Annotated in this window: 46 protein-coding genes and 4 tRNA genes (1 of these 50 running past the window's edge); 24 read left to right on the top strand and 26 right to left on the bottom strand. The window is 60.2% G+C overall.

Features of this window, described 5'->3' with window-relative positions:
• Positions 1-267, bottom strand: partial view of a LysR substrate-binding domain-containing protein gene (locus tag M5B43_RS23995; protein WP_248752391.1) — the 5' portion only. It extends 591 nt beyond the left edge of the window; 267 of the gene's 858 nt are visible here — the first part of the coding sequence; its start codon is at positions 265-267; its stop codon lies beyond the left edge, outside the window.
• Positions 268-378: 111 nt separating this feature from the next.
• Between M5B43_RS23995 and M5B43_RS23990 the strand changes: the two genes are divergently transcribed.
• From M5B43_RS23990 to M5B43_RS23980, 3 genes are all read left to right on the top strand, one after another.
• On the top strand, positions 379-1,488 hold the full coding sequence (locus tag M5B43_RS23990) for a 2-aminoethylphosphonate--pyruvate transaminase (RefSeq protein ID WP_248752390.1): 1,110 nt from the start codon (positions 379-381) through the stop codon (positions 1,486-1,488).
• Positions 1,489-1,517: 29 nt separating this feature from the next.
• Complete coding sequence (gene phnX / locus M5B43_RS23985) at positions 1,518-2,345, top strand: phosphonoacetaldehyde hydrolase (protein WP_248752389.1); 828 nt, start codon at positions 1,518-1,520, stop codon at positions 2,343-2,345.
• A 114-nt stretch (positions 2,346-2,459) separates the two neighbouring features.
• Positions 2,460-3,053: a cytochrome b gene (locus M5B43_RS23980; RefSeq protein ID WP_248752388.1), complete on the top strand. Its 594-nt coding sequence runs from the start codon at positions 2,460-2,462 to the stop codon at positions 3,051-3,053.
• 44 nt (positions 3,054-3,097) lie between these two features.
• Here the strand turns inward: M5B43_RS23980 and M5B43_RS23975 are convergent, their stop codons facing one another.
• Both M5B43_RS23975 and M5B43_RS23970 read right to left on the bottom strand, forming a co-directional pair.
• Complete coding sequence (locus M5B43_RS23975) at positions 3,098-3,988, bottom strand: pyridoxal-phosphate dependent enzyme (protein WP_248752387.1); 891 nt, start codon at positions 3,986-3,988, stop codon at positions 3,098-3,100.
• Between the two features lie 58 nt (positions 3,989-4,046).
• Positions 4,047-6,086 (bottom strand): NADPH-dependent 2,4-dienoyl-CoA reductase, encoded by a 2,040-nt coding sequence (locus M5B43_RS23970; RefSeq protein ID WP_248752386.1) that lies wholly within the window; start codon positions 6,084-6,086, stop codon positions 4,047-4,049.
• A 212-nt stretch (positions 6,087-6,298) separates the two neighbouring features.
• Between M5B43_RS23970 and M5B43_RS23965 the strand changes: the two genes are divergently transcribed.
• Positions 6,299-7,429 carry a carbon-nitrogen hydrolase family protein gene (locus M5B43_RS23965; protein WP_248752385.1) on the top strand — a complete coding sequence of 377 codons (1,131 nt, stop codon included), beginning with the start codon at positions 6,299-6,301 and terminating at the stop codon, positions 7,427-7,429.
• 4 nt (positions 7,430-7,433) lie between these two features.
• A complete protein-coding gene (locus tag M5B43_RS23960) occupies positions 7,434-8,468 on the top strand; it encodes an AraC family transcriptional regulator (protein WP_248752384.1) in 1,035 nt (344 codons plus the stop codon).
• A 274-nt stretch (positions 8,469-8,742) separates the two neighbouring features.
• Here the strand turns inward: M5B43_RS23960 and M5B43_RS23955 are convergent, their stop codons facing one another.
• The gene (locus M5B43_RS23955; RefSeq protein ID WP_248752383.1) at positions 8,743-9,537 is read right to left on the bottom strand and encodes a DUF2242 domain-containing protein; all 795 of its coding nucleotides are present in this window, start codon (positions 9,535-9,537) and stop codon (positions 8,743-8,745) included.
• A gap of 89 nt (positions 9,538-9,626) precedes the next feature.
• Positions 9,627-10,526 carry a LysR substrate-binding domain-containing protein gene (locus M5B43_RS23950; RefSeq protein ID WP_248752382.1) on the bottom strand — a complete coding sequence of 300 codons (900 nt, stop codon included), beginning with the start codon at positions 10,524-10,526 and terminating at the stop codon, positions 9,627-9,629.
• Positions 10,527-10,644: 118 nt separating this feature from the next.
• Here M5B43_RS23950 and M5B43_RS23945 point away from each other — a divergent pair, with 118 nt between their 5' ends.
• A complete protein-coding gene (locus M5B43_RS23945; protein WP_248752381.1) occupies positions 10,645-11,838 on the top strand; it encodes an MFS transporter in 1,194 nt (397 codons plus the stop codon).
• 117 nt (positions 11,839-11,955) lie between these two features.
• The gene (nhaA, locus tag M5B43_RS23940) at positions 11,956-13,299 is read left to right on the top strand and encodes a Na+/H+ antiporter NhaA (protein ID WP_248752380.1); all 1,344 of its coding nucleotides are present in this window, start codon (positions 11,956-11,958) and stop codon (positions 13,297-13,299) included.
• Positions 13,300-13,378: 79 nt separating this feature from the next.
• On the opposite strand, the gene M5B43_RS23935 is transcribed toward nhaA, so the two are convergent.
• From M5B43_RS23935 to tig, 6 genes are all read right to left on the bottom strand, one after another.
• Positions 13,379-15,253 carry a SurA N-terminal domain-containing protein gene (locus M5B43_RS23935; protein WP_248752379.1) on the bottom strand — a complete coding sequence of 625 codons (1,875 nt, stop codon included), beginning with the start codon at positions 15,251-15,253 and terminating at the stop codon, positions 13,379-13,381.
• Between the two features lie 231 nt (positions 15,254-15,484).
• The gene (locus M5B43_RS23930; protein ID WP_003174819.1) at positions 15,485-15,757 is read right to left on the bottom strand and encodes an HU family DNA-binding protein; all 273 of its coding nucleotides are present in this window, start codon (positions 15,755-15,757) and stop codon (positions 15,485-15,487) included.
• Between the two features lie 148 nt (positions 15,758-15,905).
• A complete protein-coding gene (gene lon / locus M5B43_RS23925; protein ID WP_248752378.1) occupies positions 15,906-18,302 on the bottom strand; it encodes an endopeptidase La in 2,397 nt (798 codons plus the stop codon).
• A 187-nt stretch (positions 18,303-18,489) separates the two neighbouring features.
• Positions 18,490-19,773: an ATP-dependent Clp protease ATP-binding subunit ClpX gene (gene clpX / locus M5B43_RS23920; RefSeq protein WP_017136464.1), complete on the bottom strand. Its 1,284-nt coding sequence runs from the start codon at positions 19,771-19,773 to the stop codon at positions 18,490-18,492.
• 112 nt (positions 19,774-19,885) lie between these two features.
• Positions 19,886-20,521 carry an ATP-dependent Clp endopeptidase proteolytic subunit ClpP gene (gene clpP / locus M5B43_RS23915; RefSeq protein WP_017736926.1) on the bottom strand — a complete coding sequence of 212 codons (636 nt, stop codon included), beginning with the start codon at positions 20,519-20,521 and terminating at the stop codon, positions 19,886-19,888.
• A gap of 91 nt (positions 20,522-20,612) precedes the next feature.
• Positions 20,613-21,923 (bottom strand): trigger factor, encoded by a 1,311-nt coding sequence (tig, locus tag M5B43_RS23910; protein ID WP_248752377.1) that lies wholly within the window; start codon positions 21,921-21,923, stop codon positions 20,613-20,615.
• Between the two features lie 233 nt (positions 21,924-22,156).
• On the opposite strand from tig, the gene M5B43_RS23905 reads away from it, so the two are divergent.
• Positions 22,157-22,408, top strand: coding sequence for a hypothetical protein (locus M5B43_RS23905; RefSeq protein WP_248752376.1), 252 nt, complete (start codon positions 22,157-22,159; stop codon positions 22,406-22,408).
• Between the two features lie 97 nt (positions 22,409-22,505).
• Here M5B43_RS23905 and M5B43_RS23900 read toward each other — a convergent pair.
• The 4 genes from M5B43_RS23900 to M5B43_RS23885 form a co-directional block, all read right to left on the bottom strand.
• Positions 22,506-22,581 (bottom strand) — tRNA-His (locus M5B43_RS23900).
• A 77-nt stretch (positions 22,582-22,658) separates the two neighbouring features.
• Positions 22,659-22,743: transfer RNA gene (locus tag M5B43_RS23895), tRNA-Leu, on the bottom strand.
• Positions 22,744-22,799: 56 nt separating this feature from the next.
• Positions 22,800-22,875 (bottom strand) — tRNA-His (locus M5B43_RS23890).
• 32 nt (positions 22,876-22,907) lie between these two features.
• Positions 22,908-22,984: transfer RNA gene (locus M5B43_RS23885), tRNA-Arg, on the bottom strand.
• 275 nt (positions 22,985-23,259) lie between these two features.
• On the opposite strand from M5B43_RS23885, the gene folD reads away from it, so the two are divergent.
• Together folD and pbpG are read left to right on the top strand one after the other, a co-directional pair.
• On the top strand, positions 23,260-24,114 hold the full coding sequence (gene folD, locus M5B43_RS23880) for a bifunctional methylenetetrahydrofolate dehydrogenase/methenyltetrahydrofolate cyclohydrolase FolD (protein WP_248752375.1): 855 nt from the start codon (positions 23,260-23,262) through the stop codon (positions 24,112-24,114).
• A gap of 208 nt (positions 24,115-24,322) precedes the next feature.
• Positions 24,323-25,246, top strand: a complete 924-nt coding sequence (gene pbpG, locus M5B43_RS23875) for a D-alanyl-D-alanine endopeptidase (protein WP_248752374.1) — start codon at positions 24,323-24,325, stop codon at positions 25,244-25,246.
• Between the two features lie 109 nt (positions 25,247-25,355).
• On the opposite strand, the gene M5B43_RS23870 is transcribed toward pbpG, so the two are convergent.
• Positions 25,356-26,018 (bottom strand): peptidase C39 family protein, encoded by a 663-nt coding sequence (locus M5B43_RS23870; protein ID WP_248752373.1) that lies wholly within the window; start codon positions 26,016-26,018, stop codon positions 25,356-25,358.
• Between the two features lie 210 nt (positions 26,019-26,228).
• Between M5B43_RS23870 and M5B43_RS23865 the strand changes: the two genes are divergently transcribed.
• A complete protein-coding gene (locus M5B43_RS23865; protein ID WP_248752372.1) occupies positions 26,229-26,390 on the top strand; it encodes a hypothetical protein in 162 nt (53 codons plus the stop codon).
• On the opposite strand, the gene M5B43_RS23860 is transcribed toward M5B43_RS23865, so the two are convergent.
• Positions 26,387-26,797 carry a hypothetical protein gene (locus tag M5B43_RS23860; protein ID WP_248752371.1) on the bottom strand — a complete coding sequence of 137 codons (411 nt, stop codon included), beginning with the start codon at positions 26,795-26,797 and terminating at the stop codon, positions 26,387-26,389. The genes M5B43_RS23865 and M5B43_RS23860 overlap by 4 nt on opposite strands.
• Before the next feature lie 227 nt (positions 26,798-27,024).
• On the opposite strand from M5B43_RS23860, the gene M5B43_RS23855 reads away from it, so the two are divergent.
• From M5B43_RS23855 to M5B43_RS23840, 4 genes are all read left to right on the top strand, one after another.
• Entirely contained in the window at positions 27,025-30,246 is a 3,222-nt protein-coding gene (locus tag M5B43_RS23855) for an efflux RND transporter permease subunit (RefSeq protein ID WP_248752370.1), read from the top strand.
• Positions 30,236-31,402 (top strand): efflux RND transporter periplasmic adaptor subunit, encoded by a 1,167-nt coding sequence (locus tag M5B43_RS23850; RefSeq protein WP_248752369.1) that lies wholly within the window; start codon positions 30,236-30,238, stop codon positions 31,400-31,402. The genes M5B43_RS23855 and M5B43_RS23850 overlap by 11 nt, the downstream gene beginning before the upstream one ends.
• The gene (locus tag M5B43_RS23845) at positions 31,386-32,804 is read left to right on the top strand and encodes an efflux transporter outer membrane subunit (protein ID WP_248752368.1); all 1,419 of its coding nucleotides are present in this window, start codon (positions 31,386-31,388) and stop codon (positions 32,802-32,804) included. Before M5B43_RS23850 ends, M5B43_RS23845 begins: the two co-directional genes overlap by 17 nt.
• A gap of 216 nt (positions 32,805-33,020) precedes the next feature.
• Positions 33,021-33,479, top strand: coding sequence for a transposase (locus M5B43_RS23840; RefSeq protein ID WP_248752367.1), 459 nt, complete (start codon positions 33,021-33,023; stop codon positions 33,477-33,479).
• 394 nt (positions 33,480-33,873) lie between these two features.
• Here M5B43_RS23840 and M5B43_RS23835 read toward each other — a convergent pair whose 3' ends face one another.
• Together M5B43_RS23835 and M5B43_RS23830 are read right to left on the bottom strand one after the other, a co-directional pair.
• Complete coding sequence (locus tag M5B43_RS23835; protein ID WP_248752366.1) at positions 33,874-35,157, bottom strand: Zn-dependent hydrolase; 1,284 nt, start codon at positions 35,155-35,157, stop codon at positions 33,874-33,876.
• Positions 35,158-35,185: 28 nt separating this feature from the next.
• Complete coding sequence (locus tag M5B43_RS23830) at positions 35,186-36,673, bottom strand: NCS1 family nucleobase:cation symporter-1 (protein ID WP_248752365.1); 1,488 nt, start codon at positions 36,671-36,673, stop codon at positions 35,186-35,188.
• A gap of 591 nt (positions 36,674-37,264) precedes the next feature.
• Here M5B43_RS23830 and hydA point away from each other — a divergent pair.
• From hydA to preA, 3 genes are all read left to right on the top strand, one after another.
• Positions 37,265-38,704 (top strand): dihydropyrimidinase, encoded by a 1,440-nt coding sequence (hydA, locus tag M5B43_RS23825; protein ID WP_248752364.1) that lies wholly within the window; start codon positions 37,265-37,267, stop codon positions 38,702-38,704.
• A 154-nt stretch (positions 38,705-38,858) separates the two neighbouring features.
• A complete protein-coding gene (locus tag M5B43_RS23820; protein WP_248752393.1) occupies positions 38,859-40,226 on the top strand; it encodes an NAD(P)-dependent oxidoreductase in 1,368 nt (455 codons plus the stop codon).
• Positions 40,226-41,500 carry an NAD-dependent dihydropyrimidine dehydrogenase subunit PreA gene (gene preA / locus M5B43_RS23815; protein WP_248752363.1) on the top strand — a complete coding sequence of 425 codons (1,275 nt, stop codon included), beginning with the start codon at positions 40,226-40,228 and terminating at the stop codon, positions 41,498-41,500. The genes M5B43_RS23820 and preA overlap by 1 nt, the downstream gene beginning before the upstream one ends.
• Positions 41,501-41,610: 110 nt before the next feature.
• Here the strand turns inward: preA and M5B43_RS23810 are convergent, their stop codons facing one another.
• Entirely contained in the window at positions 41,611-42,231 is a 621-nt protein-coding gene (locus tag M5B43_RS23810) for a TetR/AcrR family transcriptional regulator (protein ID WP_248752362.1), read from the bottom strand.
• Between the two features lie 143 nt (positions 42,232-42,374).
• Here M5B43_RS23810 and M5B43_RS23805 point away from each other — a divergent pair, with 143 nt between their 5' ends.
• From M5B43_RS23805 to M5B43_RS23785, 5 genes are all read left to right on the top strand, one after another.
• The gene (locus M5B43_RS23805; RefSeq protein WP_248752361.1) at positions 42,375-42,824 is read left to right on the top strand and encodes a GNAT family N-acetyltransferase; all 450 of its coding nucleotides are present in this window, start codon (positions 42,375-42,377) and stop codon (positions 42,822-42,824) included.
• Between the two features lie 12 nt (positions 42,825-42,836).
• Complete coding sequence (gene copC, locus M5B43_RS23800; RefSeq protein ID WP_248752360.1) at positions 42,837-43,202, top strand: copper homeostasis periplasmic binding protein CopC; 366 nt, start codon at positions 42,837-42,839, stop codon at positions 43,200-43,202.
• Between the two features lie 3 nt (positions 43,203-43,205).
• Positions 43,206-44,063 (top strand): copper homeostasis membrane protein CopD, encoded by an 858-nt coding sequence (copD, locus tag M5B43_RS23795; RefSeq protein ID WP_248752359.1) that lies wholly within the window; start codon positions 43,206-43,208, stop codon positions 44,061-44,063.
• Positions 44,064-44,187: 124 nt separating this feature from the next.
• Entirely contained in the window at positions 44,188-45,012 is an 825-nt protein-coding gene (locus M5B43_RS23790; protein ID WP_248752358.1) for an NAD(P)-dependent oxidoreductase, read from the top strand.
• Positions 45,013-45,039: 27 nt separating this feature from the next.
• On the top strand, positions 45,040-45,915 hold the full coding sequence (locus tag M5B43_RS23785) for an SMP-30/gluconolactonase/LRE family protein (RefSeq protein WP_248752357.1): 876 nt from the start codon (positions 45,040-45,042) through the stop codon (positions 45,913-45,915).
• Between the two features lie 97 nt (positions 45,916-46,012).
• Here the strand turns inward: M5B43_RS23785 and M5B43_RS23780 are convergent, their stop codons facing one another.
• The 6 genes from M5B43_RS23780 to M5B43_RS23755 form a co-directional block, all read right to left on the bottom strand.
• Positions 46,013-47,158 carry an HlyD family secretion protein gene (locus M5B43_RS23780; RefSeq protein WP_248752356.1) on the bottom strand — a complete coding sequence of 382 codons (1,146 nt, stop codon included), beginning with the start codon at positions 47,156-47,158 and terminating at the stop codon, positions 46,013-46,015.
• A complete protein-coding gene (locus tag M5B43_RS23775; protein WP_248752355.1) occupies positions 47,155-48,798 on the bottom strand; it encodes an MFS transporter in 1,644 nt (547 codons plus the stop codon). The genes M5B43_RS23780 and M5B43_RS23775 overlap by 4 nt, the downstream gene beginning before the upstream one ends.
• Before the next feature lie 127 nt (positions 48,799-48,925).
• Positions 48,926-53,422, bottom strand: coding sequence for an SET domain-containing protein-lysine N-methyltransferase (locus tag M5B43_RS23770; protein WP_248752354.1), 4,497 nt, complete (start codon positions 53,420-53,422; stop codon positions 48,926-48,928).
• A gap of 309 nt (positions 53,423-53,731) precedes the next feature.
• On the bottom strand, positions 53,732-54,538 hold the full coding sequence (locus M5B43_RS23765) for a sulfite exporter TauE/SafE family protein (protein WP_248752353.1): 807 nt from the start codon (positions 54,536-54,538) through the stop codon (positions 53,732-53,734).
• Complete coding sequence (locus M5B43_RS23760; RefSeq protein WP_248752352.1) at positions 54,539-55,783, bottom strand: FAD/NAD(P)-binding oxidoreductase; 1,245 nt, start codon at positions 55,781-55,783, stop codon at positions 54,539-54,541.
• Positions 55,784-55,834: 51 nt separating this feature from the next.
• Positions 55,835-56,170, bottom strand: coding sequence for a metalloregulator ArsR/SmtB family transcription factor (locus M5B43_RS23755; RefSeq protein WP_017136253.1), 336 nt, complete (start codon positions 56,168-56,170; stop codon positions 55,835-55,837).
• Between the two features lie 94 nt (positions 56,171-56,264).
• On the opposite strand from M5B43_RS23755, the gene M5B43_RS23750 reads away from it, so the two are divergent.
• Positions 56,265-57,128, top strand: coding sequence for an MBL fold metallo-hydrolase (locus M5B43_RS23750; protein WP_248752351.1), 864 nt, complete (start codon positions 56,265-56,267; stop codon positions 57,126-57,128).
• The last annotated feature ends 543 nt before the right edge of the window (positions 57,129-57,671 follow it).

Below are 57,671 nucleotides of genomic sequence, written 5' to 3'. Positions count from 1 at the left end.
AAGCAACTGCCGGTTGGCCTCCAGCAGGGCCTGGGCCTCGTCTACCAAGCCAAAGATCGCACGGGTGATCGCCGCCAGGCGCGCGCCCTCTTCGGTCAACTCCACCCGCCGTGCGGTACGGCGCAACAAGGGGATCTGGTAGTGCTCTTCCAGGGCCTTGATATGCCCGGTCACCGCCGGCTGGCTGATAAACAGCCGTGTGGCGGCCCGAGTGAAACTGCCCTCGCGGGCCACCGCATCGAATGCACGTAATTGGAACAGATTCATAACTATCGGCCTCACTGATAGCTTGCATAACAACAAACAATTTGATTGATGACAAGCCAAACTGCAATTTAGGCGCCGTAGCTTCAACCCCCTACCTTGCGAGGACTTGAGATGCCCCCTGCCGCGCCGATCCTGCTGACTCCTGGCCCCCTGACCACCTCTGCCCGCACTCGCCAGGCCATGATGGTGGATTGGGGTTCATGGGACGACCGTTTCAACCAACTCACTGCCAGCGTCTGCACGCAATTGCTGGCGATCATTCATGCCAGCGCCGGCCACCATTGCGTGCCGTTGCAAGGCAGTGGCACGTTCGCCGTCGAAGCCGCCATCGGCACTCTGGTGCCGCGTGACGGCAAGGTGCTGGTGTTGATCAACGGCGCCTACGGCAAGCGGCTGGCGAAGATCTGCGACGTACTCGGCCGCGCGTTCAGCACCTTTGAAACTGCCGAAGACAACCCCACCACTGCCGCCGATGTCGACCGTTTGCTGCATGCAGACCCGGCCATCACCCATACCGCGCTGATCCACTGCGAAACCAGCACGGGCATTCTCAACCCGCTGCCGCAAATCGCCGAGGTGGTCAGACGCCACGGTAAGCGCCTGATCATCGACGCCATGAGCTCCTTCGGCGCGCTGCCGATCGATGCCCGCGAAGTCCCGTTCGACGCGCTGATCGCCGCCTCGGGCAAATGCCTGGAAGGCGTGCCCGGCATGGGCTTTGTCTTCGTGGAAAAACAGGCACTGGCCACCGCACAGGGCAACTGCCATTCACTGGCGATGGACCTGTTCGACCAGCACACCTATATGGCCAAGACCGGCCAGTGGCGCTTCACCCCACCGACCCACGTGGTTGCCGCCTTGCACGAAGCGCTGCTGCAGTACCACGAAGAAGGCGGCTTGCCGGCACGTCATCAACGCTATGCCGACAACTGCCAGGCGCTGCTGGACGGCATGGCCGAACTGGGCCTGCACAGTTTCCTGCCGGCGGCCATCCAGGCGCCGATCATCGTCACCTTCCACGCCCCGAAAAACCCGCGCTACCAGTTCAAGGACTTCTACGAACGCGTCAAGGCCAAGGGTTTCATCCTCTACCCCGGCAAACTGACCCAAGTGGAAACCTTCCGCGTGGGCTGCATCGGCCACGTTGACGCGCAAGGCATGCAAGCGGCGGTCAAGGCGATCGCGCAGGCACTGCAAGAAATGGAAGTACTGGACATCTGATTTCCCCCATTGCCCACAGGATTTGAACCATGAACTATGAAAACCCCACCACCCTCCAGGCCGTTATCCTCGACTGGGCCGGCACCGTGGTCGACTTCGGCTCCTTCGCCCCCACGCAGATTTTTGTCGAAGCCTTCGCCGAGTTCGACGTGCAAGTGTCCATCGAAGAGGCCCGTGGCCCGATGGGCATGGGCAAGTGGGATCATATCCGCACCCTTTGCGACCAACCTCAAGTTGCCGAGCGCTACCGCAAGGCGTTCGGCCGCACGCCGACCGATGATGACGTGACAGCCATCTACCAGCGCTTCATGCCGTTGCAGATCGAAAAGATCGCCGAGCACTCGGCCCTGATCCCTGGCGCCCTCGACACCATCGCCCGCCTGCGTGTGCAGGGGATCAAGATCGGCTCCTGCTCGGGCTATCCCAAGCAAGTGATGGATAAGGTCGTCGCCCTGGCCGCCACCAACGGCTATATCGCCGACCACGTGGTCGCTACCGACGAAGTGCCCAACGGCCGCCCATGGCCGGCCCAGGCACTGGCCAACGTGATCGCGCTGGGCATTGATGATGTGGCGGCGTGCGTGAAGGTCGACGACACCGTGCCGGGCATCCTGGAAGGCCGTCGTGCCGGGATGTGGACCGTGGCCCTGACCTGCTCCGGCAACGCCCTGGGCCTGACCTACGAGCAATTCCGTGCCCTGGACAGCGCCACATTGGCCCGCGAGCGCAAGCGTATCGAAGCCCTGTTCGAAGGTTCACGCCCACATTATCGGATCGATACCCTTAACGACCTGCCGTCAGTCATCACCGACATCAATCAGCGCCTGGCGCGTGGGGAAATGCCGCAAAGCCACTGATAGAGGTCAAAACAACCGCACTTGCGCCAGGCAAATCGCTCAAAACCGGCATACAGTTAAAGGACTCCGTCGCTAAAGAACGGAGATATGCCCTGATGAGTGAGGAACAAAGCGATGCCGTGGAAAAATTCCGATACGCGCTACAGCACCATGTCGATTGCGTTGCACTGGTTGATGGTGGTGCTGCTGGCGGTGGTTTACGCCTGCATTGAACTGCGCGGGATGTTTCCCAAAGGCAGCGGCGGACGCGCGTTGATTGTGGAAATGCACTACATGTTCGGCCTCACCGTGTTTGTACTGGTGTGGTTGCGCTTGTTCGCACGCAGCCTGGGCGTCGCGCCGAAGATCGTGCCGACGCCGCCGCAGTGGCAAACCCTGCTGGCCACCCTGATGCACTTCGCGCTGTATGCCTTGATGATCGGCATGCCGATTGCCGGTTGGCTGATCGTCAGCGCCGAAGGGCATTCGGTGATGTTCTACGGTATCGAGCTGCCGCCATTGCTGGCTGAAAACAAAGCGCTGGCCAAGGAAATCGAAGGGTGGCACGTGCTGTTCGGCAACATCGGTTATTGGTTGATCGGCCTGCATGCGCTGGCGGGGATCTTTCACCATTACATCCTGCGCGATAACACTGCCTTGCGGATGATGCCAGGTGGGAAGGCGCTTGCCTCCGATGGCGTTGGGGCAACCCACAAATCCATCGACTGACCCACCGAGATTGGTGGCCAGCCCCCTCCTACAAAGAGACCGCGCTAGGCGTCAAACCCTCGCCGGCCTTGCAGGCCACCGGTATGAATGAAGATCAAACGAGTGCCGGGGGCAAAACCTGCGGCCTTGATGTGCTGCTTCAAGGCCAACAGCGCCTTGCCGGTGTAGAGCGGTTCCAACGGCAAGCCGCAGTGCTGTTCGGTGCACTGGATAAACTCAAGCAATAACGGGTCGACCTTGGCGAAGCCGCCTCGGCTCGCGCCCAGCAGTTCATAACCGCCCTGCACGATGGCACTCACGTTCTGCGCCACGCCGTGGTCATCCGGCACCGCCAGGGCGCCGTACACCGGATGTGCACCCGCTTCTGCCAGCACCAACCCGGCCAACGTCGTGCCGGTACCCGCCGCGAGCCACCAGCCGTCGTAATCCGCCCAGCCAAGCGTGCTTAACTGGGCGCGCGCTTGCTCGACCAAGACTGCGCAGCCCTGCGCACCGGCCAGTCCGCCGCCGCCTTCGGGCACCGGATAAAGATGGGGATACTGCTCGCGCCAGGGTAACCAGAAGCCCGGCTCATGGCGCGCGCGATAGTCCCCATAACCCAGCCAATGCAATTGCATGCCAAAGGCTTTCAGGTCGAGGACCGTGGGCGTGTCTTGGGGATGGCCGCGCAATAGGCCGACGGTCGGGAAGCCAAAGCGTTTGCCCGCCGCCGCCAGCGCGTGCAGGTGGTTGGAGTAAGCCCCGCCGAGACTGATGATGCCAGTGGCTGCGGCTTGCTGGGCCTGGGCCAGGTATTGGGTGAGCTTGAACCACTTGTTGCCGCTGATCAGCGGGTCGATGCGGTCCAGGCGCAACACGGCCAGCTCGACGCCGTTCAGCCAGTCCAGCTGCAAGGGTTCAAGGGGCGCGTGAGGAAGCCAGTCAAAAGGGCCCATCAGGGGGACATCTGTGTGCAAAAAGGGGCGGTAGTCTAACACCGCCCCTCCTGACGTTTTACAACTCGGCGGCCAGGCGCGAGCCCTGGTTGATCGCGCGCTTGGCATCCAGCTCGGCCGCCACATCGGCACCGCCAATCAGGTGCACGTTCTGGCCCGCAGCCACCAGGCCCTCCTGCAATTCACGCAGCGGGTCCTGGCCGGCGCAGATGACGATGTTGTCGACCGCCAGCACCTGGGGTTCACCCTCGGCACCGATACGGATGTGCAAACCTTCATCATCGATCTTCAGGTATTCGACGCTGTTCAGCATCTGCACCTGCTTGTTCTTCAAGCCGGTACGGTGAATCCAGCCGGTGGTCTTGCCCAGGCCGTCGCCGACCTTGGAAGTCTTGCGTTGCAGCAGGAACACCGCGCGCGCAGGGGCATGGCGTTCAGGCTTGATGCCCGCCACGCCGCCACGGGCCTGCAGTTGGGTATCGATGCCCCACTCTTTCCAGAACGCGTCGCGGTCCAGGCTGGTGGACACCCCCTGGTGCACCAGGAATTCCGACACGTCGAAGCCGATGCCACCGGCGCCGATCACGGCCACGCGCTTGCCGACCGGTTTGCGCTCCAGGATCACGTCCAGGTAGCTCAGTACCTTGGCATTCTCGATACCCGGGATGGCCGGCGTACGCGGTGCGATACCGGTGGCCAGGATGATCTCGTCATAACCGCCTGTCGCCAGTTGCTCTACCGTCACGCGAGTGTTGAGGCACAGCTCGACATGCGTGGTCTGCAATTTGCGCTTGAAGTAGCGCAGGGTTTCGAAAAACTCCTCCTTGCCCGGTACGCGCTTGGCGATATTGAACTGGCCACCAATCTCACTGGCGGAATCGAACAACGTCACTTGGTGGCCACGTTCGGCGGCAACGGTAGCCGCTGCCAGCCCCGCAGGGCCGGCCCCGACCACGGCAATTTTCTTGATCTGCTTGACCGGCAGGTAGTTGAGCTCGGTTTCATAACAGGCCCGCGGGTTCACCAGGCACGTGGTCAACTTGCCGCCGAAGGTGTGGTCCAGGCAAGCTTGGTTGCACCCGATGCAGGTGTTGATTTCATCCGCGCGGCCGGCTGCGGCCTTGTTGACGAACTCTGGGTCAGCGAGGAACGGCCGCGCCATCGAGACCATGTCGGCATCGCCTTCTGCCAGGATCTGCTCGGCAATGTCCGGAGTGTTGATACGGTTGGTGGTGATCAGCGGAATGCTCACCGCACCGCGCAATTTGGCGGTGACTTTGCTGAAAGCCCCCCGCGGCACCTTGGTGGCGATGGTCGGGATACGCGCTTCGTGCCAGCCGATACCGGTGTTGATCAGCGTCGCGCCGGCCTGTTCGATGGCCTTGGCCAGTTGCACGATTTCGTCCCAGGTGCTGCCACCCTCGACCAGGTCGAGCATCGACAGGCGGAAGATAATGATGAAGTTCGGGCCGACCGCTTCGCGTACACGACGCACGATTTCTACCGCCAAGCGCATGCGGTTTTCGTAGCTGCCCCCCCAACGGTCAGTACGGTGGTTGGTGTGAGCGGCGAGGAATTGGTTAATGAAGTAGCCTTCGGAGCCCATGATTTCCACACCGTCGTACTCGGCCACCTGGGCCAGCAGCGAGCAGGTGACAAAATCCTGGATCTGCTTCTCGATGCCCTCTTCATCCAACTCGTTGGGCTTGAACGGGTTGATCGGCGCTTGAATCGCACTGGGTGCGACCTGTTTTGGGCTGTAGGCATAACGGCCCGCGTGGAGGATCTGCATGCAGATCTTGCCGCCCGCTTCATGCACCGCTTGGGTGACGATCTTGTGCTTGTGCGCTTCTGCCTCGGTAGTCAGCTTGGCCGCACCGGCATACACGCCGCCTTCATCATTGGGGCCAATGCCGCCGGTGACCATCAGGCCCACGCCACCACGGGCGCGCTCGGCAAAGTACGCCGCCATGCGCTCGAAACCGCCAGGTTTTTCTTCCAGGCCGGTGTGCATCGAGCCCATCAGGGTGCGGTTGCGCAAGGTGGTAAAACCCAGGTCCAACGGGGCCAGCAGGTTCGGGTAGGCAGCAGCGGTCATGGTCAAGCTCCACAACGAATCATCACGGGGACGTGCCACGCTCGAACGGCGTGGCATCGGTTTATGTCCCACAGACTAAGAGGCGATCACCTGGCGCTCAATGACTGTAACTGACAAGTTATTGATCCAAATGCACAGCGCCCCTTGGCAAGCCGTGCCATGGGCCCTACCCTAGTCGCGAACCCTGCACCCGGTCTGTTGTCTGTTGCCCCATGCGTAAACTTCTAGCGTTCACCGTCACCATGGCCTTGGTTGCCGCCATCGCCGCCTATCTGGTCTGGACCCAGGAGCGCCCCGTGGCGCATTACCTGTCGGACCTGCGCATTACCCTCGCCGTCAATGAAGGCCAACCGGCCGACCGTGGCAACTTGCTGGGCATCCAGCCGGAGCTGTTCCCCGCCGACTACCAGAGCCTGGAACGCCTGCACCTCAAACTTGCGGCCTACCTGCAAAAGGCCCGGGACCAGGGCCTGATCAACGACAAGACCATCGTGGTCCTGCCGGAACATATCGGCACCTGGCTGATGCTCGGTGGCGAGAAAAATGAGTTGTACCAGGCCATCCATCTTAAAGACGCCATGAACTGGCTATCGATCAGTAACCCGTTGCAGTTCATGCGGGCCTGGATCAGCGCCACCGGTGACAACCGTATGGACGATGCCTACCTGCGCATGAAGGCCACGGCCATGGCCCGCGACTACCAAATGCTGTTCGGCGGCCTGGCCAAAGAGTTTGGCGTGACCCTCGTAGCCGGGTCGATCACCCTGCCCAACCCGAGTGTCAGCCAGGGCCAGCTACAGGTCGGCCATGGCGCGCTGTATAACGCCAGCCTGGTATTTGCCGCCGATGGTTCGCCGTTGGGCCAGCCGCAGCGTCAGCTGTACCCGATCTACGATGAACGAGGGTTTATCGAGCCCGGAGACGAGAATGTCGTCAGCGTGGTCGACACCCCGGCCGGACGCCTGGGCATCCTGATCGGCAGCGACAGCTGGTACCCGGACAATTACCGCAAGCTCAACGAACAAGGCGCGCAACTGGTCGCGGTGCCGGCCTTTATCACCGGCCGCGACACCTGGAGCCGCCCATGGCGCGGCTTCAAAAGTGTGTCGACCCCCTCGGAAGTCAGCCTCAAACCCGAAGAAACCAGCGAGGGCGAAGCCTGGCACCGCCTGACACTCATCAGCCAAGCCCCCATGAGCCAAGCCACAGCGGGCATGAGTGTGTTCTTGCGCGGGCAGTTCTGGGATTTGGGCAGTGCCGGTCAAAGCTTTCTCAGCAGCAATGGGCAAGTATTCGCCGACGGCGATGCCCATGGCGCGCGCCTGCTGAATATCTGGCTGTAACCCCGTGAAGCCGGTACGCCTGGGGGACTTGTCGGTGGGCTTCGTGCACACCCTCGCCGACGCCGTCCACAGCCATGGCCTGGACCCACATCCCCTGCTGCTGCAATACGGCCTGGACCCGGCACGCCTGGCCGAAGCCGGCGCTCGCTTGTCGATCCCGCGCTATATGCGCCTGGGCCATGCGGCCATCCAGCTGACCGGCGACCCGAGCCTGGGCCTGCGCATGGGCCAGCTCAGTCGCTTGAGCCAGGCGGGGCTCGCCGGTGTCACGGCGGCCCAGGCACCGAATGTGCGTGAAGCCGCACGTACGTTGACGCGCTTTGAAGCGCTATACGGCGCCAACTATCGCGGGCAATCGAGCTTCCATGAAGATGCCGAAGGTGCGTGGCTGCGGTTCTATTCCATCAGCCCCTACAACGCCTACAACCGCTTTGTCGTGGACTCGATTATCGCCGGGTGGCTTCACCAGCTATCGAGCCTGGCGCAACAGCCCGTGCAGGCACAGCGCATCGAAATCGAGTTCCAAGCGCCAGACTACAGCGAACAGTACGCTGTGCTGGGTGACAGTCCGATCCAGTTCGGCGCCGACGCCAATCAACTGCGCCTCAGCCAACCCACCCTGGCCATGCGCAACCCGCAGCACTGCCCAAGTACCTGGCACCTGTTGCTGCAGCTGTGTGAAAGAGAATTGGAGCAATTGACCCGCACCCGCAGCCTGCGCGAGCGCATCACCCGGTTGCTCGGCCCGATGCTCAATGGCGGCCGCGAACCCGACCTGGAAGAAGTAGCGGCACGCTTGAAGCTGCCGACCTGGACGTTGCGCCGCAAACTGGCCGAGGAAGGCACTCAGTTTCGCGCGATCTTGAATGACACTCGCCGCGACCTGGCCATGACCTACATTCGCGACACGGAGCTGGCGTTTGGCGAGATCGCCTATTTGCTCGGTTTTGCCTCTGCACAAGCTTTCCAGCGGGCGTTCAGACGGTGGAACAACCAGACCCCAGGGGAATTTCGCCGCAGCCAGCGGCATTCCGCCTGAAGTCGGTCCTACAGCTCGGTGGCATCGTCGGCAGGATCCAGTGGATCCAGCTCGAATGCCTGATACTCCAGCAGCTCTTCCTGGTATTCGTCCATGGCGGACTCCTTCTTGGTTTAACGGTTGGCCAACGCGGTCACTAAAATGACCTGCATCACCAGCCTAAAGTGCCGTCATGACGAAAAAATGTCTGCGTCATGACGTTCCTGCACTTGCAGATTAAACGTAGCAGCCTGCCGCAGAATTAACAGCGCTGCCTGAAAGAGCCTCGGCGCCGTTACTGTACAGGGGCTGGCAGCGGCGGGATCGCCTCTGTGGGGGCCGGCAGCGCAGGGTTGGTCACCGGTGGTGCGACTACAGGAGGAGTGGCCACCGGCGCTTCCTGCGGCGCAATGGGCGCGGCCTCCGGTTTGGGCGTGACGGGTTGCGAAGCGCCAGGCTCTTCCTTCGGCGCCTCGACCTTCTCGGCAGCCGGTGCAACCTTGGGTTCGGGCACCCCCAACTCAGCCTTGGGTTGCTCGGGAATATGCGCCGCTTCCTTCACTTCCTGCGGCAGGAACACATCCACCAACGCGAAGTAACGCTCGTAGAACTTCGGCGCCGAGACGGTCTCGCTCGCCACCTTCACCATCGAGTCATCGGTGGAGCCAATCGGCATCGACACCGACCCCAGCACGCCCACCCCCAGGCTCGCGGAGTTATTGACCTTCTTCAGTGCGTAGCGATCCTGCAAGGCATTGGCAAACATCGTCGAATGATTGCTGCCCCTGCCGTCAGCGGCACACACCACATTAAAGCTGATCTGCATGTGGGTTTCGCCGGTCTGCTGGAAACTCTTGTTACCGACTACCAGCTTCGGGTCACTGCTGGTGATGATATAGCCCTGGCTCAACAGGGCACGACGCGCCGCCTCACAAGCAGCGATATCGCTGACCGGATAATCACGGGAAAACGTACCGGAGTCGTCGAAATTCTCATGTTCATAAATAGCGGTCTTGGGTGACGAGCAGCCCGCGGCGCCCGCCAGCACCAGCGCCAACCCGAGGCTGCGTAAGTGAAATGATGTCGACATTGAAAATCCTGAGGAAAACAGTCTGGGCGGTATTGTGCAACAGAACGAGGCCTTGGCGCGCGCATTCCTGTCGGCAAAACGTCACAAGCCTATGGGTTCGTACCGACAGGAAACAGCCCAGCACACATATGATCGATAAACACCCGCAGTTTGACCGAGGCATGGCGACTGGAGGGCCACAGCATCCAGAAACTGCCGCAATGCTCAAGATAGTCATCCAGCACTCGGCGCAACTGCCCGTTCCGTACGGCTTCATTGACCATGTAATCCGGCAGGCAAGCAATGCCAAGTCCCTCATGTACCACATGAGTGAGGGACTCGATGGTAGTAGTGACCAGTGGCGTGCGCAACGTCGGTTCCTGAGCGCCCGGTACGTGGCGCAACGGCCAAGGTTCCAGCTTGCCGGTGGCGCAGAACTTGTGGCGCAGGCAGGCATGGTGGTTCAGGTCCTGGGGCTGCGCAGGGGTGCCGTGTTGATCGAAGTAGCCTGGCGTGCCGACAAGTACCAATTGGTAATGCCCCAGATGACGCGCCATCAGACGCGAATCTTCCGGCTTGCCGGTACGAATCACCGCATCGAAGCCTTCCTCGATCACATCCACCATGCGGTCGGAAAAATCCACATCCAACTCGATTTCCGGGTAGGCACGCATAAAATCGCTGATCACCGGCATCAACAAACCGCGCACCTGCGGCACGCTGATACGCAACTTACCCCGGGGGATGGCGCTGGCTTCGGTCAGTTCCCGCTCGGCCGCTTCGACTTCTGCGAGGATACGCCGCGAACGCTCCAGGAACAGGGCGCCCTCACTGGTCAGCGTGATGCTGCGCGTGCTGCGGTGAAACAGCCTGACCCCCAGGCGCTCTTCCATGCGCGCAATGCTTTTGCCCACGGCCGAAGACGACACCCCCAATACCCGCCCTGCGGCGGTAAAACTACGGGTTTCCGCCACCTGCACAAATACCGGGAGGCTGCCCAAGTTGTCCATGATCTCGCCCTCGGCGATTACGGACGCCAGTGTCCGATAAGTTCGGAACCTTAGCCTGTTTTTCCGCGCATCGCAGCCCCCTACTCTGCCTCCTTGCCCTTTGTAAGGAGAGACCACCATGAATGACAGCCCTTTACTGGCCGATGCGACACCTCCCCTGGCCAACCAGGCTGAGCCCCTGCCTCTGGCCGGGTTGCTGGCGTTGGCCTGCGCCGGTTTTATCACGATCCTCACCGAAGCAATGCCCGCCGGGCTGCTGCCGCAAATGAGCGAAGCGCTGGGGGTATCACAGGCCCTCGTCGGCCAACTGGTAACGCTCTACGCCCTCGGCTCGTTACTCGCGGCGATCCCGCTGACGCTACTCACCCGTGGCTGGCGTCGACGGCCGTTGCTGCTGATCGCTATCGGCGGCTTTGCATTGGTCAACAGCGTCACGGCGTTTTCCAGCCACTATGGGTTGACCTTGGCCGCGCGCTTTTTGGCCGGGGTGTTCGCCGGCTTGCTCTGGGCCCTGCTGGCAGGCTACGCCAGCCGCATGGTTGCCCCTCATCTGCAAGGACGGGCAATTGCGGTCGCCATGCTCGGTGCCCCCCTGGCCTTGTCCCTGGGCGTACCCGCAGGCACCCTGCTCGGCACTGTCGTCGGTTGGCGCACCAGCTTTGCGATCATGACTGGCCTGACGCTGGTGCTGCTCGTCTGGGCTCGCTGGCAATTACCGGACTTTGCCGGTCAACCGACGGAGAAACGCCTGGGGCTGCGACAGGTACTGGCCCTGCCGGGCATTCGTCCGGTGCTGTGGGTGACCTTCACCTACGTGCTGGCCCATAACATTCTCTATACCTATATCGCGCCCTTATTGGTACACGCTGGCATCGGTGCCGACATTGACCGGGTGTTGTTGGTGTTCGGCCTGGCGGCCTTGCTGAGTATCTGGCTTGTGGGCCTGTTGATTGATCAGCATCTGCGACTGTTGACCCTCATCAGCTGCGTGATGTTTGCCGTGGCGGCGCTGATGCTTGGCGTCTGGATCCATTCGGCAGGTGTGATCTATGCGAGCGTGGCGGTGTGGGGCCTGGCCTTCGGGGGCCTGCCGGCATTGTTGCAGACCGCACTGGCCAAGTCGGCTGGCGAGTCGGCCGATGCGGCCCAATCCATGCTGGTCACCGTATGGAACCTGGGGATCGCGGGCGGGGGGCTGGCTGGCGGCATGTTGCTTCAAAGTGTGGGGGTCGTGGCGTTTCCGTGGGCGGTTGCCGGCTTGATGGTGTTAGCGCTCGGCGCAACCTTGCGCAGGGTGATGCCCATCCGATGACAAGTTTGTTTACAACTTATTCTTCAACTTCCTATCATCGCGTTGGGTGCGTTGCGGCATAAGGCACGGCGCAGGTTAAATGCCAAGCATTGGTCGGGCCGCCAATGGAGATTTGTCGTGCCTGATAAACACCCTGCCATCCCTCGCCCTCAGCGTCTGACTGAGGGCGCGCTGTCTGCCCTTGAGCGTTTTTCACACATCGAAGCTGTCAGCGGCATTGTCCTGCTGCTGGCGGCAATCGCTGCTCTGATCTGGGCCAACAGCCCCGCTGCCGCCACTTATGAGCACTTCTGGAACACCCCAGTCACCCTGGGGTTGGGCGACTACAGCGTCTCACGCTCCCTGCACTTCCTGGTCAATGACGGCTTGATGACCATCTTCTTCCTGGTGGTCGGTGCCGAAATCCGCCAGGAGATCAAGGACGGCGCGCTTGCCGACTTGAAGTTGGCCACGCTGCCACTGGGGGCTGCGCTGGGCGGTGTGCTGATGCCCGCGCTCATCTACACCCTGCTCAACCATGGCACCGCCGCCGCGAGCGGCTGGGCCGTACCCACCGCGACCGATATCGCCTTTGCCGTAGGCGTACTGGCGCTGCTGGGCAAGTCGATTCCCAGTGGTGTACGTGTCCTGCTGCTGGCCTTGGCGATCATCGATGACATCGTGGCGATCCTGATTATTGCCATCTTCTTCACGGCCAGCCTCGACTACATGGGGTTGGTCATTGCCGTTGCCGGGCTCGCACTGGTGCTGGTGTTCCAGCGCATGGGCATCAGCAAGGCTGCGATATACCTGCTGCCAGGGGCGATTGTCTGGTTTGGCCTGCTCAAGACGGGCGTGCATCCGACGCTCGCCGGGGTGATCCTCGGCCTGATGACGCCCGTCAGCTCCAAACCCACCACCGAACGCCCGCTGGACACTATCGGACGCACATTCAACGAATTGATGGACCGCTTCTCGCAATCCGCCCAAGGCCCGCAGCACGTGGCCAAACCCTTGAAGCAACTGCGAGAAGCACAACGCGAAATGTTGCCGCCCGTGCAGCGCGTTCAATCGGCGCTGCACCCATGGGTGGCGTTCGGCGTCATGCCGCTGTTCGCCCTCGCCAATGCCGGTGTGAGCCTCGACGGCTTCAACCTGGATGAGCCCCTGCCCCACGGCGTATTCATGGGCGTCATCGCTGCCCTGGTCCTCGGCAAGCCCTTGGGCGTCATGCTCGCGAGCCTCACGCTGGTCAAGCTCAACCTCTGCAAACTGCCGGACGGCGTGACCTGGACAGGCGTTACCCTGGTCGGCCTGCTGGCGGGCATTGGCTTCACTATGTCGATCTTTATCTCCGCCCTGGCGTTCTCCGACCGAGCCTTGTTGTCGGCCGCCAAGTTGAGCGTGTTGGTGGCTTCGACGCTGGCAGCGGTGATCGGCCTGGCCTGGGGCAAGCTCAAGTTTGCCGGCAACAAGCCTTAACCCACGCCGGCCAGAATTTTTCGCGCGCAAAAAAAGACCCCGGCCTTCTCAGGCCGGGGTCTTTTTGTTCAAGCCGACATCAGAACTTCTTGATGTCCGCCTGGGCTTCCAACTGCTTGCGGTAGGCCGCGAAGTCTTGCTGGCCAATACGGGAGGCGAGGAAGCGGCGGTATTGCGCCTTTTCTTCGTCCGTAGGGGCAGCGGCTTCATTGACACCGTTCAAGCGTACGATCATCAGGCTACCGTCACGCAGGGTCACGGTGGTGAAGGTCGGCTTGTCCTTGGCCGCAGGCTTAGGCATGCGGAACAAGGCTTGCAGCACAGCAGGATCAACGGCTTCCTGATTGCGGGTAGCCGCTTCAGTAACCTTCCAGGTCTGACCATCGATCGGCTGATTCAACGCAGTCTTGCCGTCACGCAGGCTGGCGATCAACTCGTCGGCATGGGCCTTGGCAGCAGCGCTCGCACGCTCCTTGGTCATCTGGGTACGAATCGCCGCAGCAACGCTTTCCAGCGGCAGCTGGGTAGGTTTGAGGTGCTCTTTGGCACGCAGCACGATGATGGTCTCCGGGTCCAGCTCGATGGCGGTGCTGTTGGCCCCCTCATCCAGCACTTCCGGGCTGAACGCAGCGGTGACCACGGCGCGGTTGGCCGCGACACCTTCGCCACCGTCACGGCCAAACGGCGCGGAGGTGTGAACGGTCAGTTTCAGGTCGGAAGCTGGCTGGGCCAGGTCGGAGGCTTCGAATGCCGCATCTTCCAATTGCTTGGTCGCTTCGACAAAACGCTGTTCAACCTGCTGGGTCTTGAGCTCGCGAGTCAGCTTGTCTTTGAGGCTGGCGAACGAAGGCACTTGGGGTGCTTCAACGCCCAGCAACTTGATCAAGTGCCAACCGAAGGTGGTACGCACGGGTGCCGAGACCTGATCCTGCTTCAACGCGTACAGGGCTGTTTCGAAGTCCGGGTCGTAGACGCCAGGACCCGCAAAACCAAGGTCACCGCCATTGTTGGCTGAACCTGGGTCTTGGGAGAACTCCTTGGCCAGGGCTTCGAACTTCTCGCCTTTGGCCAGGCGCGCCTGGATTTCTTCGATCTTGGCCTTGGCTTGCGCCTCGGTGACCTTGTCGTTGACTTCAATCAGGATATGCGCGGCACGACGCTGTTCAGCGAGGTTGGCGGTTTCTTTCTGATAAGCAGCCTGCAGCTCATCGTCCTTGACGGTGACCTGATCAAAGAAGGATGACTTTTTCAGTTCCAGATAGTCGATGACCACCTGGTCTGGGGTCATGAACTCTTTGGCGTGCTGGTCGTAGTAAGCCTTGACCTCATCGTCGGTGAGTTTCACCGCCGCGGGGTCAGCCTTGATGTTGACGGTGGCAAAATCGCGGGTCTGTTTTTCCAGACGGGCGAATGCCAGCACCTCGGCGTCGGTCACGAAACCACTGCCGGCGATGCCTGCGCGAACCTGGCCGATCAGCATTTCCTGGGTCAGCATCTGACGGAACTGCAGGCGGCTGTAGCCCAACTGACGGATCACCTGGTCAAAGCGTTCGGCACTGAACTTGCCGTCCACCTGGAATTCCGGCGTCTGCAGGATCACCTGGTCCAATGCCGCTTCCGAGAAACCGAACTTGGAGTTAGCAGCGCCTTGCAGCAGCAGCTTGCGATCGATCAGGCCCTTGAGGGCCGCGTCGCGCAGCAATTTTTCGTCCAGCAGGGAGGCATCGAAATCCTTGCCCAGCTGTTGCATCAACTGGCGACGTTGCATGTCGACAGCCTGGCTCAATTCAGTCTGGGTGATTTCTTCACCGTTGACCTTGGCCACGTCCTGCTTGTTGTTGGTCGAAGCCTGGAAAATAGCCTCGATACCGGTGAACGCCATCAATGCGACGATGATCCCGATAATGGTCTTGGCAATCCAGCCTTGTGAATTGTCCCTGATATTCTGCAGCATGCGTCCCCCAGAAACGGTTGAACTTCAAAAATTAGGCAACCGTGGAGCGTGGGTAGAGTCCGGATAGAAGAAAGGCGCATCCGAGGATGCGCCTTCTCGTAACTGGCGGAGCGGACGGGGGTTTGAACCCACACCCCCGGCGTGGCGACCCGATGGATACTTGGGTCAGCTGCCGCTCCGCTGCCAGGCCAGACTTGCGTCCCGCCCGGGTAGGTAAGGCTTGAGCGAAGCTTAGTTAACGGCTTCTTTCAGGGCTTTACCGGCTTTGAAACCTGGTTTCTTGGCAGCAGCGATTTGCAGTGCTTTACCGGTCTGTGGGTTACGGCCAGTGCGAGCTGGGCGGTCAGTCACAGAGAAAGTACCGAAGCCTACCAGTACCACGGAGTCGCCGGCCTTCAGAGCGCCAGTGACGGATTCGATTACTGCGTCCAGCGCACGGCCAGCAGCAGCTTTCGGGATATCAGCGGATGCGGCGATAGCATCAATCAGTTCCGACTTGTTCACTCTAAGTCCCCTTATATATCTATTGAGTATGATTCTAAGTTTTTTGGTGAAAGCAAAAACCAGTGCTGAATGGCCTACAGACACTTAAGAGCCGCTTTATAACAAGGGCTCTAAAAAGCTGTCAAGGAAGCCCCCAGGCTTAATCGCATTAATGCGTGCTAATTCTTTCCTTGGAATCAGACTCGCGTTTTTCATCCTTCGCGACTATCTCCGGAGCCACATCCGGCAAGGGCTCCGGCGCGTATTGCAGCGCAATTTGCAGGACCTCGTCAATCCATTTAACCGGTTTAATCTGAAGATCCTGCTTGATATTGTCAGGAATCTCCTTCAAGTCGCGAACATTCTCTTCCGGAATGATCACGGTCTTGATGCCACCCCGATGTGCAGCCAGCAATTTCTCTTTCAGGCCACCAATCGCCAATACCTGTCCACGCAGGGTAATTTCGCCGGTCATGGCCACATCCGCGCGTACAGGAATGCCAGTCAATGCCGACACGAGGGCCGTACACATGCCTACGCCAGCGCTAGGGCCATCCTTCGGAGTCGCCCCTTCCGGCATGTGGATATGGGTGTCGTGCTTCTCGTGGAAGTCCAGGGGGATGCCCAGGCTCTTCGCACGGCTACGCACCACCGTCTGCGCGGCAGTGATGGATTCGACCATCACATCGCCAAGGGAACCGGTCTTGATCAGTTGGCCTTTGCCGGGGATCACTGCCGCTTCAATGGTCAGCAATTCACCGCCCACCTGGGTCCACGCCAGCCCCGTCACCTGCCCTACCTGATCCTGCTGCTCGGCCAGGCCGTAGCGGAATTTCTTCACACCCAGAAAGTGCTCCAGGGAGTCGGCGACGACCTTCACAGAGAAGCGTTTTTCGAGCGCATGCTCTTTGACCGCTTTGCGGCAAATCTTCGCAATTTGACGCTCAAGGCCCCGTACACCGGCCTCGCGAGTGTAGTAACGGACGATGTCACGGATCGCCTCGACCTCAAATTCGATCTCGCCCTTCTTCAGGCCATTGGCCGAAATCTGCTTGGGCGCGAGGTATTTGACGGCAATGTTGATCTTCTCGTCTTCGGTGTAACCCGGCAGACGAATCACCTCCATCCGGTCCAGCAACGCTGGTGGAATGTTCATGGAGTTGGAGGTGCACAGGAACATTACGTCGGACAAGTCGTAGTCGACTTCCAGGTAATGGTCGTTGAAATTGTGGTTCTGCTCAGGGTCCAGCACTTCGAGCAACGCCGACGCAGGATCACCACGCATGTCACTGCCCATTTTGTCGATTTCATCGAGCAGGAACAGTGGGTTGCGCACCCCTACTTTTGTCATCTTTTGAATCAATCTTCCTGGCATCGAACCGATGTAAGTCCGGCGATGACCACGAATTTCCGCTTCATCACGCACGCCGCCGAGGGCCATGCGCACGAATTTGCGGTTAGTGGCATTGGCAATGGACTCAGCCAGGGAAGTTTTACCGACACCAGGCGGTCCGACCAGGCACAACACCGGGCCACGAATCTTCTTCACGCGTTTTTGCACGGCGAGGTATTCGAGGATGCGCTCTTTGACTTCTTCGAGACCGTAGTGGTCGGCGTCGAGGATGTCCTCGGCGCGCGCCAGGTCCAGGCGTACCTTGGTCTGGGCCTTCCACGGCACTTGCACCAGCCAGTCGATGTAGGAGCGAACCACAGTGGCCTCGGCTGACATCGGCGACATTTGCTTGAGCTTGTTCAGCTCGGCGGTGGCTTTGGTCAAGGCGTCTTTCGGCAGGCCGGCGGCATCGATGCGCTTCTTCAGCTCTTCGATTTCGTTGTGGCCGTCCTCGCTGTCGCCGAGCTCTTTCTGAATGGCCTTCATCTGCTCATTCAGGTAGTACTCGCGCTGGCTGCGCTCCATTTGCTTCTTCACGCGGCCACGGATGCGCTTCTCAACCTGCAGCAGGTCGATTTCACCATCGAGCAGCGCCAGGACGTGTTCGACACGGGCCGACAGGTCAATGATTTCGAGGATGTCTTGCTTCTGCTCGATTTTCAGCGCCATGTGCGCTGCCATGGTGTCGACCAGGCGGCTTGGCTCATCAATGCTGTTGAGGGAGGACAGGACTTCAGCCGGGACTTTTTTGCCCAACTGTACGTACTGTTCGAACTGCGAGAGCAGGCTGCGCACAAACACTTCGGATTCGCGCTCAGGGGCTTCGACTTCGTCGATCAGTGCCACTTCGGCGCGCAGGTGGCCATCCACCTCCATGAAACGCTCTACCGCACCGCGTTGCTCGCCTTCGACCAGCACCTTGACGGTGCCATCGGGTAACTTGAGCAATTGCAGGACGGTAGCAACGGTGCCGACGCGATACAGGGCGTCTTCGCCCGGATCATCATCAGCAGGATTCTTTTGGGCCAACAGCAGGATCTGCTTGTCACCCGTCATCGCGGCCTCGAGGGCTTCGATAGACTTCTCGCGCCCCACGAACAGCGGGATAACCATGTGCGGATAGACGACGACATCACGCAACGGCAGGAGAGGCAATTCGATGGTTGTCTTCATGATTTCGCCTCTATGACAGTTGAAAAATAAACTTGAAACCAAGATGGGGGCTGCATGCAAAAAAAACAAGCTCAATGCCAGCAGTTAAACGCATGAATAAACGCGAATTTAAAAACCACGCTAAAAAAGCCCCAAAAAAACAAGGGGCCCCAAAAGGCCCCTTGCGTGTACTGCAACTGCAAAACGCTTATGCGTCTGGTGCAGCCTTGGCAGCCGGCTCACTGTTTTCGTAGATATACAGTGGCTTGGACTTGCCTTCGATAACGCTTTCGTCGATCACCACTTTGCTCACCTCGGACTGCGAGGGAATCTCGTACATGGTGTCGAGCAACACGCCTTCGAGGATCGAGCGCAAACCACGTGCACCGGTCTTGCGCTCCAGTGCCCGCTTGGCCACCGATTTGAGCGCGTCAGTACGGAACTCGAGGTCTACACCTTCCATCTCGAACAGCTTGGCATATTGCTTGGTCAGGGCGTTTTTCGGCTCGGTGAGGATCTGAATCAGTGCAGCCTCATCCAGCTCGTCCAACGTGGCCAGGACCGGCAGACGGCCAACGAACTCCGGGATCAGACCGAACTTGACCAAATCGTCAGGTTCGACTTCACGCAGGGACTCGCCCACCTTCTTGCCTTCTTCCTTGCTACGCACTTCTGCACCGAAACCGATGCCGCCACGGGTGGAACGTTGCTGGATAACCTTTTCCAGACCCGAGAACGCACCGCCACAGATGAACAGAATGTTGCGCGTATCAACCTGAAGGAATTCCTGCTGCGGGTGCTTGCGGCCACCTTGTGGCGGTACGGAAGCAACCGTGCCTTCGATCAGTTTCAACAGTGCCTGCTGCACGCCTTCACCGGAAACATCCCGGGTGATCGACGGGTTGTCGGACTTGCGCGAAATCTTGTCGATTTCGTCGATGTAGACAATACCCATCTGGGCTTTCTCTACGTCGTAGTCGCACTTCTGCAGCAGCTTCTGAATGATGTTCTCGACATCTTCACCCACGTAGCCAGCCTCGGTGAGGGTGGTTGCGTCGGCGATGGTGAACGGAACGTTCAGCAGGCGAGCGAGGGTTTCTGCAAGCAAGGTTTTACCCGAGCCTGTAGGACCGATCAGCAAGATGTTGCTCTTGCCGAGCTCAACTTCGTCACCTTTCTTGTCACGCTGGTTCAAGCGTTTGTAGTGGTTGTACACCGCTACGGCCAGAACCTTCTTTGCACGCTCTTGACCAATCACATACTGGTCAAGGATGCCGCTGATTTCTTTAGGCGAAGGCAATTTATGCGCACTGCTCTCGGCCTGGGCTTCCTGCACCTCCTCGCGGATGATGTCATTGCACAGGTCGACGCACTCGTCGCAGATAAACACCGAGGGGCCGGCAATCAATTTGCGCACTTCATGCTGGCTTTTGCCACAGAAGGAGCAATAGAGCAGCTTGCCGTTGTCCTCGCCGTTGCGGGTGTCAGTCATTCGTTCGATCCAAATCCGATAGGCTTGCAACACAAGATGAAGGCTTATGCGGGCTTTTTCAAGCCCGCCAGTGGTCGGACATGCCGACCAGCCCTATTTTGAGCGGCTTATATTAAGCGGGGCGCTTGTCGATCACTGCGTCAATCAACCCGTAATCACGGGCAGCTTCTGCACTCATGAAATTGTCGCGATTGGTATCACGCTCGATTTCTTCAAGGGTGCGCCCGCTGTGCTTGGCCATCAGCGTGTTGAGACGCTCACGAATAAAGAGGATTTCCTTGGCATGGATTTCGATATCCGATGCCTGGCCCTGGAAACCGCCCAGTGGCTGGTGAATCATCACGCGTGAGTTTGGCAGGCAGAAACGCTTGCCCTCGGCACCGGCGGTCAGCAGGAAAGCACCCATGCTGCAGGCTTGGCCGATGCAAGTGGTCGACACGTTTGGCTTGATGAACTGCATGGTGTCGTAGATCGACATGCCAGCCGTCACCGAGCCGCCCGGGGAGTTGATGTAAAGATGGATGTCCTTGTCCGGGTTTTCCGCTTCAAGGAACAGCAGCTGCGCACAAATCAGGTTGGCCATGTAGTCCTCTACAGGGCCGACCAGAAAGATCACTCGCTCCTTGAGCAGGCGCGAGTAGATGTCGTAGGCGCGTTCGCCACGAGCGGACTGCTCGACAACCATCGGGACCAAGCCGCCTGCGGCCTGGATATCAGAGTTCTGCTGAATATAGGAATTACGGAACATGCTCTGCAGTTACTCCCAAATAGTCATGTCTTGAAAACGCATAAGCCAGCGCGAGGCTGGCTTATGGTTGAATTTCCAACGAGTTGGACAATCAGTCGGCTTGTGCTGCTTCCGCCGGCTTGACTGCTTCTTCGTAAGAGACCGCTTTATCGGTCACCTTAGCCTTCTGCAGAACAGTATCCACAACTTGTTCTTCCAGCACAACCGAACGTACTTCGTTCAGCTGCTGGTCATTCTTGTAGTACCAAGCCACGACCTGCTCAGGCTCCTGGTAGGCCGAAGCCATTTCCTGGATCATTTCGCGAACGCGGTCTTCGTCAGGCTTGAGGTCGAACTGCTTGACCACTTCAGCCACGATCAGGCCCAGCACAACGCGGCGCTTGGCTTGCTCTTCGAACAGCTCGGCCGGCAGTTGGTCAGGCTTGATGTTGCCACCAAACTGCTGAACAGCTTGTACGCGCAGGCGATCCACTTCGTTGGACAGCAGGGCCTTAGGCACTTCGATCGGGTTGGAGGCCAGCAGACCGTCCATAACCTGGTTCTTGACCTTGGACTTGATGGCCTGACGCAGCTCACGCTCCATGTTCTTGCGAACTTCGGTGCGGAAACCTTCGATACCGGTTTCCTTGATACCGAATTGAGCGAAGAACTCTTCGTTCAGCTCTGGCAGCTTAGGCTCGGAAACGCTGTTCACTGTCACGGTGAACTCAGCGGCTTTGCCGGCCAGGTCCAGGTTCTGGTAGTCAGCTGGGAAAGTCAGGTTCAGAACGCGCTCTTCGCCGGCTTTAGCGCCAACCAGACCGTCTTCGAAACCAGGGATCATACGGTTGGAACCCAGCACCAGCTGAGTGCCCTTGGCCGAGCCGCCAGCGAACGCTTCGCCGTCAACCTTGCCAACGAAATCGATGTTCAGCTGGTCTTCGTTCTGGGCAGCACGATCGGCCACTTCAAAACGAGTGTTCTGCTTGCGCAGGATTTCCAGCATGTTGTCCAGGTCCGAATCAGCCACTTCAGCGCTCAGGCGCTCGATAGCGATACCGTCGAAACCGGCAACGGTGAACTCTGGGAACACTTCGAATACAGCAACGTATTCCAGGTCCTTGCCTGCTTCCAGGGACTTGGGCTCGATCGAAGGCGAGCCAGCCGGGTTCAGCTTTTGCTCAACAACCGCTTCGTAGAAGGAAGCCTGGATCACGTCACCGACAGCTTCCTGGCGCGCATCGGCACCAAAACGACGCTTGATTTCGCTCATTGGCACTTTGCCTGGACGGAAACCAGCGATCTTGGCCTTTTGGGCAGTCTGCTGCAGACGCTTGTTGACCGCAGTCTCAATACGCTCTGCCGGCACGGTGATGCTCAGGCGGCGCTCGAGAGCAGTAGTATTTTCAACAGAAACTTGCATGGATATTCCTCGTTGCACAGACGTTAGCCGGCCGTTTCCGACCCCAGAATCAAGGGCATGCATTCTAGTGGGTCAAACTCAAGAAGTCACCCTACTGAAAACGGGTAAAAAAACAGCAGGCCAGTTATAGGTTCAAGTGCACGCATGCACCTCATCCCGTTAGCAAATACAGCTCATCACGCCAGGGCCCTGCAGCAACCCCTCTATATATATAGAAGAGCCGGAAGCACGCCATGGCTACCCACCTTGCGAACAAGGCCGGCAGGCAGGGCAGCAGCATCGAGAAACACAAATACGATGAAACGCCCTACCCTGAAAACTCGAAACACTCAAACGAAAACGGCACAGCCCTTTTTCAGGCACTGCGCCGTTACTCGCTATTAAATAGCCGGACTGGCCCAGATATCACCAGGGGCCCGTTCCACACGTTCAAAACCGGCAACGATTCTAACGCCAAGACATTGAGAATGCTTGCTTTTTCTTGATATCAGATATTCGCCCAAGACCACCACCGGCACGACAAGCGCTTTTTTCGAGCGCAAAAAAAAGCGCCAGGTCAATGACCTGGCGCTTTTTCGAATATGGGGTGGACGAAGGGGATCGAACCCTCGACAACGGGAGTCACAATCCCGTGCTCTACCAACTGAGCTACGCCCACCATATTGCAATGACAAAGAACTCAAACTTCTTCCTTGTCGAACCCTACCCTGCCTGACGGCAAGACAGCGTTTTAATTGGTGCGGATGAAGAGACTCGAACTCTTACGCCTCGCGGCGCTGGAACCTAAATCCAGTGTGTCTACCAATTCCACCACATCCGCGCTTGAAGCTCTTAAAGCAAAGGCGCCAGACGATTAATCTGGCGCCTTTCTAAATATGGGGTGGACGAAGGGGATCGAACCCTCGACAACGGGAGTCACAATCCCGTGCTCTACCAACTGAGCTACGCCCACCATATAGCGCTACTTGTGCCAAAGCTGCCTAATGGCGCACCCGGCAGGACTCGAACCTGCGACCATCCGCTTAGAAGGCGGATGCTCTATCCAGCTGAGCTACGGGCGCCTGATTAATCTGTACTCTTGGAGGATTACAAACTAAGTGCTTCCAGCCTTGCAGGACAACAATTCTGCTCGACCTTCTTAACCAGTGCTAGGCTGTGCCCGACAAGTGCGACGAATAGTATAGAGGGCCTTGATACCCGTCAAATCTTTTTTGAAAAAAACTGATTTTATTTAAGGGGTTAGGGCAATTTGCAGACCAAGCGCCTTTGCCCTCACGTTCGGGCGTGCGAGAATGCGCGCACTTTTCTTCCCCCTCTCGATGGTTAATCACGCGTAATGACTGCACAACTTATCGACGGCAAATCAATCGCCGCCAGCCTGCGCCAGCAGATCGCCAAACGAGTCACAGAGCGTAGCCAGCAGGGCCTGCGCACGCCTGGCCTCGCGGTGATCCTGGTCGGCAGCGATCCTGCCTCTCAGGTTTATGTCTCGCACAAGCGTAAAGACTGTGAAGAGGTCGGCTTTCTTTCCAAAGCCTACGACTTGCCGGAAGGCACCACCCAGCAGGCCCTTACCGACCTGATCGACAGCCTCAACGATGACCCGAGCATCGACGGCATCCTGCTCCAGCTACCGCTGCCCGAGCATCTGGACGCGTCCAAACTGCTGGAGCGTATCCGCCCGGACAAAGACGTCGACGGCTTCCATCCCTATAACGTCGGCCGCCTGGCCCAGCGCATTCCCCTGCTGCGTCCATGCACCCCGAAAGGCATCATGACCCTGCTGGAAAGCACCGGGGTCGACCTGTACGGCCTCGACGCCGTCGTAGTCGGCGCCTCCAATATCGTCGGTCGCCCGATGGCCATGGAGCTGCTGCTGGCCGGCTGCACCGTCACCGTCACCCACCGCTTCACCAAAGACCTGGCCGGCCATGTGGGCCGTGCCGACCTCGTCGTCGTCGCCGCTGGCAAGCCGGGCCTGGTAAAAGGTGAGTGGATCAAGGAGGGCGCCATCGTCATCGACGTGGGCATCAACCGTCAGGACGACGGCAAGCTGGTCGGTGACGTCGTGTACGAAACCGCCCTGCCCCGCGCCGGCTGGATCACGCCGGTGCCAGGCGGCGTCGGCCCGATGACGCGAGCCTGCCTGCTGGAAAATACGCTGTATGCGGCAGAGACGCTGCACGGCTAATAACCAGCGGTACTGAAAAAGCCCTGCCTTATCGCAGGGTTTTTTATTGGCCGTAGAAAAGTCCTTTTTTCTTAGTTTTTAAGTACTTTCGTCTGGTTCTCGAAGAACATTCGACAGTTTCTGATCCATACTCCTAAAATGTAACGGCATTTGTCATAAAACCCGTTCCAGGACGGTATTTCCTTACTTTTTTAGCGAGTTCACCCGCGTGAAAATTCGTCTCTCTATTGTCAGCCTATTTTTTGCATTTACAGGCACCTTCGCGCACGCCAGCGAATCCACCCTCGCCCCGCGTGATACCTCCAAGCTGCAAATTGCCTCCGGCAGCGCCATGCTGGTGGACCTGCAGACCAACAAGGTCATCTATTCCAGCAACCCTGACGTGGTGGTGCCCATCGCGTCGGTGAGCAAATTGATGACCGGCTTGATTGTGCTCGAAGCCAAACAGAACATGGACGAGTACATCGACATCAACATCAAGGACACGCCGGAAATGAAAGGCGTGTTCTCCCGAGTAAAAATCGGCAGTGAAATGCCGCGCAAGGAAATGCTGCTGATTGCCCTGATGTCTTCGGAAAACCGCGCCGCCGCCAGCCTCGCCCACCACTACCCCGGCGGCTACCCGGCCTTTATCGCGGCCATGAACGCCAAGGCCAAGGCGCTGGGCATGACCAGCACCCACTATGTGGAGCCTACCGGCCTGTCGATCCATAACGTGTCGACCGCTCGCGACCTGAGCAAGCTGCTGGCCGCTGCACGCAAATACCCGCTGCTCAGCCAGTTGAGCACCACCAAGGAAAAGACCGTGGCGTTCCGCAAGCCCAACTACACCTTGGGCTTTTCCAACACCGACCACCTGATCAACCGCGCCAACTGGGACATCAAGCTGACCAAGACCGGCTTTACCAACCAGGCCGGCCACTGCCTGGTATTGGTCACCAGCATGGGTAACCGTCCGGTTTCACTGGTGATCCTGGATGCCTTCGGTAAATTCACCCACTTTGCCGATGCCACGCGCATTCGTAACTGGGTCGAAACGGGCAAAAGCGGCTCGGTGCCGGATGTCGCGTTACGCTACAAGGCCGATAAGAACCTGAAGAGCCGCCCCAACGCCGCCGAAGTACGTCGCTGAACAACAACGGGCGTTCCAATGTGGGAGGAGGCTTGCTCCCGAGAGCGATGTATCAGCCAGCTAATCTATAGCTGAACGATCGCAATCGGGAGCAAGCCCCCTCCTACCGTTATTTGCGCTCGGCCAAGACCTTGAGCGCCTGCGCCGCCGCCTGCTCCTGCCCGGCCTGGGCGGTGGCATTGGCAGATTCACGCCAGCGCGGCGCATCCACATTGGCCGGCAACTGGCTTGGACGCTGGGTCAGGATGGCCCAATGGCCCGCACTCTTCCACGCCGATTCAAAATCGCTGAAGCTCATCATCAATCGGCGCTCCCTACCCGAACGCAGCAGCACGGTGCTCTTCTGCTGGTTGAACCCCACTACCACGACATACCGCGTGCCGGACCAGAAGCTTGTGTTGATCCGCGCCATCACTGGGTAGCCCGCGGCTACTTGCGCCAGCACCTTCGTCAGTTGAGGATCGAGTGGGTACACCATCAGCCCGTACTCCCGCGCCAACACCTGCATATTGCGCTCAAGATCGGCCTCGGCGCCCGGCAAGTGCAGGGGTTTATCCAGCAACCCGGGTGTCATGACAATGCCTTGTTGCGACAGCATGCTGGCTAAAGCGGTGGGCCCGCTCTGATAAGCCTCGCTGCGAAACGTCGGTACGCCATTGAGCTCAACGCGCTCCGGCAAGCCCGCGAGCTTCGAAGGGTGCCCCGAACACGCCGCGAGCCCCAAGGCACACGCCAGCAGCAAGGATGTTTTCACGTTCGACCGTAACCGCAATTTTTTACTCTCTTGATCAACTGCCGGTAAGGGCCGTGATCATAGGATGCTCTTCAGCGCCGGTATAGCCTTGGGGCTCAGTAAAACGTGCGGGATAGAGCAAAGAAGTTGGTCGGACTCGACCATTGGTCAATAGCAGGCAACCGTCAGGTGGCTAGACTGTCCATTGAGAAGACTGTGTGTGCCCCACGTGGGCGAAAGGAGGCCCGAATGAGCCTTGCTACGACGATTTTCCTATTGATCTGCGGTTGGCTGGCGGTGGCCGCCGCCATGCTGTGGGGAGTAATGCGCGTTACCCGTCGGCATCATCACCCCCACGTCAAACCTGCTGCTCCCGCCAAACCCAACAAGGCGGCGGCGCATCACGCCTAGCCCGGCATGCAATTGAAGTCTTGGGTGGTTGCCACTTCCTTACCGTGACCGTCCTTGAGGACGGCGCGCACGGTAGTACCCAGGCTCGACTCCACCAACGTGTAGTGTTCACCCGCCTTGAAATTCTTGTACTCGACCCGGCCCTGGCAATCCTGCTGGTTGTCGTCGCCGGGCTCTTCTTCAAAGAGCGTCACGTCCAGGCGATGGTCCCCCGGGGTCACTTCGAAATAACGTCCATCGTCTACGCGCTTGCCATCCACGCGTTCGGCCATCAGGTCATTCGGTGCTTCTTCCTGCAACCCGATCCAGGCTTCGCTCGGGTCGGCTTTCGGGATTGGGCCGGCACAGGCCGACAGCAGCAAAACAGCGCCGAGGGCGGGAATCAATAACAGGGGTTTAAGTGACATGGCAGGGCTCCAAAGGGCTCGAGTAAAAAAGGGTGGAGGCAAGTCAGGTGTACCGCCTCCGATGGTTTACAAGCTTGGAGAGCCGCCCTTTGTAGAACAAATGAATACATATGAAACGATCTTCAGCCATTAACTAAATGTTCCTTCACCTGGCTGAAAGGTGCGTGTTAGGTGGGTCGGGCAAGACTGCCGGGGTTTGCAATCCTGCTCCTTCCGGAGGTTCACGCATGCTCGGGCTGGTAAAGACCGCACTGCAAAAGCCATACACGTTCATCGTGTTGGCCATATTTATCTGCATCATCGGGCCGATGGCGGCCCTGCGCACCCCCACTGATGTATTTCCCGATATCGGCATCCCCGTGGTCGCCGTGGTATGGCAGTACAACGGCCTGTCGCCGGACGCCATGGCCGGTCGGGTGATCTACACCTACGAACGCTCCTTGAGCACCACCGTTAACGACATCGAACATATCGAATCGCAATCGCTGCCCGGCATGGGCATCGTGAAGATCTTCTTCCAACCCGGCGTCGACATCCGCACCGCCAACGCCCAAGTGACGGCCGTTTCACAAACCGTGCTCAAGCAGATGCCGCCCGGTATCACACCGCCGCTGATCCTCAACTACAGCGCCTCGACGGTGCCGATCCTGCAAATGGCGTTCTCCAGCCCGAGCCTCTCGGAAGCCAAGATCCGCGACCTGGTGCAGAACAATATCCGCCTGCCCCTGAGCGCCCTGCCCGGCCTGGCGATGCCGACGCCAATGGGCGGCAAGCAACGGCAAATCACCCTCGACCTCGACCCGCAGGCGCTGGCCGCCAAAGGCTTGTCGGCGCAGGACGTGGGCAATGCCCTGGCGTTGCAGAACCAGATCATCCCGGTGGGTACCGCCAAGCTCGGCACCGACGAATATACGATCCTGCTCAACAACAGCCCCAAGGCGATTGACGAACTCAACGACCTGCCGATCAAGACGGTCAACGGTGCGATCATCACCATCGGCCAAGTGGCCCACGTGCGTGACGGTTCGCCACCGCAGACCAACATCGTGCGCGTGGATGGCCACCGTGCCGTGCTGATGCCGGCGCTGAAAAACGGCAGCATCTCCACCCTGTCGATCATCGACGGTATCCGCCAGATGCTGCCACGCATCAACGAAACCCTGCCGCCATCACTGAAGACTTCGTTGCTGGGTGATGCTTCGGTATTCGTCAAGCAATCGGTGGGCAGTGTTGCCCAGGAAGGCATCATCGCCGCACTGCTGACCAGTGCGATGATCCTGCTGTTCCTCGGCAGCTGGCGCTCGACCTTGATCATCGCCGCGTCGATTCCGTTGGCGGTACTGTCGGCCATCGCGCTGCTGGCGGTCAGCGGGCAAACCCTCAACGTAATGACCCTGGGCGGGCTGGCCTTGGCGGTGGGTATCTTGGTGGACGACGCCACGGTGACCATCGAAAACATCAACTGGCACCTGGAGCAAGGTAAGGCGGTGAAGACCGCGATCCTCGACGGCGCCGCGCAAATCGTCGGCCCGGCGTTCGTCTCCCTGCTGTGCATCTGCATCGTGTTCGTGCCGATGTTCCTGCTGCAAGGTATCGCCGGCTACCTGTTCCGGCCGATGGCGCTGGCGGTGATCTTTGCCATGGCCAGTTCGTTCATCCTGTCGCGCACCCTGGTGCCGACGCTGGCCATGTTCCTGCTCAAACCCCATGTGCCGGAGCAAGGTGCAGGGCACCACCCGGAAGATGACTTCATCAATCATCACGAGGGTGAGCAGCACAAGAAACCACGCAATGCCGTACTGCAGTCGGTGTTGAATTTCCAGCAAGGGTTCGAACGGCATTTCTCGAATATCCGCGACACCTACCATGGCTTGCTGATGCTCGCACTGGGCGCTCGCAAGCGCTTTATCGTCGGGTTCCTGGCTTGTGTGCTCGCCTCATTCCTGCTGTTGCCAAGCTTGGGCCAGGACTTCTTCCCGGCCACCGACGCCGGCGCACTTGCCCTCCACGTACGCTTGCCATTGGGCACGCGGATTGAAGAAAGCGCGGCGGCATTCGACCGTATCGAAGCACGGATTCGCGAAGTCATCCCTGCCGACGAGCTGGACACCATCGTCGACAATATCGGCATTCCGCTGAGCGGCATCGACATGGCCTACAGCAGCAGCGGCACCATCGGCCCACAGGATGGCGATATCCAGGTCACTTTGAAAAAGGACCACGCGCCCACCGCCGACTACGTGAAAAAACTGCGTGAAGCCTTGCCGGAAAGTTTCCCCGGCAGCCACTTCGCGTTCCTGCCTGCCGACATCAGCAGCCAGATCCTCAACTTCGGTGCGCCGGCGCCGCTGGACGTGAAAATTTCCGGGCGCAGCGATGCAGAAAACCGCGCCTACGCCGTCGAGCTTGAGCGGCGCTTGCAACACGTGCCGGGCATCGCCGACCTGCGCATCCAGCAGTCCACCGGCTACCCATCACTGCAGGTGAATGTCGACCGTATGCGCGCCAATGGCCTGGGCATTACCGAACGCGACGTGACCAACAGCATGGTCGCCTCCCTTGCCGGCAGCTCGCAAACCGCACCGACCTTCTGGCTTAACCCGGCTAACGGCGTGTCGTATTCGATCGTGGCCGCCACCCCGCAGTATCGCCTCGATAACCTGCCGTCACTGGAAGCCTTGCCCGTGACCGGTGCCGATGGCCAGTCGCAGATCCTCGGCGGCGTGGCGAGCATCTCGCGGGTACAAAGCCCGGCGGTGGTGACCCACTACAACATCGAGCCGACCCTTGACCTGTACGCCAATGTGCAAGGCCGCGACCTCGGCGGCGTTGCCCGCGATGTGCAAAAAGTACTGGATGACACTGCTTCCATGCGCCCCAAAGGCGCGGTGATCAGCCTGCATGGGCAAATCGATGCACTGCATGAAGCCTTCAGCGGCTTGAGCTTCGGCTTGCTGGGCGCCGTGGTGCTGATCTACTTGCTGATCGTGGTCAACTTCCAGTCGTGGGCCGACCCGTTCGTGATCATCACAGCACTGCCGGCGGCGCTCGCGGGGATCGTCTGGATACTGTTCCTCAGCGGCACCTCGTTGTCAGTGCCCGCACTCACCGGTGCCATCCTCTGCATGGGCGTGGCCACCGCCAACTCGATCCTGGTGGTGAGCTTTTGCCGTGAACGCCTGGCCGAACACGGTGACGCGTTGAAGGCCGCGATGGAGGCCGGTTACACGCGCTTCCGCCCGGTGTGCATGACCGCCCTGGCGATGATCATCGGCATGTTGCCGCTGGCAATTTCCGAGGAGCAAAACGCCCCACTTGGCCGGGCGGTCATCGGTGGCTTGATCTTCGCCACCCTCGCCACTTTGTTATTTGTTCCCGTGGTCTTCAGCCTGGTCCACGGTCGTCACCCTACTCGCGCTGCTGCTGGAGAAACCCCACATGTCGTCTGATCACAAACCCTCGCGCAAGCGTCTGATGCTCATGGGTGTCGGCGGCCTGACCCTGGCCGCCCTGTTGGTCGCCAACGGCCTGCATGCCCGCACAATGCACGAACAATCGGTGAGCGCCTGGACGGAAACCGCCGCCATCCCGCAAGTGATGGTGTTCCAACCCCAACAAAACGCGGCCGGCGATACGCTGCGCCTGCCCGCGCACCTTGAGGCCTGGAGCAAGGCGCCGATCCATGCGCGGGTCAGTGGCTACCTCAAGGACTGGAAAGTCGACATCGGCAGCCACGTCAAGGCCGGGCAAATCCTGGCTGAAATCGACAGCCCGGACCTGGACCAGCAACTGGCACAAACCCACGCCCGCCTGATCCAGGAACAGGCCAATGCACGCTTGGCCAAAACCACGGCCACGCGCTGGCAAAATCTGCTGGCCAGTCATTCGGTGTCGCGCCAGGAGGCCGATGAAAAAACCTCCAATGCCGCTGCCGCCAAAGCCAATGCCGAGGCGGCCGCTGCCGACTACGCACGGCTGTCGGCCCTGGAAAGCTACAAGACCATCCGCGCGCCCTTCACCGGTACCATCACCGCGCGCAACACCGATATCGGCCAGTTGATCAAGGCTGACACCGACAGCGACCCGGAACTGTTCAACATCGCCGACACGCACCAATTGCGCCTCTATGTGCCGGTGCCGCAGAACTACGCCTGCGTGATTCACCCTGGGCTTGAGGCAGAACTGACCGTGCCCGAGCACCCTGGCGAGCACTTCAAGGCGCGCCTGATTGGTGACTCCACCGCCATCGACCGGCGCTCCGGCACCCTGCTCGCGCAGTTCGTGGCCGACAACCCCAACGGCGAACTGTTGCCCGGTGATTACGCCGAAGCCACCTTGCCGATTCCGGCAGATACCCATGGCGTGAGCATCCCGGCCAGTGCGCTGATCTTCCGTGCCCAGGGCACCCAGGTCGCGGTGCTGGATGCGCAAAACCATGTGCACCTGCAAGACATCCACATCGGCCTGGACCTCGGCGAACGCTTGGTTATCGACCAGGGCCTGAAACCCGCCGACCGTGTCGTCGACAACCCGCCCGACGCCCTGCGCGAAGGCGACCCCGTGCAGATAGCCGACGCCGGAGGTGCGCATGCGCCCAAGGTTTAAGCCGCTCGCGGCATTGCTGTTGCTGGCGTTGCAAGGGTGTTCCATGGCGCCCACCTACAAGGTGCCCTCGGTAAACCTGCCGGCCCACTACCGCGAACAAACCAGCGACGGCCCGTGGCACAGCGCACAGCCGTCCGACCAACTGGCGCCCGAATGGTGGAAGCTCTACAACGACTCGCGCCTCACTGACCTGCAACAGCAACTGCTCAAGGCCAACCCGGACCTGGCGGCGGCGCTGGCGCACTTTGATGCCTCCCAGGCATATGCCAGCCAATTGCATGCCGGGTTGTTCCCGCAAATCACTGCCAGCGCGCAGCCGCTGCGCCAGCGTCAATCGGATTCGCGACCGTTGCGCGGCGATACCCAGCCTTCGGTGTACAACAGCAACACCGCAGGCTTTTCATTGAGCTACGACCTGGACCTGTGGGGCAAAATCCGCAACCAAGTCGCGGCCGGTGATGCCCAGGCCCAGGCGTCTGGAGATGACCTGGCGGTGGCGCGCCTGAGCCTGCAACATCAATTGGCAACGTTGTACGTGCAGCTCAATGGGCTGGACGCACAGAGCCGTATTCTCAACACCTCCCTGGAGGATTTCACCCAGGCGCTGCAACTGACCCGCAGCCGTTATGAAGGCCAGATCGCCTCGGAGCTGGACCTCACTCGCGCGCAAAATCAACTGGCCGAAGCCCGCGCCCAACTCGATGAAGTGCGCGGGCAACGCAACCTCACTGAACATGCCATCGGTGAACTGGTAGGTGTCGCGGCCAGTGATTTTTCATTGCCACCGAGCCAGCAACTGATCGCCTTGCCGGGCATACCGTCGCAACTGCCGAGCCACCTGCTGCAACGTCGCCCGGACATTGCGGCGGCAGAGCGACGGGTGTTTGCGGCCAATGCCAACATCGGCGTGGCCAAGGCGGCGTGGTATCCGGATTTCAGCTTGACCGGGTTGATTGGCGGCCAGACCCAGGGGGTAGGCAACCTGCTTTCCGCCGGCAACCGTTATTGGGCGCTGGGGCCGTTGGTGAACATGCCGATCTTCGACGGCGGACGTTTGAGCGCCAATGAACGCCAGGCCAAAGCCGAGTTTGAAGAGGCGTCGGCGCAATACCGCAGCCATGTGCTCAAAGCGGTGCGAGAGGTGGAAGATAACCTGGCGCAGCTGAGGGACTTGCAGCAGGAAGCGCAGGATGAGCAGGCAGCAGCGGATGCGGCGCAGCACACACAGTCTTTGGCGATGAACAGCTATCAGGCGGGCGCCGTGAGTTACCTGGATGTGGTGACGGCGCAGACCGCGGCGTTGCAGGCGCAGAGGACGTTGCAGGCCGTACAGACGCGGCAGTTACAGGCGAGTGTGGGGTTGGTCACGGCGCTCGGCGGCGGTTGGCAACCTGGCGCTTGAGCCGATACAGAGGTGGCTGACCTTCCGCTATCGGGAGCAAGCCCCCTCCCACACGGATCCCGCGCAGGACACACATTGTTTGAATGCCGAAGACCCCATGTGGGAGGGGGCTTGCTTCCGATAGCGCCCTTTCAGACACATCCTGCCAAAAGCCTGCCCATCAGCCTCTCGCTCTCCAATCTAGCCTCTCTGAACACACCTTGAGAGGGCCAAGGAATGCCTGATCTACCCGCTTCACACCGCCTGCGTATCGGACGATTCAGCGAGCCGAATCGCATCTACCTCGTCACGACTAATACTCACGAACGCATCCCCATCTTTAGCCACTTCCACCTGGGTCGGCTGGTGGTCCGGCAGTTTCGATTAGCCCAGTACCAAGGACTCGCAAACTCCCTGGCATGGGTGATCATGCCGGACCACTTTCATTGGTTGTTCGAACTGCAAAAAGGCTCGCTGGCGGACCTGATGTGCCAGGTAAAGTCCAAAAGCACGCGGACCGTTAACGGCGCGACCGGGCGTAAGGGGCGGTTGTGGCAGGAAAGTTTCCATGACCGGGCGCTGCGCAAGGAAGATGACCTGGTGAAAATGGCCCGGTATGTGGTGGCGAATCCATTGCGCGCGGGGTTGGTCGAACGGATTGGCGACTACCCGTTGTGGGATGCCATCTGGGTCTGACGTCAAACACCGTTCAAATGTGGGAGAGCTCTGGCCCGGATAGCAGGGTGCCAGTCAACGCACACAGTAACTGACACACCGCCATCGGGAGCAAGCCCCCTCCCACACGGATCCTGCGCGAGACACACAATATATGAACACCACAGTACCCATGTGGGAGGGGGCTTGCTCCCGATAGCAGGGCACCAGTCAACGCATACAATGGCTGACAATATCCCCATCGAAGGCAAGCCCTCTCCCACACGGATCCTGCGCGAGACACACAATATATGAACACCACAGTACCCATGTGGGAGGGGGTTTGCTCCCGATAGCAGGGTGCCAGTCAACGCACACAATGGCTGACATACCGCCATCGAGGGCAAGGGCCCTCCCACATTTTTTTGACCGAATTTCAGGCCGCCAGCTTGCCGTTGGCAATGGCGGCAGAAGCCGCAACCATAGCTCGCAACAACACCGCACAGCCTGCCGCCAGATCATCCGGTGCGGCGTTCTCGATTTCGTTATGGCTGATGCCACCTTCACAGGGCACGAAGATCATCCCCGCCGGGCCGAGTTCGGCGACGAAGATCGCGTCGTGCCCTGCCCCGCTGACGATGTCCATATTCGACAGGCCAAGCCCATTGGCCGCATCGCGCACAGCATCGACGCAACCCTGGTCGAAATACAGCGGCGGGAAATCCGCGGTGGGCTCCATTTCAAAACTCAAGCCATGCTTGGCGCAGGTCTCGTCAATGACCTTGCGCACCTGGGCAATCATCGAATCCAACCGCGCCGGTTCCAGATGACGGAAGTCCAGCGTCATGCGCACTTCGCCGGGTATGACATTGCGCGAACCGGGATAAGCCTGCAGGCAACCGACAGTGCCACAGGCATGCGGCTGATGCCCCAGTGCTGCCGCGTTGACCGCCGCCACCACCGCCGCCGCGCCGACCAAGGCATCCTTGCGCAAGTGCATCGGCGTGGGCCCGGCATGGGCTTCAACGCCGCGCAGTTTCAGGTCGAACCACTTTTGCCCCAAAGCACCAAGCACCACGCCGATGGTCTTCTTCTCGTCCTCAAGGATCGGACCTTGTTCGATATGGGCTTCGAAATACGCGCCGACCTTGTGCCCGCTGACGGGACGCATCCCCGCGTAGCCAATCGCGTTCAACGCATCACCCACGCTGACCCCATCCACATCCCGCCTGGCCAGGGTGTCCGCCAGGGTAAATTTTTCGGCAAACACCCCCGAGCCCATCATGCATGGCGGGAAGCGCGAACCCTCTTCGTTGGTCCACACCACCACTTCCAGGGGCGCCTCGGTTTCGATCTTGAGGTCATTGAGCGTACGCAGCACTTCCACGCCCGCCAGCACGCCAAAACAACCATCGAACTTTCCACCCGTGGGCTGGGTATCGATATGGCTGCCGGTCATCACCGGCGGCAGGTTGGGGTTGCGGCCTGGGCGACGCGCGAAGATGTTGCCAATGCCGTCGATCGTCACGGTGCAACCGGCGTCTTCGCACCATTGCACAAACAGATCGCGGGCCTTGCGGTCGAGGTCGGTGAGGGCCAGGCGACACACGCCGCCCTTGGGGGTGGCGCCGAGTTTGGCCAGCGTCATCAGCGACTGCCACAAACGGTCGCGGTTGATGTGCTGATGGGTGGATTGCAGAATATCCAGGGCAGCGTTCATAGGGATCTCCTCAGGCTGTTTTTATCGATTATTGCGACGCCTTCACCGCCAGCGGTACGACCCGGCGCTTGGCGTTGAGGCCGTAGTACAACAGGCCCCCCAACGCCGAACCGGTGAACCAGCCGTAGCTGTAGAACCAGCTGAACGCATCGCTGCCCAGCGACAGCAAGGTCAGCACCACCGGTATGCCAAAGGCGACAAAACCACTCCAGTTCCAGGCCGGGTACACGTCGTCGCGGTACAGACCGGCCAGGTCCAATTGCTGTTTGCGGGTGATGAAGTAGTCCACCACCATGATCCCGGCGATGGGCCCCAAGAGGCTTGAGTAGCCCAGCAACCAGTTGGAGTAGACGGTCTCCAGGCTCACATTCGAAACGATCAGCCCGAGCTTTTTCAGCAGTTCGTGGGCCATCAACGCCAGCCCGACCAGGCCCGTGAGGATCACCGCCGTGGTGCGGTTGATCAGCTTGGGGGCAATGTTCTGGAAGTCATTGGTGGGCGAGACGATGTTCGCCGCCGTGTTGGTGGACAAGGTGGCAATGATGATCAGCGCCATGGCGATGGCCACCCACACCGGGCTCTGGATATGGCCGATCAGGGTGACGGGGTCGGAGACGCTCACGCCCACCAGCTTCACCGAGGCTGCCGTCATGATCACGCCGAGGGCGGCGAACAGGAACATGGTCAGCGGCAGGCCGAAAATCTGCCCGAGGATCTGATCCTTCTGGCTTTTGGCGTAGCGGCTGAAGTCGGGAATGTTCAGCGACAAGGTGGCCCAGAAACCCACCATCGCGGTGAGCCCTGCCATGAAGTAACCGGTGAGGCTTGCACCTTCGGGGCGCTTGGGCGCAATCGCCATCAGTTCGCTGAGGGACACATTCGGCATCGCCCACACCAACAGGCCAATCCCCACCGCCACCAGCAACGGTGCCGACAGGGTTTCCAGGCGCTTGATCGACTCGGCACCGCGCAACACCACCCACAAATTCAAGGTCCAGAAAATCATGAAACCGATCACTTCTCCGGTGCCGCCCAGGGACTTCCACCCCTCGAAAATCGAACCGAGAAACAGGTGGATAGCCAGCCCGCCAAACATCGTCTGGATACCAAACCAGCCACACGCCACCAGTGCCCGAATCAGACACGGCACATTGGAGCCCAGGATGCCAAAGGACGAGCGCAACAGCACCGGGAACGGTATCCCGTACTGGGTGCCCGGGAAGGCGTTAAGGGTCAGTGGGACCAACACGACGAGATTGGCCAGCAAGATCGCCATCAGCGCCTCGCCCACCGACAGCCCGAAATACGCGGTCAGCACGCCGCCGAGCGTGTAGGTCGGCACGCAGATCGACATGCCGACCCATAGCGCCGTGATGTGCCATTTGTTCCAGGTGCGTTCTTGCACCTTGGTCGGTGCCATGTCGTGGTTGTAGCGAGGGCTGTCGAGGACGTCGGGGCCGGCGTCGAGTTCATACAGGCCGTTGCGCTCAATGACTTGCGATCTGTTCTGTTGCATGGCCGCTCCACGGTTTTTTCGAATTATTTTTGCTCACCTGCACGGCGTGCGCAGGTGGCCGGAGTCCCTCGTAAACAACATGACATCACGGGCCCGGCCAGCCGTCACTGCACTCAATAACCGTGCCGACAACCCACTTCAAACCCGCACCGCTTATATAACTGGCTGATGTTAATCAGTTTTCCGATTGGACCTTGGGTACTGACCGCGTGCCTCAGGCTAACTAGCGCGAAAGTTGTTCGAACCTTCAGGTCTCAATCTGGTGCACCACAATTATTTTTATTTCCCACCCTCGTCAAGAGGCATATCTCAAGCGTCTGATTTGCAATAAGAAATGTTGCTCAATTTAAGAACCTGTCAAGTGCGTCAAAACGGTGAGAGGCCGCTTCATTTTGGTGATTTATAATTTATTTCGTTATAAATCATAGTGTTAATAAAGATATAAGCTTATAAAAAATCTTCTTGCTCAATCGAAAAACTCGGGCTAGCTTCTATTCCTGTCACCGATGACAGGAATTAACCAAGCATCGGCAAGCCGCAATACAACACTTAGAACTGGCACAAGCCGGTCAAGCCTGTGAGGAACTCGACATGTCGCTGTTGATCCGTGGCGCCACCGTTATTACCCATGATGAAAGTTACCGCGCCGATGTTTTATGCGCAGGCGGTCTAATTCGCGCTATTGGCACGGATCTGGAAGTTCCCGCCGGCACTGAAATACTCGATGGCAGCGGCCAATACCTGATGCCCGGTGGCATCGATCCCCACACCCATATGCAACTACCGTTCATGGGCACCGTGGCCAGTGAAGACTTTTTTAGTGGCACGGCAGCGGGCCTGGCGGGTGGCACCACGTCGATCATCGATTTTGTGATTCCCAACCCGCAGCAATCCTTGCTGGAAGCCTTTCACCAATGGCGCGGCTGGGCGCAAAAGTCCGCGTCCGACTACGGTTTCCATGTCGCGATCACCTGGTGGAGCGAGCAGGTGCGTGAGGAAATGGCCGAGTTGGTCAGCCACCACGGCATCAACAGCTTCAAGCACTTCATGGCCTACAAGAACGCGATCATGGCCGCCGATGACACCCTGGTTGCCAGCTTCGAACGTTGCCTGGAACTCGGCGCGGTGCCCACGGTGCATGCCGAGAACGGCGAGTTGGTGTATCACCTGCAGCGCAAGCTGATGGCCCAGGGCATCACCGGGCCGGAAGCCCACCCGCTGTCGCGCCCCTCGCAGGTGGAAGGCGAAGCGGCCAGCCGTGCGATCCGTATTGCCGAAACCATCGGCACACCGCTGTACCTGGTGCACGTCTCCACCCAGGAAGCGCTGGATGAAATCACCTACGCCCGCGGCAAGGGCCAGGCGGTGTACGGCGAAGTGCTCGCCGGTCACCTGCTGCTGGACGACAGCGTCTACCAGCACCCCGACTGGCAAACCGCGGCCGGCTACGTCATGAGCCCGCCGTTCCGCCCGCGCGGGCATCAAGAAGCGCTGTGGCATGGCCTGCAATCGGGCAACCTGCACACCACCGCCACCGACCACTGCTGCTTCTGTGCCGAACAAAAAGCTGCCGGTCGCGACGACTTCAGCAAGATCCCCAACGGCACCGCCGGTATCGAAGACCGCATGGCGCTGCTGTGGCATGAAGGGGTCAACACCGGGCGCTTGTCGATGCAGGCGTTCGTCGCGCTGACCTCCACCAATACCGCGAAGATCTTCAACCTCTACCCGCGCAAAGGTGCGATCCGCGTGGGCGCCGATGCGGATCTGGTGCTGTGGGACCCTGAGGGCACGCGCACCATTTCGGCCAAAACCCACCATCAGCAAGTCGACTTCAACATCTTCGAAGGCAAGACCGTGCGCGGGGTACCGAGCCATACCATCAGCCAGGGCAAGCTGGTCTGGGCCGATGGCGATTTGCGCGCCGAGCGCGGTGCCGGGCGCTATGTGGAGCGGCCGGCGTATCCGTCGGTGTTCGAGCAGTTGAGCAAGCGGGCAGCGCATTCCAAACCGGTCGCGGTGAAGCGCTGATACCGCTATCGGGTGCAAGCCCCCCTCCCACCCTGGATCTATGTGAACCCGATCAAATGTGGGTTGGGGCTTGCTCCCGATGAGGCCAGTCAAAGCAACACAAAACACCCATGCCCAGCAGAGGCAGCACCTCAACAACCGTGAGGCCAAAACCGTGATCCAGACCCTGAGCCACCTCCCCCATCCCCATGAAGATGGTCCGACCCTTGCCAGCCACTTCACCGACCTGGCACCGCCCCTCAACGCCCGCCAGGCTCAATTGGAAGCCTCGCGCTGCCTGTATTGCTACGACGCACCGTGCGTGAATGCATGCCCCAGCGAAATCGATATCCCGTCGTTCATCCGTAATATCCACACCGAAAACGTACAAGGCGCGGCGCAGAAGATCCTGTCGGCGAATATCCTCGGCGGCAGTTGCGCCCGGGTCTGCCCCACGGAGATCCTCTGCCAGCAAGCCTGTGTGCGTAACCACGCCGAAGAATGCGCCCCGGTGCTGATCGGCCTGTTGCAACGCTATGCCATCGACAACGCGCATTTCAGTGAGCATCCGTTCCAACGCGCCGCGCCCACCGGCAAACGCATTGCGGTGGTCGGCGCCGGGCCTGCAGGGCTGGCCTGCGCCCACCGTGCCGCCTTGCATGGCCATGACGTAGTGATCTTCGAGGCCCGGGAAAAAGCCGGTGGCCTGAATGAATACGGGATCGCCAAGTACAAACTGGTGGATGACTTTGCCCAGAAAGAGCTGGATTTCCTCCTGCAAATCGGGGGCATCGAAATCCGTCACGGCCAGCGCCTGGGTGACAACCTCACCTTGAGCGAGCTGCACCAGCAATTCGATTCGGTATTCCTCGGCCTCGGCCTGGCGGCCAGTAAACACCTGGGATTGCCCCATGAGGATGCTCCCGGCCTGCTCGCCGCCACCGACTATATCCGCGAACTGCGCCAGGCGGATGACCTGACCCAACTGCCCCTGGCCGACCGCTGCATCGTGCTCGGCGCCGGCAACACCGCCATCGACATGGCCGTGCAAATGGCCCGCCTCGGCGCGCGCGATGTGAACCTCGTCTACCGTCGGGGCCTGGCGGACATGGGCGCCACCCACCACGAGCAGGACATCGCCAAGGCCAACCAGGTGCGGCTGTTGACCTGGGCCCAGCCCGAAGCCGTGTTGCTCGACGATCAGGGCCATGTACGCGGTATGCGCTTGATGCGTACCCACCTGCAAAACGGTCAGTTGCTGCCGACCGGCGAAACCTTCGAACTGGCTGCAGACGCCATCTTCAAGGCCATCGGGCAACGCTTTGACAGCGAGGTGCTGCACGATCCGCTGGCCCAGCAACTGCAGCGCGTGGGCGAGCGGATTTTTGTCGATGAGCACCTGCGCACCAACATTCCCGGGGTGTATGCCGGCGGTGATTGCGTCAGCCTCGGCCAAGACCTCACCGTGCAGGCGGTGCAACACGGCAAGCGGGCCGCCGAGGCCATGCACGCCCAACTCATGCTGAATGTGGAGGCTGCGTAATGGCCGATCTCTCGATTGTGTTCGCCGGCATCAAAGCCCCCAATCCGTTCTGGCTGGCCTCCGCGCCACCCACCGACAAAGCCTATAACGTCGTGCGTGCCTTTGAAGCCGGCTGGGGCGGCGTGGTGTGGAAAACCCTGGGTGAAGACCCGGCGGCGGTCAACGTGTCTTCGCGTTATTCGGCGCACTACGGCGCCAATCGTGAAGTACTGGGCATCAACAATATCGAGCTGATCACCGACCGCTCCCTGGAGATCAACCTGCGGGAAATCACCCAGGTGAAAAAGGACTGGCCCGACCGCGCACTGATCGTGTCGCTGATGGTGCCCTGTGTTGAAGAGTCGTGGAAAAACATCCTGCCGCTGGTGGAGGCCACCGGCTGCGACGGCATCGAGCTGAACTTCGGCTGCCCCCATGGCATGCCCGAGCGCGGCATGGGCGCGGCGGTGGGCCAGGTGCCGGAGTATGTGGAACAGGTGACGCGTTGGTGCAAGACGTATTGCTCACTGCCGGTGATCGTCAAGCTGACGCCGAATATCACCGACATTCGGGTGGCGGCGCGGGCGGCATATCGCGGTGGTGCGGACGCGGTATCGCTGATCAATACCATCAACTCCATCACCAGCGTGGACCTGGAGCGCATGGTTGCCCTGCCCATCGTCGGCACCCAAAGCACCCACGGCGGTTATTGCGGGTCAGCGGTCAAGCCGATTGCGCTGAACATGGTTGCCGAAATCGCCCGCGACCCACAAACCCAGGGCCTGCCGATCTGCGGGATTGGCGGCATTGGTAGCTGGCGTGACGCGGCGGAATTCGTCGCCTTGGGCTGCGGCGCAGTGCAGGTGTGCACGGCGGCGATGCTGCACGGCTTTCGTATTGTCGAAGAGATGAAGGACGGGCTGTCGCGGTGGATGGACAGTCAGGGCTATGCGAACCTGCAGGCGTTTTCCGGGCGGGCGGTGGGCAATACCACCGACTGGAAGTACCTGGATATCAACTACCAGGTGATCGCCAAGATTGACCAGGCGGCGTGCATTGGCTGCGGGCGTTGCCATATCGCGTGCGAGGACACGTCGCACCAGGCGATTGCCAGTTTGAAACAGGCGGATGGGACGCATAAATATGAGGTGATCGACGCTGAGTGCGTGGGCTGCAACCTGTGCCAGATCACATGCCCGGTGGCCGATTGCATCGAGATGGTGCCGATGGAAACGGGCAAGCCGTTTTTGAATTGGACACAGGACCCGAGGAATCCCTACCGAGAGGCTGTGTAGTCCATTAGACCGCTACCGGGAGCAAGCCCCCTTCCACATGTGATTGGGTTCACACCGTTCAAATGTGGGGGGGCTTGCCCCCGATGAGGCCCTCAACCTCACCACAACACTCAAGGCTCCAACCCGATCCCACGCAAAATCACACTGGTCACCGTCTGGATCGCTTTTTCGAACTGCATGTCCGACAGCGGCTGGTGATCATTCAAAATCTTTACCTGGTGATCAAAGTCGGCATAGTGCTGGGTCGAGGCCCAGATCATATACAGCAGGCTCGCCGGCTCCACCGGCAGGATGCGCTTGTCTTCCACCCACTGGCGAATCTTCGCTTCCTTCATCTTGGCCCAGTCGTACAGGCTTTCATCCAGGGCCTCACCCAGCGTGGGTGCGCCGTGGATGATTTCATTGGCCCAAACCTTCGAACCGTATGGCCGCGTGCGCGAACGTTGCATCTTGGCGCGGATGTAACTGCTGAGTACCACCCGCGGGTCATCAAAGGTTTCAAAGCTCAAGGCGTCCTGCTTCCACACCTCCAACAGGTCGAACAGCACCGCACTGTACAATTCGCTCTTGGTGGTGAAGTAGTAATGCAGGTTGGAGCGCGGCAGTTGCACTTCTTCGGCAATGTCGGCCATGGCGGTGCTGCCATAGCCTTTTTCAGCGAAGACTTTCTCCGCCGCCAGCAGGATTTTTTCGACGTTGTTCCGACGAATTCCGATCTTGTGATTGCCCATAAGGGCTCCCTGACAACAACTTGGGCTAAAGACTACCATCGGCTCTAGGTCGCGGCGACAAGGCATAATGAAAGTTCTTACGCGAACCTTTCCCATGGAAAACGGATTGGTTAGGATCGCGGTCCCCATGAAGGATCATTGCCATGACTATTCGACCTCGCGTGGCCGCCGACGACCCAGTGCTGGGAGCACTGTGGGAGCGCTCGGTGCGGGCCACCCATGACTTCCTCCCCGAGGATGACATTCAACGTTTGCTGCCCCTGGTCCGCGATACTTACTTGCCAATGCCCGCCCTGGATGTGTGGGTGTTCGAAGACCACGCAGGTATTGCCGGCTTTATCGGCACCGGCGGGCATAATGTGGAAATGCTGTTTATCGAGCCAAAGCGACGTGGCCAGGGTGTCGGCCGCCAATTACTGGACCACGCTCGCAGCCGCCACGATACCCTGACGGTGGATGTCAACGAGCAAAACCCCCAAGCCGTTGGCTTCTACCTGCACTATGGTTTTATCCAGGTCGCGCGCTCGCCGCTGGATGGCGAAGGCAAACCCTTTCCCTTGCTGCACATGGCTCTACCGACTTCCTCAACCTGAAGGTATTGAACAATGTTGATCAAGAAAACCCTGACCACCGTCGCCCTGCTGGCCTCCCTGCTGGGCACCTCGGCAGCCTTCGCCCATGCTCACCTGAAAAGCGAAACCCCCGCCGCCGACAGCACCGTCACCGCGCCCGCTGACCTGCGCCTGACCTTCAGTGAAGGCGTCGAAGCCACCTTCACCAAGGTGTCCCTGAGCAAGGACGGCACCGAAGTTGCGATCAAGGGCCTGGAGACCCCGGACGCCGACCAGAAAACCCTGGTGGTGACCCCAGCCGCTCCCCTGGCGGCAGGCACCTACAAAGTGGTGTGGAACGCGGTGTCGGTGGACACGCACAAGAGCCACGGTGAATACAGCTTCAAGGTCGGCCAATAACCCATGGCGACGTTGCTGGTGCTGTGCCGCTTCTTGCATTTCATTGTCGTGCTGCTGATGTTCGGGGCCTGTGTGTTCAGGCCCTTTTTACTCGGCACGGGCGCGCAAGCGGCACTGGACCGGCAGTTGCTGTGCATCATCCGCGGCCTGGCCTGGCTGGGGTTGGGCAGCGGCGTCGCGTGGTTACTGTTGATCACCGCCAGCATGGCCGGCAGTTGGGATGCCGCGTTGCAACCGGCCACCGTGCAATTGGTGCTGGCCAAGACCTTTTTTGGCCAGGTGTGGGTCTGGCACCTGTTGCTGAACCTGCTGCTGGTGATCGCGCTGATCAAACCCTGGCCGGCCTTGCGCCTGCCATTGAGCGCGCTGCTGCTGGCGACCCTGGCACCGGTGGGGCATGGCGCCATGCTCAATGGGTTGAGCGGGCAATTGCTGATCCTCAACCAGGTAGTGCATCTGGTGTGCGTCGGTGCCTGGCTCGGCGGGTTGCTTTTGCTGGTGTTGATCCTCAGGCAAGCGCAGGGCCATGCCCTGGAGCCGATCCTGAAGCGCTTCAGTGGCGCAGGCTATGGCCTGGTGGCGGGTTTGTTAGCGACCGGCCTGATCAACGTGCGCGTGTTGACCGGGCAACTGTGGCCTACGCCCTTGTTTAATGGCTTCGCGCTGATCCTACTGATCAAGGTGCTGCTCGTGCTGGGCATGCTGGCCTTGGCACTCCTGAACCGGCTGCGCATCGACCGCTGCGAACTGCGACCGGGCGCCTTGAAGGCCAGCGTGATGCTGGAAGGGTTGCTAGGTGTCTGCGCAGTCGCTGCCGTGTCTCTGCTCGGCACCCTCCCCCCGATGGTCATTGCCGGCTAAATATTGACCTTGGCATTGCGTCAGCTGCCACATCGTTGGTCAGGAAGATCGTTGACAATCGAGGGAAGCAATACCGATACTCCCCACAAGTCGTACGACAACCTACAACAACAATGAGACCTTTATGACCCTCACCACAGTCGCGCCCGCCCCCTTCAACCGCCTGTTGCTCACCGGTGCTGCCGGTGGCCTGGGCAAAGTCTTGCGTGAACGCCTGCGCCCCTATGCCCAAGTGCTGCGCCTGTCAGACATCGCCGACATGACCCCGGCCGCCGATGCCAGCGAGGAAATCCAGGTCTGCAACCTCGCCGACAAACACGCCGTGCACCAGTTGGTGGAAGGCGTCGACGCCATCCTGCATTTCGGTGGTGTTTCGGTAGAGCGCCCCTTCGAAGAAGTGCTCGGCGCCAATATCTGCGGCACTTTCCATCTCTACGAAGCCGCCCGCCGCCATGGCGTAAAGCGCGTGATCTTCGCCAGCTCCAACCATGTGATCGGTTTCTACAAGCAAGGCCAAATCATCGACGCCCACACCCCTCGCCGCCCGGACAGCTATTACGGCCTGTCCAAGTCCTACGGTGAAGACATGGCGAGCTTCTACTTCGACCGCTACGGTATCGAGACCGTGAGCATCCGCATCGGCTCTTCGTTCCCGGAACCGCAGAACCGCCGGATGATGCACACCTGGCTGAGCTTCGACGACCTGACCCAACTGCTCGAACGCGCACTGTACACACCCAACGTCGGCCACACCGTGGTCTACGGTATGTCGGACAACCAGGCCACCTGGTGGGACAACCGCTATGCAGCGCACTTGGGCTATGCCCCCAAGGACAGTTCCGAAGCCTTCCGTGCCCAGGTCGAAACCCAAGCACCGGTCGCTGCCGATGACCCGGCCAGGGTTTACCAGGGCGGCGCGTTCTGTGCGGCCGGGCCGTTCGGTGACTGAGTTCGTGGCCAAGGGGAATGCATGCTGATGAGTGCCGAATTGATTGTCGACGCCCGCAATGCCGTGGGGGAATGCCCGGTATGGGTGCCTGGAGAGAATGCCCTGTACTGGGTGGATATTCCCAACGGTGGCCTGCAACGCTGGAGCGCTTCCAACGGCCACGTCGCCACGTGGAAAACCCCACAGATGCTCGCCTGCATTGCCCGCACCACGGCGGGCAACTGGGTAGCCGGGATGGAAACCGGCTTCTTCCAACTGACCCCTTACAACGACGGCAGCCTCGACATCACGCCCCAGGCCCATGTCGAGCACCCACGCGCGGATATGCGCCTGAACGATGGCCGCTGTGATCGCCAGGGCCGCTTCTGGGCCGGCAGCATGGTCCTGGACATGCGCGCCAATGCGGCCGAGGGTACTCTTTACCGCTACGTGTCGGGCGTTGCGCCCCACGCGCAGTTGGGAGGATTTATCACGCCCAACGGCCTGGCTTTCAGCCCCGATGGCCGCACGATGTACGTCTCGGACTCGCACCCGCAGGTGCAGCGCATCTGGGCCTTCGACTACGACACCGAGACCGGCACGCCGTCCAATCGCCGCGTGTTCGTGGACATGCGCCCCTACCCCGGTCGCCCCGACGGCGCCGCCGTGGATGCCGACGGCGGCTACTGGATCTGCGCCAACGACGCGGGGTTGATCCACCGTTTCAGCCCTGATGGTCGCCTGGACCGCTCCCTGAGCGTGCCGGTAAAAAAACCCACCATGTGCGCCTTTGGCGGCAGCCGCCTGGACACCCTGTTCGTCACCTCGATTCGTGACGACCCGAGTGAACAGTCCCTGTCCGGCGGCGTATTCGCCCTCAACCCCGGCGTTGCAGGGCTGCCCGAACCTCTGTTCACCCTCTAGCGGCATCCCCACTTGCCGCGTTGACCAGGCACTCGGTTGTAGGCCAAGGCTTCACAAAACTCAATGCCAGCCTGAAGTCCAGCCCTACCGTGCGGGGTCAGGGAGGGCTGTTCTTGAGGCGCCCCGCCGTGTCGATACTTACCACCACCGACAACCCCGGCCGCAACCGCTCGATCTGCGCCTGATCAGGGTCAACCGTGATCCGCACGGGCACACGCTGGGCGATCTTCACAAAGTTGCCGGTGGCGTTGTCTGCCTGCAACAGGCTGAACTCAGACCCGGTCGCCGGGGAAATATGCTGCACCGTGCCGTGAAACTTGCGGTGGTTCAACGCATCCACAGTAAACGTCACCGGCTGGCCGACCTGCACATTGTCCATCTGGGTTTCTTTCATGTTGGCGATCACCCACAGCTGCGGCGGCACCAAGGCCATCAGCTGTGCACCTGAGTTGACGTAGGCACCCAGGCGCACGCCAATCTGCCCCAACTGGCCATCACGGGGTGCCGTGATGCGGGTATTGGAGAGGTCGATCCGCGCCAGTTCCACTGCCGCCTCGGCACTCGCTACCGCAGCTTCCAGGGAGCCGCGATTGACGATCACCGTTTGCAGGTCTTGCCGGGCAATTTCCAGGCTGGCCTGAGCCTGCGCGACCGCCGCGATGGTCTGCGCATTCGCGGCACGGGTCACATCCAGCTCACGCTTGGACACCGAGCCATCACTGATCAACTCTTCATTGCGACGCAAATCCGCCGTGCTCTTGCGCACTTGGGCCTGGCTGTCGACCAACGCGGCCTGACGCAGTTGGATCGTCGCTTCGGCGCTGTTGCGTTGCTGCACCACATTGGCCAAAGAAGCCTTCTGCACCGCCAGTTGCGCCAGTGCCTGGTCCAGACGCTGCTTGTAGATGCGGTCATCCAGGCGCACCAGCAGGTCGCCGGCCTTGACGTACTGGAAGTCCTGGACCGGCACCTCATAGACATAGCCGCTGAGCTGTGGGCCGATAATCGTCACCTGGCCACGCACCAAGGCGTTCTCGGTGGTCTCTACCGCGCTGCTGAAAGGTGGCAATTGCCAGGCGTACAACACGATCAGCACACCGATGATGGCAATCGCGGCAAACCCCAGGGACGAGATAATGCGTACCCGCAAAGGCCGCAACTCGGTAGGCACGGCACCCGGCGGTGTGCTGCCTTCCGGTGTGGCGGCGATGGCGGTAGTGGTGGTGGTTGAAGGTTCAGTCATGAAGTCGCGCCGCTGGGTTGAACAGGAGGAGTTGCCTTGGTAGTACTCATCAGCCACAGGCTGCGGGTGAAGATCCACAGCATGGTCAGGATCGCGATAATCGCGATCAGCATGAAGACATCGTTGTAAGCCATTACGTTCGCCTCACGGGTGGCCGCCGTGGCCAGGCTGCGGATGCCCATGAGGTTGCGCAGTTCCGGGTCGGCGACGATGCCGCCGTAGGCCGAGCCGCCACTCTGCACCCGGGCTGCTACACGGGGGTCGAGCAGGGTCAGGTGCTCGACAATCATGCTGGAGTGGTACTTCTCGCGCACGATCTGGAAGGTGCCCAGCAACGCCGCACCGATCAGGCCGCCGAGGTTCTGGCAGATCCCGAACATCACCGAGAAGCTCACCAGGTTGCGCGGGTTGGTCAGCACGTTTTTGGTGCCCAGCACCATGGTCGGCCCCAGGAAGAACGTGCCGCCAAAGCCCAGCAGGAACTGGCTGATGTACAGGTTCTGCGGACGGGTCAGGTTGCTGGAAAAACTGTCCATCACCGACCCCACCGCCATCAACGCCAGGGAAATGATCAATGGCATCAGCAGGTGCGCCGGGTTGATCGTCAGCGCACTGACCACCAGCCCGGCAATCGCCCCGGCCAGCATTACCACATACAACGTGTGCATCTGCTGGTAGCTCATGTTCAGCATCTGCATGAACCCCACTGCACCGGTGGATTGCTCGGACAGCACCATGCGAATCAGCACCACCGCCAACGCCAGGCGAATCATCGCGCCGCTGCCCAGCCAACGCGTCATCAGCATCGGGTTGCTGCGGTTATGCTCGATGGCCAGCCCCGTCATGATCAGCACCAGGGAACAAGCCGAGGCCACGCCGATCCAGGGCGCTTCCAGCCACCAGTCGATCCGGCCCAGGGACAGCACCGCGCAGAGCAAGGCCACGCCGCTGGCGAGGATGGCAAAGGTGAGGAAGTCGAGTTTTTCGAAGGTCTTGAAACGGTCGCCCGGCGGCAGCTTGAGCAGGAACACACAGCCCAGGCAGATCAGCGCCAAGCCCAGTTCGAACAGGTACAGCCCGCGCCATTCGGCAATTTGCAGCAAGTCCTCGGAGAACAACCGCGCCAAGGGCAAGGCCAGTTGCGCCGCGCCCAATCCCAGCACCAGGGCTTTCAAACGCCACTTGGCCGGGAACGCCTGAATCATGTAGTACAAACCCAAGGAACTCAGCGCCGCGCCGACCATGCCGTGGGCGGCCCTGACCGCGATAGCTGAACTAAGATCGTTGACGAACAAATGGCCGAAGGTGACCAGGGCATAGAGCACCAGGAACACCTCGGTAAACGCGCGCAGGCCGAACTGCTGGCGGAACTTCACCAGCAGCAGGTTCATGCACACATTCGTCATGACATAAGCGGCGGGCAGCCAGGCCATTTCGGCGGTGGTCGCGCCCAAGGCACCTTGCAGGTATTGCAGGTTGGCGATGACCAGGGCGTTGCCCAGCCCGCCCGTAATCGCCACCAGTAAGCCGACCAGCGCGAACAACCAGCGCTTATGGGTCGGGTGCAACGGCGTCGACGGCGAGCCGGGCAGGCTCGGTCGCTCGTGGGGTTGCCAGGTGTGGGGGGTGTATTTATCCATTCGGTGACCTTGATGAGCCGACGTGCAAGGTCGGTGAAGCGCTTACTCAGGTAGTAGTAAACCTGAGCAGCGCTCATCTTTCCATGTCGAACGCACAATTGATCTTCAAACGTCCGAGCGGCTCACCTCAATGATCGCGGTCCGGCTTGATCGCTATCTCAGGCACAGGGTTATAGAACGGCCCATAATCGAGCAGCAATTCATCACCTTTCTTGATGTCCTTCAGCGCCACATAGAACGTCAGGTTTTTCCCGACCGCCACGGAAACGACATTGTTCGACTTCCACGCGGGTCCATTGCGCAGTTGCGAGGTATTGATCAGGCTCAGGGTGTTGCCCGTGTGCAGCCCACTCACCGTGCGTACGCCCGAACGTGTACCGAACAGGTACGTCAGCACAGCCCGTGAACCTTGCTTACGTTGCTCCTGGAACAACGACGCCTCGTCTGCATGGTATTTGCCGGCATACGGGCCAAGCACTTCAAACTGGGGAATATCACGCCGCGCCCACACCGAAGCGCCGCGAGCCGGTCCACCATCGTCCAGCGGCGTGACCACCTCCATAACCTCATCAAACCGAGACTGGTGCCGACCTTCGGTGCGCAGCCAGTCTTTGATCGACGCCTTGATTTGGGCTGAAACGCGCGCCTTGCTGGCGCTATCAAGGCCGTCAAGCACACCATTCCAGTGAGCGATACGGATTTCATCGACAGGGCCTTCAAGCGATTGGGTCAAGCTGAGCCTGGGGTTCGTCGGATCCTGCAGAATCGGCAAGGTGTTGTCGATCTGATGACGAGGCAATGGAGGAGAAACGGTGGGTTCAACCTTGATAACGACGACATCCGTAGATGAACCAGGGATCTCTTCGTTCTGTGGTGTATCGGTGGGTTTGTTCAAGCCCGAAGATTTCGGCGGCGGCGGATCCAGAGGGTCTTGCGCAGGCCGTTTTCGTGACGAACCTGCAGCAGGTTGCTCGGGCGCAGGGAGCTGCGCGGTAGTTTGCCCTGCCCCATCGAGGCGTTGCACGGTCGCTGCCTTTAAAAGACCATCGGCTTTAACGTGCTGGGCCCACGTGTTTGGATTGAGGTCATGTTGGCTCAAGAACTGCGACTGCGTGACTGAGTTGTTCGGTTGAGCGAAGAGCCCGCGCCACTGGCGTAAATGGTCATCGGTCAGCGCGGTATAGGTGCGGCCGGCGGCCCTGTTCAATAACGCTTCACCGGACGGCCCCAGCCCGCCATCTTGTCGCGCACAATTTTTGAACGTACTCGGATTAAGGTGATAATGACCGGCAAACCCGTTCATGGTCATGGCGTCACGCGCCTGCTGTGTCTTGCTTTGCCAATCGCGGATATGCGTTTCAGTCAGCGTATTGAAGGGTGTATTGGCCGCGCGGTCGCGCACAATCTTGCCGGTATCGCTCAACTGGCCGTCAGCCTGCACGTAGTAGACAAAGGTTTTCGGCGAGAGGTTGCGCTGTTGGGCAAAGCCCTCACGGGTAACGCTTTGCTGTTGCGCGGGCGACAACGCCTCCCACTCGCGTAGATGTTCACCCGTGATGATCTGTTTGCGTGCCGAAGTCTGGAACGTGGGGGCAAGCGCGGTGTTTTGCGCTGCCTGGTTGAGGCGTCGCACCGCCGCCTCTTTCAAGGAACCATCCTTTTTAACGAAGCGACTCCAACTGCCTGGGCTGAGCCTGTGTTGGCTTATGAACTGCGCTTGCGTCACCACGTTGTTCGGTTGCGCCAAGAGCCTGCGCCACTGGTGCAGATGCTCATCGGTAATGACCTCATAGGCAGCACCGGCAGCCCTGCCCAATAGCTCTGCACCCTCGGGTCCCAAGCTTCCGTCTGCCCGCACATAATTTTTGAGCGTATGCGAATTCAGGTGATGATGACAGGCAAACCCGTCTATGGTCATCTCACCACGCTCCTGCTGAGTCATGCCTTGCCAATTCTGGATATGCGCTTGGGTCACCTTGTTGAACGGGGTGTCGGCGGGCCGGTTACGTACGATCAAGCCGGTTTCACTCAGTCGACCGTCAGCGTTCACACAGTACTCAAACGTTTTCCAGGGCAGTTGGTGCTGTCGGGCAAAGCCCTTAGGGGTAAGCCTTATTTGCTCCTGGCGCGGCAACGCCTCCCAGGCCCGCAAATGTTCAGCCGTGATCTGCCCGCCACCGGGCGCCCCCAAGCGCTGCCATTGGTCACCCTGTACATGCTGGACCAGCAACTCGGTTTGCCGGTTGTTGTGATACACCCGAGCCTGCACGGCGCCGTCCTCCGTGCGGGACACCTGGCGCACCTCGTACACCGCGGTCTCACCGTTGCTGTCGGTATGGCGTATGTGCGACAGGTGCCCATCGGCGGCTACATACACGCCCTGACTGTTGCGTGTGAGCCCCGCGATTTGAGATTCGGGCACCTTAAAGTGCCCGAACACCTCATGGCTCAGTTCATCGATGTGGGCAGCCTCTACCTCACCCGCGACAGCCTGGGTCGCAACCCTGAACTCTTCAAGCGGGCTGCCATAGGGTCGCATGGTGTCAGCATCGAACGAATACCACTTGCCACCCTTGAGCACGGCGGCGCCCTCCACCGTCTGGCCCGCCACCTTCACGGTGCCCGTTGCGGCGGCGTCGTACTGTTTGCTGATGGTTTTCAACACGTCGTAACTGCCGGTGGCGCCTCTTAGCGTGTTCACGGCCTTGACGCCTTTGGACAGCAAATAAAGACCACCGGAGGCCACCAACCGAGGCAAATCCCCCACCCCGCCCACGGGGTTGAGTACGTCAATCGCGGCCACGCCGATGACCTTGGCCGCCCGCAATGCCTTGGCACCGGCGGACAGCGCCGAGCGGCCGACCTTGAGCAGTTTCCCCGCAGTGGCGGTACCGGCGGTCAGAAAGCCGAACACATCCAGCAAGAGATCGAATGCCCCCGCGCCGTACTGGCCGTTCTGAAAATTGACGATGGCGGACCTGAACGGGATCAGGTTCAACAAGAACTCGCTCAACTGCGCGTTCGCCGTGTCCAAGGCGGTCTGCCCACGGGCTTGCTGCTTGATCGCCGGATCGTCGAGCTCCAGGTGTTCGACAAACGCAGTGGCAATCGCATCGGAGCGAGCGCTGGTAAAGCTGTCCCACAAGGCGTTGCTCAACGGGCGCTCACGACCGAGGTCATCGGCGTTATGCCGGGGCGTGAACGCTTTGGTCGTAAAGACCTTTTTGCCTTCTCTGGACTCCTTGACCCTCACCTCGTACAAGCCCGCCCTTTCAATCGAGCCATGATTGAAGTTGATGACGTAGGCTTGCGACTCACCGTTCAGTTCGGTCTTGACTAGCAGCCCGGGTTGATTTTGATCATAAGTATTATTGAAATGGCCATCCATGACGTAGGAGCCTTCTTGGAAAAAACTGATTTTTCCAAACTCGAAGTGCTTGCGATCCTCCAAGGGTAGTTGCGAAATCATGTGCCTGACCGTTGTATTGACGGCCGCCTTTTTTTCCTCGATTGCGCGTTTGAATTGCCGTTCAAACTCAGCCGGCACGCCAAACTGTGGGTTAGCGTTCAACGCCGTTAACACCTTTTGCAGGGCATTGCCCTTGAGTGAACTGCTGGGTTCATGCGCCTTGAAGGGCCTGGGTTCCAGCCAGTCGATCATGGCGATATCCAATAGCGAAATGCCTCCCCCTTCAATCGCCACGTAGTGCTGATCAATCGCGAATACTTTTTCTTCGAAAAACGCGCCCAGGTCGCCAAATCGCTCCTTGAGCCTGGCCAGTGCAATCTCTTTTCGCGTGGGCAATGCGTCGTCCAGTGCCTGGGAGGCGGCGAGCCGGGTGTCCAGTTGCGCGTTGAATGCGGTCCTTGCCGATTCGAGTTCAGCGGGGAGGTAGTTGCCGTCATTTTTTTTGGCGAGCACTCGATTGGTGATTGCCCAATCCAGCAAAGCGGCCGTTTGTGCCGTTTGGGTAATCGCGGGGTCAAGCAGTCGCGCCTTATCGGCCTCACTCATGACTTGGGCAAACGTCATGCCGCGAACTTTTCCCGGAGCCTGCGCCTCGATCGTCATCGCTGCAACCGTCAGGCTGGCCCAGGCCTGGCTGCCGATTTTCACCGTCGGGGGAATGTCTCTGATCAGAAACTGCGGAGCTGACCTGGCTAGCAGCAGGTATGCACCGACGTTGGCCAATGCCGCGCTGGTTTTGCCTGTGCGACTCAAGTGTTCGGCCAAGCCAGCCACCACCGTGGAGGCATGGTGCCCTGCATGCGTGTCACTGCCCAGATCGAACCCGGCGACCTTGGTGCGATCAGGCGCGGTGATCGACTCAGGGTCCATCTGCAGGGCGATAGCCGCCAGCAGGTAATCGCTCGCGCTGCTGTCGCTGTCAATGCCTTGCATGGTTTGCTGCAGCGCTTTGCCCATCAACTGCCCTTGCGGGGAGTTGACCAGCGCTTGGAGTATTTTAGCCGGGTCGTTGCCCGCCTCGGCCGGCAGCGGCTGGTGATAGCGCAGAAACTCCAGCACGCCACCCTGGGTTTGCATCACCAGCGGCTGATCGCCAAGGGCGTGCTGGTGATTCATCGTGATCAGACGCAAGCGCCGCTGTTCGTCTGCGCTCAAGGGAACCGGCCAGGATAATGCACCTCCCAGATTACCCAGCGAGGGGGCTGGGCTGCTGGGTGACGGCCTGTCTGGTCTGAGTCGAGGGGGCGTCATTGAGGTGTCGACGCCGTCGGCCACAGTCGATGACTGATGTTCATCAGTCGGCAGGGGAAGCGAAAGATGCGTACTTGCAGCGGTAATGCTTGTCATAAAACGCCTGTGCATAGTCGAGGAGTCCGGCGCTTGCGGCCGTTCACTGAGTGTCAGCGCTCAATGAGGAGGTTCCCGAACAAGTACAAGATTTCGTGACAGTGCACCGGTACCGCGTCAGAGCAACGCGCTGGCTAGCATGCCAATCGCCACCAACCCGCACAGGCTGGCAAACCCCACTTGCAATGCACGCGCAGGAATCACAGAGCACAACCGACGTCCGGCCAACATGCCCACGACGCTTGCACCAATAAACACCCAGCCCACCGGCTCGATGCTCACCCCCGCATGAAACGCACCGGCCACGCCGATCAGCGACAGCAGGCTGACCACCATCAATGAGGTCGCGACGATCCCACGCATCTGCACGTCGGTCAGTTGCTTGAACGCCGGCACAATCAGGAAGCCGCCGCCCACACCCAGCAACCCCGAAACGGCGCCGGTCACTGCCCCCAGCGCCGCCAGGGTGGCGCTGCATTTGGCGGTCCAGGCCAGGCGCCCAGTCTGCTGGTTGAGCATGCAGTTTTTCTGGCCCCACGACGCAGAACCATGATCGCTCGGCCCGGTTTCGGCCTTCTCGCGCTGCAACATACGCCAGGCCACCAACACCATCAGCGCACTGAACAGGCCCATCAATACCGGCTCGGACAGTTGATGAGCGACGAACACGCCCAACGGCGAAAACAGCGCGCCAAGCAAGGCGATCAGCAACGCCGCGCGGTAACGCACCAGGCCATGGCGCAAACCATCAATGGCCCCGACCGCCGCTGCCGCGCCCACCGCAAGCAATGACACGGGCGCGGCCTGGGTCATGGTCAAGCCCAGCCCCAGCACCAACGCCGGCACCCCGAGGATGCCGCCGCCCGCGCCGGTCAGGCCCATGACCAGGCCCATCAATACACCCAAAAAACTGGCGAGCAGCATTCAGTCCACCTTGCTCAGACGGGTCAGCCACTCGCGGCCCTTGAGCATGCCGTTCCAGTAGAACCACGGCAGCAGCGTGGCCTTGAGGAACCACATCGAACGCCGCGCCTGGGTAGGGTCGAGGGGAAAGGTCGGCAGCAGCTTGCCGCCGTAACCGAACTCGGCCAGCACCACCTTGCCCTTCTCCACTGTCAGCGGGCAGGACCCGTAGCCATCGTACTTGAGCGGCAACGGCGATTGTTTGCGCAGGGCCAGCAGGTTCTCGGCCACCACCACGATCTGTTTGCGCACAGCGGCGGCGGTCTTGGCGTTGGTGGTGCCGCACACATCCCCCAGGCCAAAGATATGCGGGTAGCGCAGGTGTTGCAGGCTGTGGGGGTTCACCTCGCACCAGCCGGCGGCGTCGGCCAGCAAGCTTTGGCGGATAAAGTCCGGGGCCACCTGCGGCGGCACGACATGCAGCATATCGAAGGTTTTTTCTTCGACGCTCACGTTGCCCTCCGCGTCCTTCACTTCAAACCAGGCTGTGCGCGCCGGGCCATCGACCTTGATCAGGTTGGCATTGAAGGCCAGGCGTGCCTTGTATTTCTCGACGTATTTCATCAATGGCGGCACAAAGGTCGCCACACCAAACAACGCGGCACCGGCCAGGTTGAATTCGACGTCGATGTGCTTGAGGTTGCCCTGCTTGAGCCAGTGGTCACAGGACAAGTACATGGCCTTTTGCGGCGCGCCGGCGCATTTGATCGGCATCGCCGGCTGGGTGAACAGCGCCTTGCCGCCCTTGAGTTGCTGCACCAGTTGCCAGGTGTAGGCCGCATGCTGGTAGCTGTAGTTGGAGGTGACGCCATTGTGGCCCAGGGTGTCTTGCAAGCCCTCGATCTTCTCCCAGGCCAGACGCAGGCCGGGGCAGACGATCAGGTTGTTCCAGGTCACGCGCTGGCCGCTGTCGAGCACCAGGGTTTGCTCATCCGCCAACAGTTCACTGACCGCTGCCTGCACCCAGGTGACGCCATTGGGCAACACGTCGGCCAAGGGGCGCCGGGTCTTTGTCAGGTCGTAGGCGCCACCGCCCACCAGGGTCCAGGCCGGCTGGTAACAGTGGTAGTCGTTGGGTTCGATCAGGGTAATGTTCAGCTGCGGGTCGCGCTTGAGCAGGCTGGCCAGCAGGCCAATGCCCGCCGAGCCGCCGCCGATGACAACGATATCGGCACTGATGGTTGGGCCCCAGTGTTGGTCGGTCATGGTCTATTGCCTTTTGTCTTCAATGCACACAAGGGTCGCGGCCGTATGGCGTCACGCCCAGCTTTTTATGACCGCGCCGCAGTACAGGCCGGACAAGGTCTTCATCACTTGAATCACTTCGTGGCTGGCCAGTCCGTAGAAAATGTATTTGCCTTCCCGGCGCGTCGCCACCAAACCTTCGTCACGCAAGATACCCAGCTGTTGTGACAGCGTGGGCTGGCGTACGCCGGTCATGGTTTCCAGCTCGCCGACGTTGCGTTCGCCCTGGGTCAGTTGGCACAGGATCAACAGGCGATCCTCATTGGCCAGGGCCTTGAGCAAGGAGCATGCCTTGGACGCCGACGCACGCAACTGGGCGACTTCGCCTTCACTCAGAGTAGATTCCATTTGCCTCGGGTCCTTTGTGTCACTTAAGCTCAAAACATTATGTGTAAACATAAACTGATTGTAACCACTTTTTTCTTCATCAGGGACAGCCGCCATGCCAGCGTTGATTCAAGCCTTTCTGGACGAGGCATCGTCAACCTACACCTACGTCGTTTATGAGGCGGACGGCGGCCCCTGTGCCATCGTTGATTCGGTGCTCAACTACGACCCGGCTTCCGGGCGTACCGACACCGCCCAGGCCGACAAGGTCATCGCCTTTGTACGTGAGCATGGCCTGCAGGTGCAGTGGCTGCTGGAAACCCATGCCCATGCTGACCACCTGTCCGCTGCGCCCTACCTGCGCCGCACCTTGGGTGGCAAGATCGCGATAGGCGAATCCATCAGCAAGGTGCAGGGTGTGTTCAAAAACCTGTTCAACCTGGAGCCGGAATTTCGCGTGGACGGCTCGCAATTCGATCACCTGTTTGCGCCGGATGAGATCTTTCATATCGGCAACTTGAAGGCCCAGGCGTTGCATGTGCCCGGACACACCCCCGCCGACATGGCCTATTTGATCGACGGCCGCTTGATCCTGGTGGGCGACACCCTGTTCATGCCCGACGTCGGCACCGCCCGTTGCGACTTCCCCGGCGGCGATGCGCGGCAGTTGTACGCGTCGATGCGCAAGCTGTTGGCGTTCCCTTCGGACACCAAGTTGTACGTGTGCCATGACTACCCGCCCGAGGGTCGAGAAGCGAAGTGCCAAACGACGGTGGCGGAACAACGAGCGGGAAATATTCATGTGCATGACGGCGTGGATGAGGCGGCGTTTGTACAGATGCGCACCACTCGCGATGCAGGGTTGGGGATGCCGACCTTGTTGCTGCCGGCGATCCAGGTGAATGTGCGGGCGGGCAACCTGCCGCCGGCGGAAGAAAACGGCGTGACCTACCTGAAGATCCCCCTCAACCAACTCTAGAAGCACCGATCCCCTGTGGGAGCTGGCTTGCCTGCGATAGCGGTGGATCAGTTGCCCGATACAGCTCTACAACGACCAACGGTAACCACGATGCGAAGCGAGCCGCTCTTGCTCTTGCTCTTGCTCTGCTTTTGATCTCAGGCGCCCCGTTAAACCACGCTGGCCGGAATTCGACAGGGATTTGGGGGGTAAACCGGCAGGGATGCCGGTTTAGCCGCCCCGCGCCATGGATGGCGCGTGGCGGCGGCCCCCCAAATCACTGGCGGATTACGGGTACACCGAGCCTAGGCGAGGTGCCGAGTGGTGGGGCAAGAGCGTTTTGCTTACTTTTGCGCCTTTCAAAAGTGAGCCGCTGTCAGAGCGGAACCCTAAGTGGCCGTTACCGCAGGAATGGATATGTACTCGGTATAACGGTGTCGACTGCGAGGCCGTCTTCGCAGGCAAGCCAGCTCCCACAGTTGGATCGTGGGGTGTCAGGTAGATTGGCGTCGGCTGGCAGGCCGTCATCGCAGGCAAGCCAGCTCCCACAGTTGGATCGGGGGG

The organism is Pseudomonas sp. MWU15-20650 (genome assembly GCF_023242475.1).
GTDB lineage: Bacteria > Pseudomonadota > Gammaproteobacteria > Pseudomonadales > Pseudomonadaceae > Aquipseudomonas.
The sequence above is the reverse complement of the archived record's forward strand: the minus strand, read 5'-3'. Positions and strand labels throughout refer to the sequence as shown.

Bases quoted from the DNA above. Each gene is read 5' to 3' on its own strand.
- M5B43_RS23990 (WP_248752390.1), top strand. From the start codon at position 379: ATGCCCCCTGCCGCGCCGATCCTGCTGACTCCTGGCCCCCTGACCACC.
- phnX (WP_248752389.1), top strand. From the start codon at position 1,518: ATGAACTATGAAAACCCCACCACCCTCCAGGCCGTTATCCTCGACTGG.
- M5B43_RS23980 (WP_248752388.1), top strand. From the start codon at position 2,460: ATGCCGTGGAAAAATTCCGATACGCGCTACAGCACCATGTCGATTGCG.
- M5B43_RS23975 (WP_248752387.1), bottom strand. From the start codon at position 3,988: ATGGGCCCTTTTGACTGGCTTCCTCACGCGCCCCTTGAACCCTTGCAG.
- M5B43_RS23970 (WP_248752386.1), bottom strand. From the start codon at position 6,086: ATGACCGCTGCTGCCTACCCGAACCTGCTGGCCCCGTTGGACCTGGGT.
- M5B43_RS23965 (WP_248752385.1), top strand. From the start codon at position 6,299: ATGCGTAAACTTCTAGCGTTCACCGTCACCATGGCCTTGGTTGCCGCC.
- M5B43_RS23955 (WP_248752383.1), bottom strand. From the start codon at position 9,537: ATGTCGACATCATTTCACTTACGCAGCCTCGGGTTGGCGCTGGTGCTG.
- M5B43_RS23950 (WP_248752382.1), bottom strand. From the start codon at position 10,526: ATGGACAACTTGGGCAGCCTCCCGGTATTTGTGCAGGTGGCGGAAACC.
- M5B43_RS23945 (WP_248752381.1), top strand. From the start codon at position 10,645: ATGAATGACAGCCCTTTACTGGCCGATGCGACACCTCCCCTGGCCAAC.
- M5B43_RS23935 (WP_248752379.1), bottom strand. From the start codon at position 15,253: ATGCTGCAGAATATCAGGGACAATTCACAAGGCTGGATTGCCAAGACC.
- lon (WP_248752378.1), bottom strand. From the start codon at position 18,302: ATGAAGACAACCATCGAATTGCCTCTCCTGCCGTTGCGTGATGTCGTC.
- clpX (WP_017136464.1), bottom strand. From the start codon at position 19,773: ATGACTGACACCCGCAACGGCGAGGACAACGGCAAGCTGCTCTATTGC.
- clpP (WP_017736926.1), bottom strand. From the start codon at position 20,521: ATGTTCCGTAATTCCTATATTCAGCAGAACTCTGATATCCAGGCCGCA.
- tig (WP_248752377.1), bottom strand. From the start codon at position 21,923: ATGCAAGTTTCTGTTGAAAATACTACTGCTCTCGAGCGCCGCCTGAGC.
- M5B43_RS23905 (WP_248752376.1), top strand. From the start codon at position 22,157: ATGGCTACCCACCTTGCGAACAAGGCCGGCAGGCAGGGCAGCAGCATC.
- folD (WP_248752375.1), top strand. From the start codon at position 23,260: ATGACTGCACAACTTATCGACGGCAAATCAATCGCCGCCAGCCTGCGC.
- M5B43_RS23865 (WP_248752372.1), top strand. From the start codon at position 26,229: ATGAGCCTTGCTACGACGATTTTCCTATTGATCTGCGGTTGGCTGGCG.
- M5B43_RS23860 (WP_248752371.1), bottom strand. From the start codon at position 26,797: ATGTCACTTAAACCCCTGTTATTGATTCCCGCCCTCGGCGCTGTTTTG.
- M5B43_RS23855 (WP_248752370.1), top strand. From the start codon at position 27,025: ATGCTCGGGCTGGTAAAGACCGCACTGCAAAAGCCATACACGTTCATC.
- M5B43_RS23850 (WP_248752369.1), top strand. From the start codon at position 30,236: ATGTCGTCTGATCACAAACCCTCGCGCAAGCGTCTGATGCTCATGGGT.
- M5B43_RS23845 (WP_248752368.1), top strand. From the start codon at position 31,386: ATGCGCCCAAGGTTTAAGCCGCTCGCGGCATTGCTGTTGCTGGCGTTG.
- M5B43_RS23840 (WP_248752367.1), top strand. From the start codon at position 33,021: ATGCCTGATCTACCCGCTTCACACCGCCTGCGTATCGGACGATTCAGC.
- M5B43_RS23835 (WP_248752366.1), bottom strand. From the start codon at position 35,157: ATGAACGCTGCCCTGGATATTCTGCAATCCACCCATCAGCACATCAAC.
- M5B43_RS23830 (WP_248752365.1), bottom strand. From the start codon at position 36,673: ATGCAACAGAACAGATCGCAAGTCATTGAGCGCAACGGCCTGTATGAA.
- hydA (WP_248752364.1), top strand. From the start codon at position 37,265: ATGTCGCTGTTGATCCGTGGCGCCACCGTTATTACCCATGATGAAAGT.
- preA (WP_248752363.1), top strand. From the start codon at position 40,226: ATGGCCGATCTCTCGATTGTGTTCGCCGGCATCAAAGCCCCCAATCCG.
- M5B43_RS23810 (WP_248752362.1), bottom strand. From the start codon at position 42,231: ATGGGCAATCACAAGATCGGAATTCGTCGGAACAACGTCGAAAAAATC.
- M5B43_RS23805 (WP_248752361.1), top strand. From the start codon at position 42,375: ATGACTATTCGACCTCGCGTGGCCGCCGACGACCCAGTGCTGGGAGCA.
- copC (WP_248752360.1), top strand. From the start codon at position 42,837: ATGTTGATCAAGAAAACCCTGACCACCGTCGCCCTGCTGGCCTCCCTG.
- copD (WP_248752359.1), top strand. From the start codon at position 43,206: ATGGCGACGTTGCTGGTGCTGTGCCGCTTCTTGCATTTCATTGTCGTG.
- M5B43_RS23790 (WP_248752358.1), top strand. From the start codon at position 44,188: ATGACCCTCACCACAGTCGCGCCCGCCCCCTTCAACCGCCTGTTGCTC.
- M5B43_RS23785 (WP_248752357.1), top strand. From the start codon at position 45,040: ATGAGTGCCGAATTGATTGTCGACGCCCGCAATGCCGTGGGGGAATGC.
- M5B43_RS23780 (WP_248752356.1), bottom strand. From the start codon at position 47,158: ATGACTGAACCTTCAACCACCACCACTACCGCCATCGCCGCCACACCG.
- M5B43_RS23775 (WP_248752355.1), bottom strand. From the start codon at position 48,798: ATGGATAAATACACCCCCCACACCTGGCAACCCCACGAGCGACCGAGC.
- M5B43_RS23765 (WP_248752353.1), bottom strand. From the start codon at position 54,538: ATGCTGCTCGCCAGTTTTTTGGGTGTATTGATGGGCCTGGTCATGGGC.
- M5B43_RS23760 (WP_248752352.1), bottom strand. From the start codon at position 55,783: ATGACCGACCAACACTGGGGCCCAACCATCAGTGCCGATATCGTTGTC.
- M5B43_RS23755 (WP_017136253.1), bottom strand. From the start codon at position 56,170: ATGGAATCTACTCTGAGTGAAGGCGAAGTCGCCCAGTTGCGTGCGTCG.
- M5B43_RS23750 (WP_248752351.1), top strand. From the start codon at position 56,265: ATGCCAGCGTTGATTCAAGCCTTTCTGGACGAGGCATCGTCAACCTAC.